Source organism: Agromyces sp. NPDC058126 (assembly GCF_042884595.1).
In the GTDB taxonomy this organism is placed as follows: domain Bacteria; phylum Actinomycetota; class Actinomycetes; order Actinomycetales; family Microbacteriaceae; genus Agromyces.
The window spans coordinates 564,405-619,972 of sequence record NZ_JBHVTS010000002.1 but is presented as its reverse complement, the minus strand read 5'-3'; the positions used below and the strand labels follow the sequence as shown (position 1 = coordinate 619,972).

50 protein-coding genes (2 of these 50 cut by a window edge) are annotated in these 55,568 nt (G+C 72.9%); 21 read left to right on the top strand and 29 right to left on the bottom strand.

Annotated features, from left to right (window positions below; translation table 11 throughout):
* From ACFVTR_RS08075 to ACFVTR_RS08065, 3 genes are all read right to left on the bottom strand, one after another.
* Nucleotides 1-2,495, bottom strand: the 5' portion of a protein-coding gene (locus ACFVTR_RS08075; protein ID WP_387036294.1) for a Na+/H+ antiporter subunit A. The gene continues 469 nt to the left of window position 1, outside the view; the window shows 2,495 of its 2,964 coding nt (coding positions 1-2,495); its start codon is at nt 2,493-2,495; its stop codon lies beyond the left edge, outside the window.
* Between the two features lie 245 nt (nt 2,496-2,740).
* The gene (locus tag ACFVTR_RS08070; RefSeq protein ID WP_387036292.1) at nt 2,741-3,367 is read right to left on the bottom strand and encodes a response regulator; all 627 of its coding nucleotides are present in this window, start codon (nt 3,365-3,367) and stop codon (nt 2,741-2,743) included.
* The gene (locus ACFVTR_RS08065) at nt 3,364-4,602 is read right to left on the bottom strand and encodes a sensor histidine kinase (RefSeq protein ID WP_387036290.1); all 1,239 of its coding nucleotides are present in this window, start codon (nt 4,600-4,602) and stop codon (nt 3,364-3,366) included. The genes ACFVTR_RS08070 and ACFVTR_RS08065 overlap by 4 nt, the downstream gene beginning before the upstream one ends.
* A 147-nt stretch (nt 4,603-4,749) precedes the next feature.
* Between ACFVTR_RS08065 and ACFVTR_RS08060 the strand changes: the two genes are divergently transcribed.
* The 3 genes from ACFVTR_RS08060 (at nt 4,750) to ACFVTR_RS08050 (ending at nt 7,420) form a co-directional block, all read left to right on the top strand.
* Nucleotides 4,750-5,733 carry an SMP-30/gluconolactonase/LRE family protein gene (locus tag ACFVTR_RS08060; protein WP_387036289.1) on the top strand — a complete coding sequence of 328 codons (984 nt, stop codon included), beginning with the start codon at nt 4,750-4,752 and terminating at the stop codon, nt 5,731-5,733.
* 149 nt (nt 5,734-5,882) lie between these two features.
* Entirely contained in the window at nt 5,883-6,491 is a 609-nt protein-coding gene (locus ACFVTR_RS08055; protein WP_387036287.1) for an ankyrin repeat domain-containing protein, read from the top strand.
* Nucleotides 6,492-6,550: 59 nt separating this feature from the next.
* On the top strand, nt 6,551-7,420 hold the full coding sequence (locus tag ACFVTR_RS08050; protein ID WP_387036286.1) for a sulfurtransferase: 870 nt from the start codon (nt 6,551-6,553) through the stop codon (nt 7,418-7,420).
* A 1-nt stretch (nt 7,421) separates the two neighbouring features.
* On the opposite strand, the gene ACFVTR_RS08045 is transcribed toward ACFVTR_RS08050, so the two are convergent.
* Nucleotides 7,422-8,237, bottom strand: a complete 816-nt coding sequence (locus ACFVTR_RS08045; protein WP_387036284.1) for a class I SAM-dependent methyltransferase — start codon at nt 8,235-8,237, stop codon at nt 7,422-7,424.
* Nucleotides 8,238-8,350: 113 nt separating this feature from the next.
* Here ACFVTR_RS08045 and ACFVTR_RS08040 point away from each other — a divergent pair, with 113 nt between their 5' ends.
* The gene (locus ACFVTR_RS08040) at nt 8,351-9,313 is read left to right on the top strand and encodes an FKBP-type peptidyl-prolyl cis-trans isomerase (protein WP_387036282.1); all 963 of its coding nucleotides are present in this window, start codon (nt 8,351-8,353) and stop codon (nt 9,311-9,313) included.
* A 159-nt stretch (nt 9,314-9,472) separates the two neighbouring features.
* On the opposite strand, the gene ACFVTR_RS08035 is transcribed toward ACFVTR_RS08040, so the two are convergent.
* Both ACFVTR_RS08035 and ACFVTR_RS08030 read right to left on the bottom strand, forming a co-directional pair.
* Nucleotides 9,473-10,321: an energy-coupling factor transporter transmembrane component T family protein gene (locus tag ACFVTR_RS08035; RefSeq protein WP_387036281.1), complete on the bottom strand. Its 849-nt coding sequence runs from the start codon at nt 10,319-10,321 to the stop codon at nt 9,473-9,475.
* Nucleotides 10,318-12,093, bottom strand: a complete 1,776-nt coding sequence (locus ACFVTR_RS08030) for an ABC transporter ATP-binding protein (RefSeq protein WP_387036279.1) — start codon at nt 12,091-12,093, stop codon at nt 10,318-10,320. Before ACFVTR_RS08030 ends, ACFVTR_RS08035 begins: the two co-directional genes overlap by 4 nt.
* Before the next feature lie 185 nt (nt 12,094-12,278).
* On the opposite strand from ACFVTR_RS08030, the gene ACFVTR_RS08025 reads away from it, so the two are divergent.
* Nucleotides 12,279-12,695: a transferase gene (locus tag ACFVTR_RS08025; protein WP_387036277.1), complete on the top strand. Its 417-nt coding sequence runs from the start codon at nt 12,279-12,281 to the stop codon at nt 12,693-12,695.
* Between the two features lie 58 nt (nt 12,696-12,753).
* On the opposite strand, the gene ACFVTR_RS08020 is transcribed toward ACFVTR_RS08025, so the two are convergent.
* Nucleotides 12,754-13,803, bottom strand: coding sequence for an LLM class flavin-dependent oxidoreductase (locus ACFVTR_RS08020; RefSeq protein ID WP_387036276.1), 1,050 nt, complete (start codon nt 13,801-13,803; stop codon nt 12,754-12,756).
* 243 nt (nt 13,804-14,046) lie between these two features.
* Between ACFVTR_RS08020 and ACFVTR_RS08015 the strand changes: the two genes are divergently transcribed.
* Complete coding sequence (locus tag ACFVTR_RS08015; protein WP_387036274.1) at nt 14,047-15,531, top strand: FAD-binding oxidoreductase; 1,485 nt, start codon at nt 14,047-14,049, stop codon at nt 15,529-15,531.
* Nucleotides 15,532-15,651: 120 nt separating this feature from the next.
* On the top strand, nt 15,652-16,851 hold the full coding sequence (locus ACFVTR_RS08010) for a hypothetical protein (protein ID WP_387036273.1): 1,200 nt from the start codon (nt 15,652-15,654) through the stop codon (nt 16,849-16,851).
* Between the two features lie 90 nt (nt 16,852-16,941).
* On the opposite strand, the gene ACFVTR_RS08005 is transcribed toward ACFVTR_RS08010, so the two are convergent.
* Nucleotides 16,942-17,286: a hypothetical protein gene (locus ACFVTR_RS08005; protein WP_376943632.1), complete on the bottom strand. Its 345-nt coding sequence runs from the start codon at nt 17,284-17,286 to the stop codon at nt 16,942-16,944.
* Nucleotides 17,287-17,436: 150 nt separating this feature from the next.
* On the opposite strand from ACFVTR_RS08005, the gene ACFVTR_RS08000 reads away from it, so the two are divergent.
* Nucleotides 17,437-18,441 carry an LLM class F420-dependent oxidoreductase gene (locus ACFVTR_RS08000; protein WP_387036271.1) on the top strand — a complete coding sequence of 335 codons (1,005 nt, stop codon included), beginning with the start codon at nt 17,437-17,439 and terminating at the stop codon, nt 18,439-18,441.
* Nucleotides 18,442-18,498: 57 nt separating this feature from the next.
* Here the strand turns inward: ACFVTR_RS08000 and ACFVTR_RS07995 are convergent, their stop codons facing one another.
* From ACFVTR_RS07995 to ACFVTR_RS07975, 5 genes are all read right to left on the bottom strand, one after another.
* Entirely contained in the window at nt 18,499-19,038 is a 540-nt protein-coding gene (locus ACFVTR_RS07995; protein ID WP_387036270.1) for a hypothetical protein, read from the bottom strand.
* Between the two features lie 127 nt (nt 19,039-19,165).
* Nucleotides 19,166-19,588, bottom strand: coding sequence for a PIN domain-containing protein (locus tag ACFVTR_RS07990; protein WP_387036268.1), 423 nt, complete (start codon nt 19,586-19,588; stop codon nt 19,166-19,168).
* A gap of 24 nt (nt 19,589-19,612) precedes the next feature.
* On the bottom strand, nt 19,613-19,933 hold the full coding sequence (locus tag ACFVTR_RS07985) for a hypothetical protein (protein WP_387036266.1): 321 nt from the start codon (nt 19,931-19,933) through the stop codon (nt 19,613-19,615).
* A 119-nt stretch (nt 19,934-20,052) separates the two neighbouring features.
* Nucleotides 20,053-22,908, bottom strand: a complete 2,856-nt coding sequence (locus ACFVTR_RS07980; RefSeq protein ID WP_387036265.1) for an AAA family ATPase — start codon at nt 22,906-22,908, stop codon at nt 20,053-20,055.
* Nucleotides 22,909-23,015: 107 nt separating this feature from the next.
* Nucleotides 23,016-23,249, bottom strand: coding sequence for a glutaredoxin family protein (locus ACFVTR_RS07975; protein ID WP_387036601.1), 234 nt, complete (start codon nt 23,247-23,249; stop codon nt 23,016-23,018).
* A gap of 165 nt (nt 23,250-23,414) precedes the next feature.
* Here ACFVTR_RS07975 and ACFVTR_RS07970 point away from each other — a divergent pair, with 165 nt between their 5' ends.
* Entirely contained in the window at nt 23,415-23,873 is a 459-nt protein-coding gene (locus ACFVTR_RS07970; RefSeq protein WP_387036264.1) for a PPOX class F420-dependent oxidoreductase, read from the top strand.
* On the opposite strand, the gene ACFVTR_RS07965 is transcribed toward ACFVTR_RS07970, so the two are convergent.
* Nucleotides 23,818-27,585, bottom strand: coding sequence for a TM0106 family RecB-like putative nuclease (locus tag ACFVTR_RS07965; protein ID WP_387036263.1), 3,768 nt, complete (start codon nt 27,583-27,585; stop codon nt 23,818-23,820). The genes ACFVTR_RS07970 and ACFVTR_RS07965 overlap by 56 nt on opposite strands.
* A gap of 127 nt (nt 27,586-27,712) precedes the next feature.
* Here ACFVTR_RS07965 and ACFVTR_RS07960 point away from each other — a divergent pair, with 127 nt between their 5' ends.
* A complete protein-coding gene (locus tag ACFVTR_RS07960) occupies nt 27,713-28,102 on the top strand; it encodes an MmcQ/YjbR family DNA-binding protein (RefSeq protein WP_387036261.1) in 390 nt (129 codons plus the stop codon).
* Nucleotides 28,103-28,128: 26 nt separating this feature from the next.
* Here ACFVTR_RS07960 and ACFVTR_RS07955 read toward each other — a convergent pair whose 3' ends face one another.
* A complete protein-coding gene (locus ACFVTR_RS07955) occupies nt 28,129-28,773 on the bottom strand; it encodes a TetR/AcrR family transcriptional regulator (protein WP_387036260.1) in 645 nt (214 codons plus the stop codon).
* Between the two features lie 105 nt (nt 28,774-28,878).
* On the opposite strand from ACFVTR_RS07955, the gene ACFVTR_RS07950 reads away from it, so the two are divergent.
* From ACFVTR_RS07950 to ACFVTR_RS07940, 3 genes are read left to right on the top strand one after another with little or no spacing between them, the layout of a single operon-like run.
* Entirely contained in the window at nt 28,879-30,387 is a 1,509-nt protein-coding gene (locus tag ACFVTR_RS07950; protein WP_387036258.1) for a purine-cytosine permease family protein, read from the top strand.
* Nucleotides 30,384-31,418: an agmatine/peptidylarginine deiminase gene (locus ACFVTR_RS07945; RefSeq protein WP_387036256.1), complete on the top strand. Its 1,035-nt coding sequence runs from the start codon at nt 30,384-30,386 to the stop codon at nt 31,416-31,418. The genes ACFVTR_RS07950 and ACFVTR_RS07945 overlap by 4 nt, the downstream gene beginning before the upstream one ends.
* Nucleotides 31,415-33,148, top strand: coding sequence for an amidase (locus ACFVTR_RS07940; RefSeq protein ID WP_387036254.1), 1,734 nt, complete (start codon nt 31,415-31,417; stop codon nt 33,146-33,148). Before ACFVTR_RS07945 ends, ACFVTR_RS07940 begins: the two co-directional genes overlap by 4 nt.
* 167 nt (nt 33,149-33,315) lie before the next feature.
* Here the strand turns inward: ACFVTR_RS07940 and ACFVTR_RS07935 are convergent, their stop codons facing one another.
* From ACFVTR_RS07935 to ACFVTR_RS07920, 4 genes are all read right to left on the bottom strand, one after another.
* The gene (locus tag ACFVTR_RS07935) at nt 33,316-33,627 is read right to left on the bottom strand and encodes a GIY-YIG nuclease family protein (protein WP_387036253.1); all 312 of its coding nucleotides are present in this window, start codon (nt 33,625-33,627) and stop codon (nt 33,316-33,318) included.
* 159 nt (nt 33,628-33,786) lie between these two features.
* Nucleotides 33,787-35,415: a molybdopterin-dependent oxidoreductase gene (locus ACFVTR_RS07930; protein ID WP_387036251.1), complete on the bottom strand. Its 1,629-nt coding sequence runs from the start codon at nt 35,413-35,415 to the stop codon at nt 33,787-33,789.
* Nucleotides 35,416-35,445: 30 nt separating this feature from the next.
* Nucleotides 35,446-36,147 carry an alpha/beta family hydrolase gene (locus ACFVTR_RS07925; protein ID WP_387036249.1) on the bottom strand — a complete coding sequence of 234 codons (702 nt, stop codon included), beginning with the start codon at nt 36,145-36,147 and terminating at the stop codon, nt 35,446-35,448.
* Entirely contained in the window at nt 36,144-37,223 is a 1,080-nt protein-coding gene (locus ACFVTR_RS07920; RefSeq protein ID WP_387036247.1) for a DUF2207 family protein, read from the bottom strand. The genes ACFVTR_RS07925 and ACFVTR_RS07920 overlap by 4 nt, the downstream gene beginning before the upstream one ends.
* A 90-nt stretch (nt 37,224-37,313) precedes the next feature.
* Here ACFVTR_RS07920 and ACFVTR_RS07915 point away from each other — a divergent pair, with 90 nt between their 5' ends.
* Entirely contained in the window at nt 37,314-37,532 is a 219-nt protein-coding gene (locus tag ACFVTR_RS07915; RefSeq protein WP_376943664.1) for a hypothetical protein, read from the top strand.
* Nucleotides 37,533-37,548: 16 nt separating this feature from the next.
* Here ACFVTR_RS07915 and ACFVTR_RS07910 read toward each other — a convergent pair whose 3' ends face one another.
* From ACFVTR_RS07910 to ACFVTR_RS07895, 4 genes are all read right to left on the bottom strand, one after another.
* The gene (locus tag ACFVTR_RS07910) at nt 37,549-40,437 is read right to left on the bottom strand and encodes an aminotransferase class III-fold pyridoxal phosphate-dependent enzyme (protein WP_387036245.1); all 2,889 of its coding nucleotides are present in this window, start codon (nt 40,435-40,437) and stop codon (nt 37,549-37,551) included.
* A gap of 69 nt (nt 40,438-40,506) precedes the next feature.
* Complete coding sequence (locus ACFVTR_RS07905) at nt 40,507-40,791, bottom strand: response regulator transcription factor (RefSeq protein WP_376943668.1); 285 nt, start codon at nt 40,789-40,791, stop codon at nt 40,507-40,509.
* 195 nt (nt 40,792-40,986) lie between these two features.
* Entirely contained in the window at nt 40,987-42,024 is a 1,038-nt protein-coding gene (locus tag ACFVTR_RS07900) for an aromatic acid exporter family protein (protein ID WP_376943670.1), read from the bottom strand.
* 19 nt (nt 42,025-42,043) lie between these two features.
* The gene (locus ACFVTR_RS07895) at nt 42,044-43,912 is read right to left on the bottom strand and encodes a BCCT family transporter (RefSeq protein ID WP_387036243.1); all 1,869 of its coding nucleotides are present in this window, start codon (nt 43,910-43,912) and stop codon (nt 42,044-42,046) included.
* Between the two features lie 63 nt (nt 43,913-43,975).
* Between ACFVTR_RS07895 and ACFVTR_RS07890 the strand changes: the two genes are divergently transcribed.
* Nucleotides 43,976-44,899 carry a 5'-3' exonuclease H3TH domain-containing protein gene (locus tag ACFVTR_RS07890; protein WP_387036600.1) on the top strand — a complete coding sequence of 308 codons (924 nt, stop codon included), beginning with the start codon at nt 43,976-43,978 and terminating at the stop codon, nt 44,897-44,899.
* Nucleotides 44,900-44,934: 35 nt separating this feature from the next.
* Here ACFVTR_RS07890 and ACFVTR_RS07885 read toward each other — a convergent pair whose 3' ends face one another.
* Entirely contained in the window at nt 44,935-45,339 is a 405-nt protein-coding gene (locus ACFVTR_RS07885) for a hypothetical protein (RefSeq protein WP_387036241.1), read from the bottom strand.
* 71 nt (nt 45,340-45,410) lie between these two features.
* Between ACFVTR_RS07885 and ACFVTR_RS07880 the strand changes: the two genes are divergently transcribed.
* Nucleotides 45,411-46,598 carry a fumarylacetoacetate hydrolase family protein gene (locus ACFVTR_RS07880; RefSeq protein WP_387036239.1) on the top strand — a complete coding sequence of 396 codons (1,188 nt, stop codon included), beginning with the start codon at nt 45,411-45,413 and terminating at the stop codon, nt 46,596-46,598.
* 16 nt (nt 46,599-46,614) lie between these two features.
* Here ACFVTR_RS07880 and ACFVTR_RS07875 read toward each other — a convergent pair whose 3' ends face one another.
* Nucleotides 46,615-47,607 (bottom strand): hypothetical protein, encoded by a 993-nt coding sequence (locus ACFVTR_RS07875; protein ID WP_387036237.1) that lies wholly within the window; start codon nt 47,605-47,607, stop codon nt 46,615-46,617.
* A gap of 126 nt (nt 47,608-47,733) precedes the next feature.
* Here ACFVTR_RS07875 and ACFVTR_RS07870 point away from each other — a divergent pair, with 126 nt between their 5' ends.
* Entirely contained in the window at nt 47,734-48,687 is a 954-nt protein-coding gene (locus ACFVTR_RS07870) for a GlxA family transcriptional regulator (protein WP_387036235.1), read from the top strand.
* Between the two features lie 23 nt (nt 48,688-48,710).
* Here the strand turns inward: ACFVTR_RS07870 and ACFVTR_RS07865 are convergent, their stop codons facing one another.
* A complete protein-coding gene (locus tag ACFVTR_RS07865; protein WP_387036233.1) occupies nt 48,711-49,256 on the bottom strand; it encodes a GNAT family N-acetyltransferase in 546 nt (181 codons plus the stop codon).
* Between the two features lie 131 nt (nt 49,257-49,387).
* Here ACFVTR_RS07865 and gap point away from each other — a divergent pair, with 131 nt between their 5' ends.
* Together gap and ACFVTR_RS07855 are read left to right on the top strand one after the other, a co-directional pair.
* Nucleotides 49,388-50,386 carry a type I glyceraldehyde-3-phosphate dehydrogenase gene (gap, locus tag ACFVTR_RS07860; RefSeq protein WP_387036231.1) on the top strand — a complete coding sequence of 333 codons (999 nt, stop codon included), beginning with the start codon at nt 49,388-49,390 and terminating at the stop codon, nt 50,384-50,386.
* Between the two features lie 205 nt (nt 50,387-50,591).
* Complete coding sequence (locus ACFVTR_RS07855) at nt 50,592-50,789, top strand: hypothetical protein (protein ID WP_387036229.1); 198 nt, start codon at nt 50,592-50,594, stop codon at nt 50,787-50,789.
* A gap of 4 nt (nt 50,790-50,793) precedes the next feature.
* On the opposite strand, the gene ACFVTR_RS07850 is transcribed toward ACFVTR_RS07855, so the two are convergent.
* The gene (locus ACFVTR_RS07850; RefSeq protein ID WP_387036227.1) at nt 50,794-51,840 is read right to left on the bottom strand and encodes a DUF389 domain-containing protein; all 1,047 of its coding nucleotides are present in this window, start codon (nt 51,838-51,840) and stop codon (nt 50,794-50,796) included.
* A gap of 146 nt (nt 51,841-51,986) precedes the next feature.
* The gene (locus tag ACFVTR_RS07845) at nt 51,987-52,841 is read right to left on the bottom strand and encodes an SDR family oxidoreductase (protein ID WP_387036225.1); all 855 of its coding nucleotides are present in this window, start codon (nt 52,839-52,841) and stop codon (nt 51,987-51,989) included.
* A 94-nt stretch (nt 52,842-52,935) separates the two neighbouring features.
* Between ACFVTR_RS07845 and ACFVTR_RS07840 the strand changes: the two genes are divergently transcribed.
* Together ACFVTR_RS07840 and ACFVTR_RS07835 are read left to right on the top strand one after the other, a co-directional pair.
* Nucleotides 52,936-53,307: a winged helix-turn-helix transcriptional regulator gene (locus ACFVTR_RS07840; RefSeq protein WP_387036223.1), complete on the top strand. Its 372-nt coding sequence runs from the start codon at nt 52,936-52,938 to the stop codon at nt 53,305-53,307.
* Nucleotides 53,308-53,853: 546 nt separating this feature from the next.
* Nucleotides 53,854-54,327, top strand: coding sequence for a hypothetical protein (locus ACFVTR_RS07835; RefSeq protein ID WP_387036220.1), 474 nt, complete (start codon nt 53,854-53,856; stop codon nt 54,325-54,327).
* 108 nt (nt 54,328-54,435) lie between these two features.
* On the opposite strand, the gene ACFVTR_RS07830 is transcribed toward ACFVTR_RS07835, so the two are convergent.
* Nucleotides 54,436-55,568: the 3' portion of an MFS transporter gene (locus ACFVTR_RS07830; RefSeq protein ID WP_387036218.1), read on the bottom strand. It continues 196 nt past the right edge of the window; the window shows 1,133 of its 1,329 coding nt (coding positions 197-1,329); its start codon lies beyond the right edge, outside the window — the gene reads right to left on this strand; the stop codon is at nt 54,436-54,438.

Here is a 55,568-nt window from a genome sequence, read left to right as displayed (position 1 = left end):
AGCACCTCGATGAGGATCGAGCGGTTGCGGGGCGAGAGCGTGCGACCGGCGAGCAGCCAGGTCTGGCGATGCTCGTGGGCCTCGGCTGCGGCATCGGTCTCGTCGTCGACCTCGGCCAGGCGCGGCTTCGCCGCACGGATCGACGAGGCCGGCTCGAGCACGGGCTGCAGCCGGTTGCGGCGGTCGGGCTGTTCGTCGAGTCGCGGGGCGCCGCCGGTGCGGCCGGAGACGAAGATGAGGCTCGCCACACCGGTCGCGACGGCGACGAGCACCGAGATCTCGCCGAGCGTGTCCCACGCGCGGATGTCGACGAGCATGACGTTCACGATGTTCTTGCCGTGGGCCTCGATGCTGAGCGCCGGAAGGCCCTCGGCGATCGTGGGCTCGATGCGGGCGCCGAGCGCGACGAGGCCGATGACGCCCATCACGAGGCCCGCGAGCACGCCGATCACGGCGCGGGTCGCGCGGCCGAGCGCGGTCGGGTGCACGGCGCTCTGCTTCGGCAGACGACGCAGCACGAGCACGAACACGACGATCGTGATCGTCTCGACGAGCGCCTGGGTGAGCGCGAGGTCGGGCGCCCCAGACATGCCGAACAGCAGCACGAGGCCGTAGCCCGTGACGCCGACGAGGAGCACCGAGGTCACGCGGCGGCGCACGATCGCGGCGGCGACGGCGGCGATCGCCATGATGAACGCGATGAACGGCTGGGCGGGGTAGTCCCAGATCCGCACGCCGTCGGGCCAGGAGGCGTTGAGGATCGCAGCGGTGCCGAGCCCGCCGATGAAGACCACCATGATGATCGCGAGGTAGCCCGCGAGCCCGCGCACCTGGAATGCGGTGGTCACCCGGGCGGCGAGGCGGTCGACGAACGACACGATGCCGAGGTACCCGCGCGCCGAGTCGAGCGCGGGCGGCACGGCCGCCTGCATGCGGGCGACCCGCTGCCGGCCCCAGACGAGCAGCGCGGCGAGGGCGAACACGGCGGCCGACAGGGCGAGCGCCGGCTCGAGGCCGTGCCAGAGCGCCAGGTGGTACTCGTGCCCGCCCGGCAGCTCGTCGGCGTAGGCCGCGAGGAGCGGTTCGATGAGCGGCACGGCGAAGGCGAACACGACGGATGCCCCGGCCAGGAGCGCCGGCGCGATGCCGATCGCGGCGCCTTCGCGGTGCAGCGGGGTTGGCGCGACCTCCGCCTTGGTGAAGAACGCGCCCCAGACGAACCGCACCGTGTACGCGACGGTGAGCACCGAGCCGAGGAACGCGGCGACCAGGGCGATCCATCCCCACGTGTCGCCGGCGAGCGCCGCCTCGAGCTCGGCGGTGAAGACCGCCTCCTTCGCGACGAAGCCGAGGAGGGGCGGCAGGCCCGCCATCGAGGCGGCCGCGACGAACGCGATCGTGGCGATCACCGGCATCCGGCGGCCGAGACCCGAGAGCTTGCGCCAGTCGCGGGTGCCCGCCGCGTGGTCGACGATGCCGACGACGAGGAACAGGGTGGCCTTGAACAGGGCGTGCGCGAGCAGCAGCGCGACGCCGGCGAGTGCCGCGTCACGGGTGCCGAAGCCCGTCACCATCACGAGGAAGCCGAGCTGGCTGACCGTGCCGTAGGCGAGCAGGAGTTTGAGGTCGTACTGGCGCAGCGCACGCCAACCGCCGACGAGCATCGTGAGCCCGCCGAGGCCGATGACGATGGGATGCCACACCTCGAGCTCGGCGTAGCCGGGGGCGAGGCGCGCGACGAGGTACACGCCGGCCTTCACCATTGCTGCGGCGTGCAGGTAGGCGCTCACCGGGGTCGGCGCGGCCATCGCGGCCGGCAGCCAGAAGTGGAAGGGCACGAGGGCGCTCTTCGAGACCGCGCCGAGGAGGACGAGGGCGATCGCCCACTCGCCGGCCGCACCCGTCACCGGGTTGGCGACGAGCTCCGCGAGGCTCGTCGTGCCGCCCTCGACGGCGAGGATGACGAGGCCGACCAGCATCGCGAGCCCGCCGAAGGTCGTCACCGTGAGCGCCTGCAGCGCCGCACCGCGGCTCTCCTTCCGGCCCGTGTAGTGGCCGATCAGGAGGTACGAGAGCACGCTCGTCGCCTCCCAGAAGGTGAACATGATGAAGACGTCGTCGGCCGTGACGAGACCGAACATCACCCCGGCGAAGGCGAGCAGCAGCGCGGCGAAGCGGCCGAGCGCGGGCTCGTCGTCGGCGAAGTAGTTCATGCAGTAGAGCAGCACGAGCGCGCCGATGCCGGTCACGATCAGGGCGAGCAGCAGTGCGAGGGCGTCGAGGCGGAAGCTCAGCGCGATGTCGAGCGCGGGGATCCACTCGACGGTCTCGACGACCGGGGTGCCGGCGAGGACGCCGGGGAGCCAGGTGAGGAGGAGGACGAACACCGCGGCCGGGAGCAGGGCGATGACGGCGAAGACGCGTCGGCCGAGGACGCGTGTGAGCAGAGGGGTGACGATGGCGAGGGCGCCGAAGAGGGCGAGGCAGAAGATCATTCACCCTCCTCGCGCTCGCACCGTCCGTCCGCTCAGTTTACTTGGCGTCGCGTTTGCGACGACGGCGCGTCATATGCCGAGAGCGGAATCGGATCTGCGGTGTGGGATGCAGGTCGGGTGGCGTCGACGCGCAGAAGCGGGTTCGCGGCCTGCCTGCTTGTTGCCGCTGCAGTGACGCTGAGCGCTTTATCCCGAACCGCTAAAGCCGAATAAAGCTTGAAAGCGGGCGCCTGCTCCGGCCTGGTTCAGCGTCGGATGATGCGCCGCTCGATCGCCGCGGCCACGGCGCCCGCGCGGGTGTCGACGCCGAGCTTCGTGTAGATGTGCGAGAGGTGCGACTTCACCGTCGCCTCCGAGACGAGCAGTTCCTTCGCCATCTCGCGGTTGCCGAGGCCCTGCGCGAGCAGCTCGAGCACGGCGACCTCGCGCTCGGTGACCACCGGGCCCGGTGAGGCGGCACGACGCACGAGCGTGGCGGCGACCGAGGGGGCGAGCACCGTCTCGCCGCGCGCGGTCGCGCGGATGCCGGCGAACAGCTCGGCCGCCGGGGCATCCTTCAGCAGGTAGCCGCTCGCGCCGGCGTCGAGGGCGCGCAGGATGTCGGACTCGGTCGCGTAGGTGGTGAGCACCAGCACGCGGGGCGGCTCGGCGGCGGCTCGCAGCTCGGCCGTGACCGCGGCGCCGCCGGGGCCGTCGCCGAGGTCGAGGTCCATCAGCACGACGTCGGGGCGCGTGGCCGCGACGACCGATCGCGCGCTCACGAGGTCGCGGGCCTCGCCGACGACCTCGAGGTCGTCGGTGCCCGTGATGAGGGCGGCGAGCCCGGCGCGCACGACGGGATGGTCGTCGACGAGGACGATGCGCACGCTCATGACGCCTCCAGCGGCAGCTCGACCGACACCGTCGTCCCGTCGCCGGGGGCGCTCTCGACCGAGGCCCGGCCGCCGAGACCGGCCGCGCGATCGCGGATGCCCTGCAGTCCCCGACCGCGGCCGCCTCGCGCACGATCCGCGTCTCCGCCCGGCTTGTGCGTCTCGCCCCCGAGCGCCTCCACGTCGAAGCCGAGCCCGTCATCGCGGATGTCGAGCCGGACCTCGTCGGGCAAGTAGGTGAGGCTCACCGCCACGTGGCGGGCCTCGGCGTGCTCGACCGCGTTCGCGAGGGCGCCGCGGGCCGAGCGCAGGAGCGCGCCCGCCACGTCGGCCGGCAGCCGGACGGCGTCGCCGTGCACGTGCAGCCGCACCTCGGGGCCGCCGGCGGGGCCGTTCGTCTCGTCGACGAGGCGGCGGAGCGCCACGGGCAGCGCCTGCCCGGTGCCGTCGTCGGCGAGCTCGACCGGCGGCAGGTCGTGCACGACCCGGCGCACCTCGGCGAGTCCGTCGCGCGCCGTCGCGGCCGCCATCTCGACGTGGTCGTGGGCGAGGTCGGGTCGCCGCTGCCAGTCTTGCTCGGTCGCCGCGAGCAGCAACGTGATGCTCGCGAGCCGCTGCCCGACCGAGTCGTGGATCTCGCGCGAGAGCCGCTCGCGCTCGGCGAGCGCGCCGGCGCGGTGCTGCGCGGCGAGCAGTTCGTCCTGCGCGTCGGTGAGTTCGTCGAGCAGCCGCTGCCGTGCGGCCGACTCGCGCTGGAGCGCCCGGTAGACGAGCACGGTGACGACCGCGATGCCGACGGGGCCCACGATGACCGTCGGGTCGACGCCGTCGGCGATGCGGAGCTCGGCCACCGTGACGAGCGCCGTCATGAGCACGACGACCACCACGGCGCCGCGGAAGGGCAGCACCTGCAGCACGGCGAAGCCGAGCGGCACGGCGCACCAGGCGAACGAGGGCGCCGCGAGGGTGAGCAGCGCCCACAGCACCGTGACCGTCACCACCCACGCGGTCGGCCACCACGAGCGGGTCGGCAGCAGGGGGCGCACCGAGTACGCGACCGCCAGCAGCGCGGCGCCCGCGAGCACGAGCACCCCGTCGGCGCCGAGCCCATGCCGTTCGAGATACCGCACGGCCGAGGTCGCGAGCAGGGCGAGGAACACGATCTGCAACCAGCGGTCGAGGCTGGCGACGGGCGCGAGGATGCCCCGGATGCCGGTGCGGTCGGAGACGGACATGATCGCCAAGCCTAGGCACGGGCCATGTGCGAGGGCATCATCCGATCGGCTATCCAAGTGCAGCCGATCGCCCGACGCCCGCGCCTGGTCGCTCGCCGAGGCTGGAAGCACACGTCGAGAACCGGCGTGCCAGAGACGAGGGAAACCATGAAGCGCACCATCGCCATCGCACTCGCCGCGGCGGGTCTCACCGCCGGCATCACCACGGCGGGCCTCACCACCGCACCCGAGGAGGCCTCGGCCCGCGACCACGGCCGTCCCGACCGCTACACGGTGCCGGGCGACGCCGCGGGCTCGCGGTTCGAGGGCATCGGGGTCGACGAGCGCCGCGGCCTGTTCTACGTCAGCGAGGTCACGGGCGGCGAGATCCACCGCGGCGACGCGAAGCACGCGCAGGCTGAGGAGTGGCTCGCGGGCGACGGCACCGACGGGCGCTACACCGCGCGCGGCGTCACCGTCGACCGGGCCGGCAACGTCTACATCGCCGGCGGCCCGAACGGCATCGGCAACCCCGACCGCCCCGACCTGTGGGTCTACGACGCGGACGGCGAGCTGCTCGCCGCGCTCCGCGTGCCCGGCACGCCCGACGCGTTCCTCAACGACGTCGCGATCGGGGCCGACGGCGCCGCGTACTTCACCAACTCGAACGACCCGCAGATCTTCCGAGTCGCCCAGCAGGGCGGCACCTGGCAGGCCGAGCTGTGGGCCGACGCCACCGGCACCGTCGAGCGCGCGGCCGGGTTCAACCTCGGCGGCATCGTGCTCTCGGCCGACCGCAGCGCCTTCGTCGTGGCGCAGGGCAACACCGGGCAGCTCTGGCGCTTCGGCACCGCCGACGGCTGGGTCTCCGAGATCGACACCCGCGGTGCCGACCTCGTGAACGCCGACGGCCTCGTGCGCCAGGGCAACCGGCTCACGGTCATCCGCAACTTCTCGAAGATGGTCGCGACCATGCGGGTCTCGGCCGACGGCGACGCGGTGCATCGCGTCGAGCAGCGGGCGAGCGACCCCGACCGCGTGTACACGACCGCGAAGATGCTGAACGGCCGCCTGCTCGCCGTCGACAGCAAGTTCGACGAGCAGCCCGCGGCCTCAGGCCCGTACGACATCGTCGGTTCGCCGTGGGGATGACCCGGGGTGGCCGCCGCAGCGCCGTCGCGATCGTCGCGGCGGCGCTGCTGCTCACCGGCTGCGCGAGCGCGGCGGCCGGGCCGAGTGCCGCCGACCCGCCGCGGCCCGGCTCCGCGTCACCGTCCGCCCCGTCACGAGAGGATGTCACCATGACCGAGACCCCCGCCCCCGTGCTCCCCGACCCCGACGGCACCCTGCTCAGCGCCGCGGCCGCCGGCGATGCCGCGACCGTCTCCCTCGCCATCCGGGCGGGCGCCGCGCTCGAGGCGCGCGACGGTCGCGAGCGCACGGCCCTGCTGCTCGCCTCCGCGGCCGATCACGTCGAGGCCGCGAGCGTGCTCGTCGCGGCGGGCGCCGACCCCGATGCGCTCGACGACCAGCGCGACACGCCCTGGCTCGTCACCGGGGTCACCGGAAGCGTCGCGATGGCCGAGGTGCTGCTCGCCGCCGAGCCCGACTTCACGATCGTGAACCGCTACGGCGGCATCTCGATCATCCCCGCAGGCGAGCGCGGCCACGTCGAGTACCTGGAGCGGGTGCTGCAGACCGACATCGACGTCGACCACGTCAACGACCTCGGCTGGACGGCGCTGCTCGAGGCCGTCATCCTCGGCGACGGCGGTCCGCGCCACCAGGAGACCGTACGGGTGCTGCTCGAGGGCGGCGCCGACCGGTCGATCGCCGATCGCAACGGCGTCACCGCGCTCGAGCACGCTCGCGCGAGCGGCTACGACGAGATCGTCGCCCTGCTCGACTGAGACATGAACGGGGCAACAGAGAGGGATGCTGCACGGTCGGCGTCATGCAGGATGGGGTGATGCCGATCCTCATCCAGCACGACGAACTCTTCGACCGCCTCACGGCCGAACGCTTCGCCGCGGATCGCGGGACCACCGCCGCGACCCGCACGGTCGTCCTCGACGTGCGCTGGTCGCTCGCCGAGCCCGACGGCACCGCCGCCTACTGGGACGGCCACATCCCCGGCGCGGTCTACGTCGACCTCGACCGGCAGCTCGCCGACCACGACGTCGTCGGCGAGGGCCGCCACCCGCTGCCGAGCGAGGCCGCGTTCACCGAGGCGATGCGGAGCTGGGGCATCCGCGAGGGCGACACCGTCGTCGTCACCGACGACCTCGGCAACCAGTCGGCCGCGCGGGCCTGGTGGCTGCTGCGTCACGCCGGCGTCGCCGACGTGCGGATGCTCGACGGGGCGCTCGCCGCATGGCGGGCTGCGGGGCATCCCCTCGACAGGGGCTGGGTCTCGCCCGAGCCGGGCGACGTGACCGCGCACTTCGGCGGCATGCCGGTGATCGACGCCGACACGGCGGCCGCGCTGCCCGGCGGGGGAGTGCTGTTCGATGCCCGGGCAGCCGAGCGCTATCGCGGCGAGGTCGAGCCGATCGACCCGCGGGCCGGACACATCCCCGGCGCCCGATCCGCGCCGAGCAGCGGCAACCTCGACGCGAGCGGCCGGTTCCTGCCCGCCGACGCGCTCCGCGAACGCTTCGCGGCACTCGGCGCCGAGCCCGGTACCGCCGTCGGCGCCTACTGCGGATCGGGTGTGACTGCCGCCCACGCCGTCGCCGCGCTCGCGATCGCCGGCATCGACGCCGCGCTCTTCCCGGGCTCGTGGAGCCAGTGGTCGCGCGAGGACGGTCGCCCCGTGGCGACCGGACCCGACGCCTGACTCAGCCCGCCCTGAAGCCGACGGCCACGAGCGTCGTCAGGTCGACCGAACGCACTTCGCGCGCCTCGAGACCCGCGAGGTAGCGGCCGCGCACCGCCTCGAGCTCGTCGTCGTCGAGCCCGACGAGGAACGCGCGCAACCCCGTGCCCGTCACGAGCGACCATGCGAGCCCGTCATCGAGGTCGAGGTGGCGGCGCACGATCTCGGCGCGCACCCGCACGAGGCCGAGCGCCATGAGCCACTGCGCGAGCGCGCCCGGCGTGTCGACGTCGCTGATCGTCGGCGACGCGGCGCCGCCCTGCAGCCGCAGCGCCAGATCGGCGGGCAGCGCCGTCGCGAGCACCTCGGGCACCGGCTCGAGCGCGCCGCGCGCCCACACCGTGACGGCCACGCGCCCGCCCGGCTTCGCCCGCTCGACGAGATGCCGGGCGCCGGCGTCGAGGTCGTCGAAGAAGTGCACGCCGAGCACGCATTGCACGAGGTCGTAGCCCGTCGGCTCCCACTCCGTGGCGTCGGCGACGTGGAGCCGCAGCTGCGGCAGATGATCGCCGGCACGTGCCCGCGCGATCTCGACGAGGCCGGCCGTCAGGTCGACCGCGTCGACGACGCCGCCGGGGCCGACGAGCTCGGCCGTCGGCAGCGCCGAGGCGCCGTCGCCCGAGCACGCGTCGAGCACCAGCTCGTCGAAGCGCGGCCTCGACCGGGCCACCGTCGCCGTCGAGATCGGATTCCAGACCGCCTCGTCGAGTTCGGCGTAGGACTCGGCCCCCGCCGTGAACCCCCCGACGAAATCAGGCTCGCTCGTCGTCTCCCCCATGCGGCCATTCTGGCCCCTGATCGGCCGGAATCGTGGGATTCAGGCAATCGAAAGCCGAACGGTGCAGACTGGGTGCACTGCATCACGTCCTCCGATCGAATCGAGTCACCCCCATGAATCGTGCCCTGCGCCGTGGCGCGCCCCTCGCGCTCGCCACCGCGGCCGCCCTGCTCCTCGCCGGTTGCGCGAGCGGCGGCAGCCCCGAGGCATCCGAGACCCCCGCCGCCGCCGACTGCATGGACGTCGAGTCCGGCGCCCTCAGCGACGGCGTGAAGGTCGAGGGCGAGTTCTCGGGTTCGCCGACCGCGACCTTCACCACGCCGCTCGAGACCGAGGAGCTCCAGCGCTCGATCGCCATCGAGGGCGACGGCGACACGACCGAGGCCGGCCAGAAGATCAACGCCGTCGTGACGCTCTACTCGGGCGCCTCGGGCGACCAGCTCCTCTCCCAGCCGGCCCAGATCACGGCGGGCGACGAGACCGTGTTCGACGCGTTCCGCGTGGGCATCGACTGCGTGCCGCTCGGCTCGCGCACCGTCACGGTCGCTCCCGCATCGGCCCTCTACGACGGCCAGGGCAACGAGCAGATCGGCCTCGCGGCCGACGAGGACGTCGTCATCGTCGTCGACGTCGTCGAGGTGCAGGAGCCGCTGAAGCCCGCCGAGTGGACCGAGAACGTGCCCGAGGTGAAGTTCGGCGCCGAGGGCGAGGCCCCGACGGTCACCCTGCCGAAGGTCGACGCGCCGACCGAGCTGCAGATGAAGGTGCTCGAAGAGGGCGACGGCGCCACCGTCGGCGAGGGCGACAGCGTCACCGTGCAGTACCAGGGCATCAGCTGGGACAGCGGCGAGATCTTCGACCAGAGCTACACCCGCGGCGAGCCCTCGACGTTCACGACCGACGGCGTCATCCAGGGCTTCGGCGCCGCGCTCGTCGGCCAGAAGGTCGGCACGAAGCTCATCGTCGTGATCCCGCCGGAGTACGCCTACGGCACCGACCCCGCCGCGCACGACCTCGGCGGACAGACGCTCGTGTTCCTCGTCGAGATCGAGGACACCGCGCCCGCAGGGCAGTAGTCGACTACGGGAAGGGCCGGATGCCGAGAGGCATCCGGCCCTTCGTCATCGTCGTCGAGTCGCAGGGGGAAGCACTCGAGTGCGCGAAGCCCGTCGGCGTGCCGACCGGATGCTCCGTCGACTCACCGGGCCTGCGTGCCTGCCGGACGGGCGGGCGGTTCAGCGGCCCCAGGTCGCCCAGACGATGATCGCGCTCACCGCGACGAAGCCCGCGACGAACAGCGTGTCGCGCACGCGCCACGGGCTCTGGAACCGCTCGGTGCGGGTGGCGTGGGCGCCGAAGGCGCGGGCATCCATCGCGAGGGCGACCCGTTCGGCGTGCCGGATCGCCGAGGCGAGCAGCGGCACGGCCGTGCCGAACGCCCGGCGGGTGGCCGCGATCGGGCCGCGGCCGCGCACGGTGCCGCGCACGCGGTGCGCCGCCCGGATGATCTCGAGTTCGTGCCCGAACCGCGGCACGAAGCGCAGCGCCGCGAGCGCCGTGTAGCCGATGCGGTACGGCACGCGGAGGTTCTGCACCATCGCGCGCACGAACTCGGGACCGGTCGAGGTCATGCCGGCCATGAGCGAGAGCAGCAGGATGGCGAGGATGCGCAGGCCCGTCGTGAACCCGACGAGGTAGGCGGCGAGCGTGAAGCTCCAGTCGCCGATCGAGAACAGCACGGTGGAGGTCGCCGGGCCCGAGAGGCTCGCGGGGTCGACCCACACGCCGAAGCTGAGGCCGAGCACGACCGCTGCGAGCGGGGTGCCGATGAGGAGCGCCGCGACGACCCGGCCCGGGAGCCGGGCGCCGACGAGCAGCACGAGGAGTGCGAGCACGATGAACGCGAACGGCAGCAGGAGATCGCGGCTGAACACGACCACGAGCATTGCGGGCAGCGGGGCGGCGAGCTTCGCGAGGGGGTTCAGCGTCGCGAGCAGGCCGCGCCGGGGCGCGCTCGGGTCTGCAGGGCGCGTGCCCGTGTTCGTGTTCGTCAGCGGCGCCGTCGCGCCGGCCTTGCCGCTCACCGCGGCCCTCCCGAGGCGACCGGCAGCTGCGACATGCGGGTCACGGCGCGCCACTCGGGGTGGTGCTCGAGGCCGCGCGTCGCACGCGCGAGGGGCGGATGCCGCAGCCCGGCCTGCTCGATGAGGGGGCCGGCGAGCACCTCCGCCGTCGGGCCGGCGCCGAGGAGGCGCCCGCCCTGCATGACCGCGAGCCGCGTCGCGTAGTCGGCAACGAGCTGCAGGTCGTGGGTCACGACGAGCACCGTCGTGCCCTCGTCGTTGAGCGAGCGCAGCATGTCGAGCAGCTCGGCCGCGCGGGCGCGGTCCTGGCCGAACGTGGGTTCGTCGAGGGCGAGCACCGGGGCGCCCGCCACGAGCGCGGTGCCCACCGAGAGTCGGCGCTTCTGCCCGCCCGAGAGCAGGAAGGGGTGCTGCTCGGCGAGCTCCTCGAGGCCGAACCGGCGAAGCATCCGGTCGCACGACTCGGTCACCTCGGCGTCGCCGAGTCCCTGCAGCCTGAGCCCCTGCTCGAGCTCCTCGCGCGCCGAGCCCGCGATGAACTGGTGCTCGGGGTTCTGGAAGACGAAGCCGACTCGGCGCGCGCGTTCGCGAGCGTCGGCTCGGGCCGGGTCGATCCCGAGCGTCTCGATCGTGCCGCGGGGCGCTTCGACGACACCGGCGAGCGCCTGCAGCAGTGAGGTCTTGCCGGCGCCGTTCGTGCCGACGATCGCGAGGAACTCGCCCGCCTGGATCTCGAGGTCGACGTCGCGCACGACCACGGGGCCGCGGCGGCCTCCGCGCCGCACCGAGAGCCCGTGCGCACGGATCACGGGAGCGCCCTGCGCGGGGACCGCGCCCGTGGTGGTCGTGAGCGACGGGGTCGGCGCGAGCGCGGTCGACCGCACGGGGGAGGAGGCGCTGAGCGGCGGCGGCAGGCTCGGCAGGGCGTCGAGCGCGGCCGCGAGCTCGGCAGGGGTGAGCGGGAGGGGTCCGATCGGCACGCCCGCATCGCGCAGGCGCATCGCCGCGAGCGTCGAGACCGGCAGCCAGACGCCGAGGGCGGCGAGCTCGTCGGCGCGCTCGCGCAGCGTCTCGCGGGCGGGCCCGTCGATCACGAGACGGCCTTCGGCGTCGAGCACGATCACCCGGTCGACGAGGTCGACGGCCGCATCGAGGTTGTGCTCGACGAGCACGATCGCGTGATCGTCGTCGTCGGCGAGTTCGCGGAGCACGGCGTACACCTCGTCGATGCCCGCGGGGTCGAGGTTCGCGGTCGGTTCGTCGAGCACGAGCACGGGCGCGGCCATCGCGAGGGCGCACGCGATGGCGAGTCGCTGCCGCCCGCCGCCCGAGAGCGTGTCGGGGTTCTCGGTGCGGCGATCCCAGAGGCCGACGAGCTTCAGCGCGCGTTCGGCGCGCGCGAGCACCTCGGATGCCTCGACGAGCTGGTTCTCGGGCGCGAAGCACACCTCGTCGAGCACGCTGCCGGTGACGATCTGCGAATCCGGGTCCTGGAACACCATCGCCACGTGCTCGCTCAGCACACCGACCGGATGCTCGCGGCTGTCGAGGCCCGCGACCCGCACCGAGCCCTCGAGCTCGGCCGGCACGGCGTGCGGCACGAGGCCGTCGAGCGCGAGCGCCAGCGTCGACTTGCCGCACCCGCTCGGACCCAGGACGAGCAGCACCTCGCCGGGCGCGATGTCGAACGACACCTCGGCGGGCGTCGGCCGGGCGGCGCCCTCGTGGCGGATGCTCACGCGGTCGAGCTCGATGATGGGCGGAGTGGGCATGACAGGCCTGGGTCGTGGGTCGGGCGGACGGCTCGCGACGCGGCATCCGTGGGGCTTAGGAAAGCCTAACCTCGCGAACGGTCGGTTCCCGGCGCCCACGACGGCGACGAGCGGGAATACCCCGGTCAGCCCTGATGTTGTGTCTATGTTCGGGCGTGGAGCCTCCACGCCGGAAGGAGGAGAACGTGGGCATCAGCTATGTCGAGTTCGAGGACGAAGCCGGGATCCTGCGTCGCTATCGCAAGCACGCGAACGGTCGTGGCCTCGTCGCCACCACCGCCAAGGTCGACCCGAGCGCGTTCGTCGACCCGACGGCCTACGTCGATCCCGGCGCCGAAGTGCAACGCGGCGTCCAGATCGGCCCGGGCGGCTGGATCGAGGGCGACGCGATCGTCGCCGAACGCGCCGTGATCGGCGTGAACGCCCACGTCGGGCGACGCGCCGTCGTCGGCCGGAACGCCGTCATCGGGCCGTACGCGACCGTCGGCACCGGCGCGAAGGTGCAGAACGGGGCCCGCGTGCCCCGCGAGACGACCATCGCCGACGGCGACGTCTACCAGGCCTCGACGGAGGACCTGCGCCGGCTCGGCCTCGCGGCCTGAGCCGTTCGCACCCGGAAGCCCGACCGCGCACGCGGCCGGGCTTCTTCGTTCTCCGGAACTACTCGGCGAGTGCGCCCGCCAGCAGCTCGAGCGTCCGCTCGCGACCCGGCGTGCGGTCGAGCGGCTCGGACGCCCATGATCCGGCGATCGGCGCCACCATGATCTCGTCGATGCCGTGGCGGTCGGCGAGCTTCCGCAGCTCCGAGGCCGCGCCCACGGCATCCGCGATCACCCAACGGCGCTCCATCGCGGTGATGAGCTCCGACGCCTGCGTGTCGGCGGGCGCCGCCTGCGCCTCGTCGATCGTCTCGAGCGGCCGCATCGGCCGGCCGAGCTGGAGCCTGGCCATCGAGCGCAGCTGGGGCAGTGCCCGAGCGCGGGCTTCGTCGAGGGTCGGCGCGACCGAGGCGTTCACTGTGAGGAACGTCTCGGGCTCGGGGTGCGCCTCGCTCGGGCGGTAGCCCGTGCGGTAGAGCTCGAGCGCGCGCTCGAGCCCCTGGCCCGAGAAGTGGTTCGCGAAGACGTACGGCAGGCCGAGTTCGGCGGCGAGCTTCGCCGAGTAGTCGCTCGAGCCGAGCAGCCAGAGCGGCGGCACGGCCGAAGCCGCCGGCGTCGCGGTGATCGGGTACTCGCGCCCGCTCGTCAGGCGCAGCGTCGCGCCGTCGGGCGAGAGCAGCGAGAGGATGTCGGCGAGGTGGTCGGGGAAGCGGTCGACCTCGGCCGTCGGGCCAGAGATGCGCAGGAGTTGCGTGATCACCGGGTCGCTGCCGGGTGCGCGGCCGATGCCGAGGTCGATGCGGCCCGGGGCGAGCGCCTCGAGCGCGGCGAACTGCTCGGCGACGACGAGCGGCGCGTGGTTCGGCAGCATCACGCCGCCCGATCCCACGCGGATGCGCTCGGTCTGCGCGGCGATCGACGCGATCAGCACCGGCGGCGTCGTCGAGGCGACAGCCGGCATGTTGTGGTGCTCGGCGAACCAGTAGCGGGTGAAGCCCAGCCGGTCGGCGAGCTGCGCCAGGCGAACGGATGCCGCGACGGCACCTCGACTCGACTGATCACTGCGAACCGGAACGAGGTCGAGCACGGACAGGCGCGGCGAGATGTTCATCCCTTCCGGCAACCGCCGCGCGGCATCCGGTATTCCGTCGGAAGGTCGCGCGGGGGGCGCGCGGAACCCTCGCGACTGAGGGAATCCCCTGAGCCGATCGGAGGGATGGCACGGGTGACCGGGGCTTCTCCGCGTCGTTGGATGGGTTCTCGTCGCGAGTGCTGCATCCATCGATGCGGCCGCCGGGCCGGTTCACGAACCGAGGCAACCGGCCCGCGAGCATCAACCTGAAAGGAACCACCCGTGAACACCCCTGTGCCTTCCGCCGCCGTGGCCGACGCCGCGGTGGCCGACTTCGTGCTCCAGCAGCACGCTCCCGACATCGCCACGCTCTCGCTCCGCGAGGCGCTCGCCCTGCTCGACGAGCAGCTGGCCGGGCGCGTGCACCTGTCGGGCGACCCCGACTGGGACGACGCCCGCGCCGCCTGGAACCTCGACGTCGACCAGCGCCCCGCGGTCGTCGTCACCGCCCGCTCGACCGAGGACCTCGTGCGCACCGTCGGGTTCGGCGCCCGCTACGGGCTCGCCGTCGCCCCGCAGGGCACCGGTCACAACGCCGGACCCCTCGCGGCCGACAACGGGCTCGCCGATGCGATCCTGCTCCGCACCCACGAACTGCGCGGCGTCGAGATCGACGTCGAGCGTCGCACCGCCCGGGTCGAGGCCGGCGCGCTCTGGGGCGACGTGGTCGCCGCCGCGGCACCGCACGGGCTCGCCGCGCTCGCCGGATCGTCGCACGACGTCGGCGTGGTCGGCTACACCCTCGGCGGCGGCGTCAGCTGGCTCGCCCGCACGCACGGACTCGCGGCGAACCAGGTGCTCGCCGTCGAGATCGTGACCGCCGACGGACGGCTCCGCCGCGTCGACGAGGAGCACGACTCGGAGCTGTTCTGGGCGGTGCGCGGCGGGGGTGGCGACTTCGGCGTCGTGACGGCGCTCGAGTTCCGCCTGTTCCCGATCACCGAGGTCGTCGCGGGCATGCTGCTCTGGCCGGCCGAGCGCGCCGACGAGGTCGCCGCGGCCTGGGCCGACTGGACCAACACGGTGCCCGACGCGGTGCAGAGCGTGGTGCGCATCATGCACCTGCCGCCGCTGCCCGAGCTGCCGCCGTTCCTCTCGGGTCGCTCGGTCGTGATCGTCGAGGCCGTCGTGCTCGACTCGCCGGCCCGGGCCGACGAACTGCTCGCCCCGCTGCGGGCGCTGGCCCCCGAGCTCGACACCGTGCACCCGCAGTCGCCCGCCGAACTGCTCGCGCTGCACATGGACCCGCCCGGGCCCGTGCCGGGGCGCGGCGACGGCATGATGCTCCGCGAACTGCCGCCGGCAGCGGTACGCGCCTTCGTCGGGGCGGTCGGTGCCGACTCGGGCACCGCCCTCCTCTCGACCGAGATCCGCCACCTCGGCGGTGCGGTCGAGCCCGACGCGGCCGTGCAGCGCGCGGCGGACCTCGGACTGCCCGTACCCGGGGCCACCGCCGGCTTCGAGGCGAACTACCTCGTGTTCGCCGGGGCCATGGCGATGCCGGGCGCCGACGAGGCGATCGCCCGCTCGCTCGGCCGCCTGTTCTCGCAGATCGAGCCGTGGCGCGCGCCGGAGGAGTACCTGAACTTCGCCGAGCAGCGTCGCGACGCCACGCGGTTCTTCGGCGGCCGGCTGGCCCGCCTGCGGGCGCTGAAGCGGGCGGTCGACCCGACCCGCGTCATCCGCTCGAACCACCCCGTGGGGTGACGGCCCGCTATTCGGGTCCCGACCCGCGGATCTCGCAGATGGGGGTGTCGCTCGCGCCCCGGCCTTCATAGGCTGGGAGCGAGCGACATCGTCGTCGCGCGATCTCGGGGGAGGATACGAATGACCATCCACTACGAATTGCCCACCACAGCCGATTTCGCGGCCCTTGCGGGCGTGCATCATCCCGCGATCACCGTCTACCTCTCGACCTCGCCGGTCGTGAGCGAGCGCGAGCGCTCCGAGGTCGCCGCGCGCAGTGCCTTCGACGAGGCCATCGAGCAGGTGCGCTCCAACGGGGCCTCCTCCGCCGAGGTGGCGGCGCTCCGCGCCGAGCGCGATGCGGTGATCGGCGACCAGCGCCTCTGGGGCGGCCTCGCACGCTCGATGGCGATCTTCGTCGCCCCCGGCTTCAACGAGGTGTTCGTGCTGCCGAACCGGCTCGACGACGCCTGGCACGTCGGCTCGCACTTCACGCTCGGCCAGTTGCTGCGGGCACCCAGTCAAGACCAGGAGGCCTTCGCGCTGACGCTCTCGGCGCACGAGTGGTCGCTCTGGCACGCGACGCCGACCGACCGGGCCGCGAAGCTCGAGATCGACCAGACGGGCGCCGCCAACCTCGACGAGGCCACCAACCGCGAGCCGAACGAAGACAAGCCGCGCGGCGCGAACCGCGGCACCTCGAGCCAGGGCGGCGCGAGCCGCCTGATGGGCGACGAGGGCCGCAAGACCCTGCTCGACCAGTACTCGAAGCGGGTCATCGAGATCGCCCGCCGCGAACTCCTCGCCCGCGACCCCGACGAGCGCGTGCCCGTGTTCGTGTTCGCCGCCGAGCCGCTGCTCAGCCTCTTCCTCGCGAACACCCGCAACTCGCGCCGCGTCATCGCGGTGCCGGGCTCGCCCGACCGGCTCGGCCCCGCCGAGGTCGACGAGGCGCTGCGCCTGCAGCTCGCGAAGCTGAACGTGCACGAGGCCGAGCAGACCCTGCGCGTCCTCACCGAGGGAACCGCCGGCCGGGTCGAGCGCGACCTGGCGGCCATCGGCCGGGAAGCGGCCGACGGTGCGGTCGAGACCCTCTGGTTCGACTTCACCACCTCGGTGAACGGCACGCTCGACCAGGAGTCGGGCGCGATCGAGTTCGCGAGCGACCACGGTTCGGGCGAGACCCTCGTCGACGGCACCCATGCCGGCGACCTGCTTCCCCAGTTGGCGCTGCTCGTCATCTCGAAGGGCGGCAAGGTCGTCACGGTGCGCAGCGACGACCTCGACGGAACGGTGTGGGCGGGGCCGGCGATGGCCGAGCTCCGCTTCGCGCTCGCGTAGCGCTCGCCGAGCGCTCGCGCACACGACGCACGGGTCGCATGACGGATGCCACGGGGCGAACCCCGTGGCATCCGTCATGTCCGCCGGACGTCAGCGGAAGGAGGGCACGCGTTCACGGAGCGGCAGGCGGAAGCCCTCGCGCCAGCGGAAGCGGACGACGATCTCCTGGGCCTGCGAGTCCTCGATGATGGCCTCGACGGGCACTTCGGAGAGCACGCGCGGGCGGGGCTCTTCGGGCGGAGTCTCGCGGATCTCGAGCCAGAGGCTCTCGGGGTGCGGCACGACGCCGGGGTTGGCGGCGACGAGCTCGAGTCGCCAGCCGGCCGACGGGGCGAGCCCGTGACCAGTGACGCGGATGAGGCGTGCGTCGCAGGTCTCGACGACGGTCGCGTCGAAATCGGCGACGGCGAAATCGCAGTGGAGCTGACCGTTCATTCGGCTGAAGCTACGCCCCGCCCCGGAGCCCGGCCTCAGTGCTGACGCTGAAACGCGGTGCGCCGTACGGAGTGGCTCCGCGCACGCTCGCGCAATCCGGACGAGTGCGCGCGGCCGGCAGGGGCCGCTCGCTCTCCTAGGCTGTTCCCCATGCGTTTCGGAATGTTCGTTCCCCAGGGCTGGCGATACGACCTCGTCGGCATCGACCCCGCCGAGCAGTGGGCCGCCATGCGCGGCCTCGCCGAGTTCGCCGATGCGGCGGACTCGCCGTTCGAGTCGATCTGGGTGTACGACCACTTCCACACCACCCCGGTGCCGTCGCCGACCGAGGCGACCCACGAGGCCTGGACCCTCATGGCCGCGTTCGCCGCCTCGACCTCCCGGGTGCGCCTCGGGCAGATGTGCACGTGCATGGGCTACCGCAACCCCGCGTACCTCGCGAAGGTCGCGGCGACCGCCGACGTCATCTCGGGCGGACGCATCGAGATGGGCATCGGCGGCGGCTGGTACGAGCACGAGTGGGAGGCGTACGGCTACGGGTTCCCGACGATCCCCGAGCGGCTCGGCATGCTGCGCGAGGGCGTCGAGATCATGCGCCAGGCGTGGACCACCGGACAGGCGACCCTCGACGGCCGCTACTACCAGGTCGACGGCGCGATCGTGCAGCCGCAACCGCTGCAGGCCGGCGGCATCCCGTTCTGGATCGCGGGCGGCGGCGAGCAGGTGACGCTCAAGATCGCGGCGAAGTACGCCGGCTACACGAACTTCACCGGCACGCTGGAGGAGTTCGCGCACAAGGGCGAGGTGCTCCGCGGCCACTGCGAGGCGATCGGCCGGGATGCCTCGGAGATCACGCGCTCGATGAACTTCAACACCGTGGTCGGCACCTCCGCCGCCGATGTCGAGGCGCGGCTCGCACGCATCGAGGCGCGGGTGGCCCCGCATCTCGGAGCCGAGGGCGCGGCGAAGTACGTCGAGAACTACTTCATCACGCCGCCCGGCGCGCTCGTCGGCACGCCCGACCAGATCGTCGCGAAGCTCGAGGAGCGACGCTCGGCCGGCCTGGACTACGCGATCCTGTACGCGCCGGAGGCGGCGTACGACCGCTCGGGGCTCGAGCTGTTCGCTGCGGAGGTCGCTCCGGCGCTGCGCTGACGCGTTGCGCTGCGCTGACGCGGCGGGCGGGCGGGCGGCGCTCGCCGCGCTGGAGGGTCAGCCGTGCAGGGCGGGCTCGGCGAGCCGAACGGGGCCGATGGGCCGGGCGACGCTGATCGTGACGCGATCCGCCTCGATCGGCACGGCGATGAGGTCGCCCACCGCGAGATCGGCGGGCAGCTCGAGCTGCGCGAGCGCGTGGCATCCGCCGGCCGCGAACCGCACCGACACCGTGACGACCTTCGCGACCGAGACGCGGCCGATGAGGCGCGCCTCCGCCCAGTCGGGCCGAAGCGGGCCGCTCTCGCCGTCGATCGAGACCAGCGGCACGCCCCCGGCGACCGCGACCTCGCGCACGGTCGCGACCGCGACCCCGCGATGGCGCACCCGCACATCGAGCCCACCCGTGGGCGACCGAGCAGGCGTCGGAGCGAGGTGGGCGAGCGGGGTGCCGTCGCGCTCCGCGAGTCGCGTCATCGAGAATCCGCCGACGATGACGTCGGTCGTCGTGACCCGGGTGCCCGCCGGCCAGCGCTCGGGCGCGATCGGATCGGGGATCGAGCGCCGCAGCGTCGGCAGCAGGCGGGTGAGCGTCATGCTGGGCGCCGCGCGATCGAAGGCATGCTTCCGTTCTACGCCGACTCGGGGCCGCGCGCGCGATTGTTACGCGTTCCGAACGGCGGGCCGATGATTCCTCACGGGCTCCCGACGCGGAGCGATGCGGCTACACGAACTCGACCTGCGCGCCGAGCGCTGAGTAGGTGAGGAGCGCACGACGGTCGCACGTGACGAGCGGGAGGCCGGCGTCGATCGCCGCCAGGGCGACGAGGCCGTCGATCACCGCGCCGCCCGTGATGTCGGCTTGGGCGAATCGGGCGACGGCGGTCGCCGCCGCCACGGGATCGAGCTGATGGCTCGCCGAGAAGTCGTCGGTGATGAGCTGCGCGGCCGCAGCGCCCGAAAGGCGATGCTGCGCGGGGAGCCGGGTCAGTGTCGAGTAGGTCTCGATCGCCGCGTGGCCGGCGAGTCCGAGCCGCGACCTGCCGACTCGCGCCGCGATCGCGGCGTGCGCGGCGTGGGACGGCAGGAGGAGCGCCACCGCCGCGCTCGAGTCGAGCAGGAGCTCGGCTCCGGCCTGGTTCGGCACGGCGCACCTCGCCGACTCGTCGCCTCAGTCCTCGATACCGCGGTGCTCGGCCCACGACGCGCCGCCCGAGCCGGCAAGAGTCTCGGCGTACTCGGCCAGGCGTGCCCCCTGCGTCTCGGCGGCGCTCGTGCCCGCCCCCGCGGGCCCGGCGGCCTGCGCCGCCGCCTGCGCGGCGAGGCGCTCCCCCTGCAGATCGGCCGAGCCGCGAGCCGCCGCGGACTGCCTGGTGGTGCGTTCCTGATGGAGCTCGGCCTCGCTCGAGGCGGGGGTTCCGGCGCAACCGGCGAGGGCGACGAGAAGCATCGCACTTGCGGCGACGGCTGCGCCTCTGGTGACGGACGACATGATGGTGCTCCCTTCCGGGCGATGCCGATGGCATCCGAATGCTGCGTACGGCGCTCACGCTAGGCAGCGGCCGGTCGCGCGACATCCGAGGCGACCCCTCAGATGTGCGTGCGAACCCCTCAGATCTCGCGCGCGTCGTGCGACTCGCGCGCCATGCGGGCGAGGTCGACGCGGTTGGCCGCGCCGGTCTTGCGCAGCAGATTCGACACGTGCGAGCTCACCGTCTTCTCGCTGATCGTCAGCAACTCGGCGATCTCGGCGTAGGTGCGCCCGTCGACGAGGTAGGGCAGCAGTTCGCGTTCGCGAGCGGTGAGCGCGGCGCCGGCGATGCGGTCGGGCGCGGTGGCATGCGCCGGGAGCTCGGGGTCCAGCCGGATGCGCGCCCAGCGCGCGAGGGTCTCGAGCTCGTCGGCGAGCCCCTCGGCCTCCGTCCGCCGGGCGATCGCGGCGCCGCGCCGGAGCAGCGCGATCCCGACCCGTCGCCGTGCGCCGCCGTCGATGAGCCCCTGCTCGGCCCCGCGGCGGCAGGCGTACCCCTCCTCCCAGGCCAGCTCGCCGGCGGCCGCGAGGTCGGCCGCGTCCACCCAGCGGTCGAAGGCCTCGGGCAGTCCGCGCGCCCGCGCGCGCTCGGCGACGTAGAGCGCGTCGAGCGCCTCGAGATCGCTCTCGTACGAGATGCCCATCGTCTGGCGGGGCACCCGCGGATGCGTCGCCTCGAGCGCGTCGAGCTCGGCGAGGGCCGCCCCCGGGTCGGTGCCGTCGTCGCGCGCGGTCGCGGCGCGGTCGGCGAGGGCGCGCGCGGCGAGGGGCACGAGCCACTCGGAGCTCCGCCCGCCGGGACCGCGCTCGATCATCGGACGGACCGCGTCGAGCGCCCCGCCGGGATCCCCGGCCACGAGGCTCGCAAGGCCCCCGGCGACGGCGAGCTCGAGCGCCGCGTAGGCAGGCGGCGCCGGGAACCGCTCCCGCGCCCGTTGCAGGTGGGCTTCGGCCTCGTCGACTCGCCCCTGTTGCGCAGTGAACCGGGCGGAGACCGAGCGCATGGCGAGCTCGATGTACTCGGGGGCTCCATCGGCGCGCACGATCCTCAGTGATTCCCGCACCTGGGGGCTGGCGCCGATCGTCACCCACGCGGCCGCTTCGATGCAGGCGACTGCCGCGATCATGAGCCGCGGCGCCCCGGCGGATGCGAGTCGCTCGCGCCAGTCGCGGAGGCGCTCGGCGGCCTGCCGATGCCGGGGCATCGAGTACGCCTCCCAGAGGATCGCGCTCGTCACGGGTTCGAACCGCCGCACCGGCAGCGCGACCGCGAAGGTCTCGTCGGCGAGCCGCGAGGCCGCCGCGACATCGCGCCTCGCGGCGGCGAGTTGCGCGGTGACCGCCAGCGCGTACGCTCTCGCCTCGGGGTCGTCGAGGCGCGTGGCGAGGTCGAGGGCTTCGGCCGCGTGTCCGACACTGCGCGGATCGTGCGCGATGATCTCGGTATGCGCCAGCTCGCTGAGCGCGAGCGCGTACTCCCGGCTGTCCGGTGCGCCGGAGGTCAGCTCGACCACCTCGCGCAGGGCGGCCGACGTGCTCAGTTCGCCGCCGAGGCGGAACTCGAGCTGCTGCCGCCGCAGGAGCAGCTCGGCACGAGCGAGCGGTTCATCGGCGCCGACCGACTCGAGGAGGGCGAGCACGGCCGCGTGCTCGTCGGCGTCGGCGTCGGCGTCGGCGGCTGCGGCGGCCCACTCGGTGAGCAGCGCCCGACGGTCGTCGACGACGGCCGGCTCGTCGCGCTCCAACTCGACGCAGCGACGCACCAGACGCAACGTCGTCGCGGTCTGCTCGAGCCCGTGCAACGCCTGCACCGCCCGTCGACTCGATGCGAAGGAGCCCACCGTGTCGCCCGCCGCTGCGAGGTGATCGGCGAGATCCACGAGCCGGTCGGGGGTCGGGCCGTCGACCTCGATGAGGCGCTCGACGCCGCGCGCGAGGGTCGCGTGCTGCCGCCGCAGCTCGTCGTCGGGCACCGAGGCGACGAGGAGCTCGGCGATCAGGGGGTGGTGGAACCACATACGGCCGCGCTCATCCTGATCGAGCACGTGCGTTGCGAGGGCGGGGTGGAGTTCGTCGACGGCTTCGCGCCAGGCGGGGTCGAGCCCGGCGAGGATGCTCGCTCGGATCGGCTTGCCGTGGATCGCGAGCAGGACGGTGAGCTCGCGGGTGCGGGCGGGCAGTGTCGCCCACGTCTGCAGCAGGGCGGTGCCGAGGTCGCCCGAAGTCGAGGGCGCCGTGGCGGGCGGCGCCGCGAGCGCGTCGGGGTCGACGCCGTCGATGAGGAGCCTGGCGTGATACGGGTTGCCGCCGGTTCGGTCGAGCACGTCGCGCACGAGCGCGTCGTGCGGTGGAGCACCGAGCTGCGCGGCGATCAGGTCGTGCATGCCGAGGCGATCGAGGGGACGCACCTGCAGCGAACGTGCACCCGGGAGCCGGATCAGGTCGGCGCGCCAACGGTCGACGGGGCGCCCGGTGCCCGAGCGAACGGTGGTGAGGATCGCGAGCGGGCGATCCTCTGCGCCGCCCGCGAGGAACATCAGGGCATCGAGCGTGTCGGCGTCGGCCCATTGCAGGTCGTCGACGGTGATGACGACCGGTCCGACGGCCGTGAGCCGTTCGATCGCGGCGTCGAGCCGAAGGGGGAGCGGCGGGCGGACGCCATCCTGCTGCGAGCCGCCCTCCTCCGCCTGGGTGAGCAGGGAGCGGACGGCGAGGTTCGGCATCCTGGTCGTCAGCGGAAGGTTGCGCGCGGTGAGCACCCGTGCGCGCTCGGACGTCGAGCGCGCCGCCGCCTCCATGAGTGCCGTCTTGCCGATGCCGGCCTCGCCGTGCAGCACGACGACGCGCGTCGCACCGTCGAACGCGGCCTCGAGTTCGCGTGAGATCGTGGCCAGTTCGCGGTCTCGCCCATGCAGACGACGGAGGTCGCGTGGCATGCGGCCAGTGTTCCATGCGACGCGCGGAGGCGTCGAGCGAACAGCCCCGTGGGGCTACCCCCAAGTCGAGGGATGGTCCGGGGCGGGCCGTCGCCGAGTGGCGACGACTACGCGGCGAGCGTCGCGTCGAGCTTCGCGCCCAGTTCGTCGTCGGTCGGCTCGGTGAAGTGGGTGCCGTCGGGGAAGACGACGACGGGGATGTTCGTACGCCCGGAGATCGACTTTGCGATGTCGGCGGCCTCGACGTTCACCTCGAGGTCGACGTAGTCGTAGTCGACGCCGCGGCCATCGAGCAGTCGCTTCGAGCGACGGCAGTCGCCGCACCAGGCGGCGCCGTACATCGTGATGCGGTCAGGGGTCGATGCAGAGGAGGAAGTCACACCGATACTGTACGCATTACCGGTCTGGGGTATTCCCGAGTGCGAGTTCGGGGAGACCGGAGCGCGGATTTCCGACATCGTGTGACACCGCGGAATGCGACGGCGTCGACGCAGGTTCGCCCTGACATGACGAAGAACGCCGGGCCTGTGCCGCTCACCGAGACCGAAGCCTCCGACCTGCTCGCCGCCCAGAGCTTCGGCGTGCTCGCCACGCTGAAGCGCGACGGGCAGCCCCACCTGACCACCATGCTCTACGGCTGGGACCCGTCGGAGCGCATCGCCCGGTTCTCGACGACGAGCACGCGTCTGAAGGCGACGCACCTGCAGCGCGACCCGCGGGCGACGCTGCACGTCTCGGCTGACGACCACTGGTCGTTCGCCGCGGTCGAGGGGCTCGCGGAGGTCTCCGCGCCGACCGTCGAGCCCGGCGATGCGGTCGGGGTCGAGCTGCTGTCGCTGGTGCCCGAGGCCGCGCGTCCCGCCGACCCGAGCGCGTTCTTCGCCGATGCGGTGGCCGAGGGCCGGGTGGTCATCCGACTGCGTCCGGAGCGGCTCGGCGGAACCCGTCTCGACTTCGGCGACTGACCGAGTGGGCGGTGTCGCTCTGGGTTCGCGCGCTGCGGCTCAGCTTCGCCGGGCTCGGTGCGGCGAAGTGGGCCTCGTCGAACTCTGCGATGGCCGACTCGCGCGGGCCGGCGGGGCGCGGCGCCGCAGCTCCGACGAGGCGCATGAACGAACTGAGCTGCGCGACGCCTTCAGCACGGTGGGGGAGCCCTTCGAGCAGCCCCGGCGAGTAGACGAGATGCGCGGCCCACTTCGCCCGTGAGATCGCCACGTTGAGCCGGTTCTTCAGCAGCAGGAACTCGAGGCCGCGCGGCGCGGAGTCGGCGGAGGACGCCGCGAGCGAGACGATCGAGACGACCGCCTCCTGGCCCTGGAACTTGTCGACCGTGCCGACGGGGACGTCGGTGAACCCGGCCGCGTCGAGCGCGTCTCGGACGGTGGCGAGCTGTGCGTTGTAGGGGGTCACGACGATGAGGTCGCGCTGCTCGAGGGGCCGTGGTGCCGCGGCGACCGGCCCGGCCGACGAGTCGGAGGCATCGGTCCACTCGCGGCCGATGAGCGAACGCACGAGGTGCACGACCGACTCGGCCTCTTCGGGCGAGAAGGTCGAATTGCCCTCATGCACGACGGGCACCGGGGTCACCCCGGGCGCGACGCCGTCGAGCGCACGGCGCTCGGCGACCGGGTGCGAGCGAAGCTCGCCCTCGTACGAGAGCCGGGAGACCGGGCCGGCGACGGCCGGGTGCATGCGCCGGCTCTCGGCGAGGAAGTAACCGAACTCGGTCGGCAGCACGTCGTGGCCGTCGGCCACCCAGCCGAGCGCCGAGGCGTCGACGGGCTCGGGGTGGAGGGCCTGGCTCACCTGCGGCAGCTGCTGCGGGTCTCCGAGCAGCAGCAGCCGCGTGGCCGACACCGAGACCGCGATCGTCGAGGCCAGCGAGAACTGACCGGCCTCGTCGATGACGAGCAGGTCGAGCGAGCCGCGGGGTACACGGCGGACGTTGCAGAAGTCCCAGGCCGTGCCGCCGACGACGTAGCCGCCCGGGCGGTCGCCCGCGAAGGCGGCGATGTCGTCCTTCCGGGCGAGGGCGGTGAAACCGTGGCGGCCCGCATCGCCCGCGTCCTTCAGGTTCTTCGCGACGAGCCCGCGGTCGAGCCCAGCGTCGACGACCGCATCGAGCACGTTCTCGACGACCGAGTGCGACTGGGCGACGACGCCGATGCGCCAGCCGTGGTCGCGCACGAGCGCGGTGATCACGTGCGCGGCGAGGTAGGTCTTGCCGGTGCCGGGAGGGCCCTGCACCGCGAGATACGAACGATCGAGCCGCCGCACCGACTCGACGACCGCCGGGACGTAGTCGTGGTCGGCGCCGAGGGGCACGAGCCCGCCGACCGCGCGCGGCGGCCTGCGGCGCAGCACGTCCATCGCGGGACCCGCCGGCAGCTCGGGGACGCGGGCGGGAATCGGCGCCGCCCACTCGGCGATCGCCTCGCGCAGGGCGTCGGCACGGGGCGGTGCGCCCGGCGCGATCGCGATGGGGAGCTCGGTCCAGGTGATGCCGGGCTGGCCGCGCTCCTCGACGCGGACGCCCTCGTCGGTGACCTCGACGACGGTCGCGTTCGACCACGCCCGCTGGCCCGGTCGGGTCGACTGCGAGGGGAACGGCGCCGGCCAGTCGTAGAGCAGGAACACGTCGCCCCCGACGCTGAACCGCGAGCCGGGGGCGACCCGGCCGTCGAGCTGCAGCTCGCGCCGTGCGCTCTGCCAACGGGGCTCCTCGTACCACCGGCCCACCGCTCGAGAGCCCGCGGGATCGACGACGAGCACGTCGCGATGCTCCTCCCAGGTCTCGAGCGGCTGATCGCAGCGGAGGTAGTGCGACCACCAGAAGCTCTTCGCCTCTCGGGCGTGGTAGTCGATGGCGGCTGAGGCGAGGGCGAGCGCCTCGGTGTCGGCGTCGCGCGCCGTCGCGCCGACCGCGTGGCTGCCCGGGGTCGCCGCCGCCTGCTCGTCGCGCTCGCGCACGATCGCCCTGAGCTGGAGCGCGAGCGGCGAGGCCTCGTAGACCTTGCCCTCGGCGCGGTCGGCGAGCATCGACGCGGCCACGGGCCGGATGCCTTCGCGTGCGCCGACGGCGAGCAGCCAGTCGCGCAGCCGCAGGGTCGAGACGCAGTCGTAGCGGTTGTAGTCGGCGAGGTCGGCGAGGATGCGGGCGGCCTCGTCGGCTGCCACCTCGTCGCCCGTCGCGGCCGCGGTCGAACGCAGCTCGCTCGCGCGCACGTACTCGGTGATCGAGTCGGCGCCCGACTTCACGTCGGCCTCGCGCAGCTCGGACCCCATGTAGAGCGGTTCGAGCTTCTTGATGGAGTACGAGCGGCTGCCGACCCGCACCGCGCGCTTCACGATCGGGTAGAGGTCGACGAGCACGCCGTCGGCGAGCAGTTGGTCGACCTCGGCCTCGCCGACGCCGTGCCGGGCGGCGATGGCAGTGAGGTGGGTGCGCTCGTAGCTCGCGTAGTGGAAGATGTGCAGCCCGGGGTGCACCTGACGGCGCAGCTTCACGAGTTCGAGGAACTGCAGCAGGGCCTCGCGCTCCTCGGCGAAGGAGTGCGCCCAGAATGCCGTGAAGGTCTCGTCGGTGTCGACCATGCCCCACAGGTAGTCGAGGTTCCAGCTGGTGCCGTCGCCCTCGGTGTAGAGCGGATCACCCTCGAAGTCGAAGAACAGGTCGCCCGGGCTCGGCTCGGGGATCGCCGCGATGGCGCGGGCATCGCGAACGCCGACGGGCGGCGGCAGCGGCGGGTCGCCCTCGCGCCAGGCGCCCGACGCGACGGCAGCGCTCGCCTCGGCCTCGGCCTGCAGCTGCAGCCGCGCCTGGGCGCGCAGGTTGTCGAGCGTCGCCTCCATCACGTGGGGCACCGGCCCGGTCGAGGCCGCGAGCTCGTCGATCGTCGTGATGCCGCCCGCAGCGAGCGGCTCGCGCTGGGTGACCCGCATGCCTCCGACCATGAGCACGTCGCGATGCGCCTGCACCTCGAGCTCGCACGTCGGGCATCGACCGTCGTGGGTGTAGCGCGGGTCGCCCCAGGCGACCGGGCCGTCGTCGGCGGCGCGATCGGCCACGATGCGCTGCAGGCGGCCGGCGCGCTCGCGGTACACGGGCAGGATGTCGTCGAGTCGGTGCGCGCTCACCGAGCCGTCGCCGAGCAGCAGCTCGACGGTGTCGTCGAGCGGCACCTCGAGGCGGCGCAGCTGTTCGGCGTACGCGGCGAGCTGGAGGAGCGCCGTCACCCGTGCCCGGCGCGCGAGCTTCGCATCCTGCACGCGGTACCGCCCGTCGGGCCGCCGCACGATGAAGTCGGCGAAGCCGATGAACCCCTGCCCCGGCACCGGCTCGTCGCTGAAGGTCGCCTGGAAGACCACGGGCGCCCCCGCGCGGAAGGCGGCGATCGTCGCCTCGACGGCGGCGGCCACCGCCTCGTCGTCGCGCACGTCGGGGCGCTCGATCTCGACGACGCCGTCGCCGAACTCGGCGCGGTAGCGCTCGAGAAGATGGAGCTCATGCACGTCGCCGAGTTCGCCGGCACGGCGCAGCATCGGGTCGTCGAGGGGAGCGAACAGCGTGTCGCGCCCGAGCTTGACATCGAGCTCGCGCAGGAACGCGAACTCGCAGTCGCTCGCCTTCTTGAGGTCGCTCGCGCTCGTCACGACGGAGCCGTTCAGCCGATACATCGAGCTCCTCTCGCCGGGCGTGCTCCCACGGTATCGGGAGCGTGCGACATCCATCGGCTTGCGGAGCGACCGAGCGGCGGAGCTCGGGGGCCGGGGATGCCGCGGCCGACGGCGTAGCGTGGCGCCCATGGCCGACTGGGAGCTGCTGCGCAGCCTCGCGCTCGCGCTGCCCGACACGAGTGAAGCGGTGAGCTGGGGCGCGGCGCACTGGCGGGTGCACGGCAAGGGCTTCGTCTGGGAGCGACCGTTGCGGAAGACCGATCTCGCCCACCTCGGCATCGCCGAGCAGCAGGGGCCGATCATGGGCGCCCGCGTCGAGGATGAGCACGAGAAGCTCGCGCTCATCGACGAGGACCCCGAGGTGTTCTTCACGATCCCGCACTTCGACGGGTGGCCGGCGATCCTCGCGCGGCTCGACCGCATCGGCGACGAACGGCTGGCCGAGCTCGTCGAGGAGGCCTGGCTCGTGATGGCTCCGCCGAAGCTCGCGCAGGCCAGGCTCGCCGAGCGCGGGTAGGACGTCTCGCGACGAGCGGCGTGCGCCTAGTCGACCGAGGTCGACGCCGGGGCGTCGAGCGCGCCGCGGGGGAGGCCGAGCATGCCCTCGACGGCGTGCTGGGTGAGCGAGCTGCGGTGGGCGGTGTCGCCCCAGCGCACGAGCGCCTGGGCGTTGAGCCCGTCGACCATGCCGAGGAGCTGCCAGGCGACGCCCGCGGCATCCGTGGTCTCGAAGTCGCCCGAGCGCACGCCGGCTTCGACGACCTCCTGCAGGATCGCCTGCCAGGCGTCCATCTCCGCGCGCACCGCGTGCGCGAGGGTCTCGTTGCGGCGGCCGAGCGCCCAGGCCTCGACCCACACGACGGTGACGTCGTCGCGGGTTCCGTCGAGCACGGTGCGGATGAGTTCGCCGAGCTGCGCGCGCGGCCCGTCGACGGTCGCGAGCATCGCCTCGAACTCGGTGATCTCGGCCGAGACGACGGTCGAGAAGGTGCGGGCGATGAGCGCCTCCATGCTCGGCACGTAGTGGGCGACGAGTGCCGGGGCGACACCGGCTGCGGCGGCCACGGCGCGCAGCGTCACGGCCGACAGGCCCTGCTCGAGGGCGAGGTCGCGGGCGGCGCGGGCGATGTCGTCGGCGCGCTCGGCGGGCGACTTGCGGGCGGCGCGGACACGGGTCGGCGTTGACATGATTCCCCATTGTATGTAGTCTCGCCACATTATTGATCGCATGGTCAATAAATGAGTCCCAAGCCAAACTCTCCTCCCGAGCCCCCACCGAGACGAGCCTCAACGATGAGCAACGACGCCATCCCCGCCCCGATGACCCACCCCGCGGCATCCGATCGTGCGGGTCGCATCGAGACCCGCGGCATCGACGTGGTGCCGGCCGCCGAACGGCATGGCCGCCCCTCCTCGCTCTTCTGGGTGTGGGCGAGCGCGAACGTCAACTACCTCTACTTCGCCTTCGGCGGCATCCTGATCCTCCTCGGCCTCTCGGTGTGGGAGGCGCTCGCGATCACCGTGATCGGCAACCTCTGGTGGATCGCCGTCGGCTGGCTCGCGATCAGCGGCCCCGCCTCGGGCACGCCGAGCGTCACGATCATGCGGGCGATGTTCGGAATCCGCGGCAACCGCATCTTCGGCGGCGGCCTCGGCGTGCTCATCGGCCTCTTCTACGAGATCATCAACATCGCCGTCGCGACCTTCGCCTCGCTCGCACTGCTCGACCTGCTCGGCGTCGCCCTGCCTGTCGGCACCGAATGGGCCGTGCTCGGCGTCGTCGCCGTCGCGAGCTTCATCTTCGGCGTCTACGGCCACGCGACGATCATGAAGCTCGCGCCGTACTTCTCGGCCGCGCTCGCCGTGGCCTTCATCGTGCTCGCTGTGTTCGTGCTGCAGGCCGCCGACTTCGCCTACACGCCGGTCGAGCTGCCGGTCGGCGAGCACTGGGCGATGGCGCTGCTCGGCTACGCGATCGTCTCGTCGGGCCCGCTGTCGTGGGGCACCGGCGCCGACTACGCCCGCTACCTGCCGAACACCGCGTCGAAGCAGGGCATCATCTGGTGGACGGCCCTGGGCGGCTTCATCCCCGCGGTGCTGATCGGCTCGCTCGGCGTGATCGCCGGCACCGCGATCGACATGACCGACCCGCAGCTCACGATCGGCGAGATCGTGCCCGCGTGGTTCACGCCGGTCTTCCTCGGCATCGTCATCCTCGGCTCGATCTCGAACAACGTGCTCGTCGCGTACTCGACCGGCCTCTACGCGCAGGGGCTCGGGTTCAAGGTCCACCGCGCCACCACGGTCGTCGTCACCGGCGCGCTCGCGACCGCGGCCGCAGCCTGGCTCGTGTTCCTCTCGCCCGGATTCCTCGAGACGATGGAGTACGCGCTCGAGCTCAGCGTCACGGTGCTCGGCCCGCTCGTCGCGATCTACGCGGTCGACATCATCGTGCGTCGCAACCAGTACGACGGCATCGCGCTGAACGACGAACGCCCCGGCAGCCCGTTCTGGTACTCGGGCGGCTTCTTCTGGCCGGGCGTCGTCGCCCAGCTCGTCGGCACCGTCGTCGCCGTCATGATGGCGAACACCACGCTCTACGTCGGGCCCATCGCGACCGCACTCGGCGGCGCCGACCTCTCGGCGCTGCTCGCCCCCGTCATCGGCGGCGGCGTGTACGCGCTGCTCTGGACCACGACCACGCCGTTCAAGCACCCGCTGCTGCGCCCCGGAGCAGCACGTGATATCCAGTACTCGGATGCCCGGGCATCCGCACCCGTCGAAATGGAGACCCTCGCATGAGCTGGCGCATGCCCTCTGAAACCGCACCGCACGAGCGCACCTGGATGGCGTTCCCGGTGGCCGACAACGTCGTCGACTCCTCGCCCGAGGAGACGGCTGCGACCTTCGGGGCGTGGGCCGCGGTGGCGAACGCGGTCGTCGAGTTCGAGCCGGTGACGATCCTCGTCGACCAGAGCGCGCTCGAGGCCGCCCGCGAGCTGCTCGACCCGCGGGTCGAGGTCGTCGAGTGCCCCGTCGACGAGTTCTGGATGCGCGACCACGGCCCCACCTTCGTGGTCGACGACGAGCGCCCCGGCGTGCTCGGTGCCGTCGACTGGACCTTCAACGGCTGGGGCGACCGCGGGTGGGCGACCTTCGAGAAGTCGGCCGAGCACGCCCGCTTCGTCGCCGAGCGCGTCGGCGCCGAGGTCGTCTCGAGCGCGCTCGTGAACGAGGGCGGCGGCATCCACGTCGACGGCGAGGGCACGGTGCTGCTCACCGAGACGGTGCAGCTCGACCCGCGCCGCAACCCCTACGCCGACAAGCGCCGCGTCGAGGCCGAGATGGCGCGCACGATCGGCGCGACGAAGGCGATCTGGCTGCCCCGCGGACTCACCCGCGACTACGACGACTTCGGCACGAACGGGCACGTCGACATCGTCGCGACGCTGACCTCGCCCGGCACGGTGCTCGTGCACTCGCAGCGCAACCCCGAGCACCCCGACTTCGAGGTCAGCCGCGAGATCGTCGCGCTGCTCTCGTCGGCGACGGATGCCGCGGGGCGCACCCTCGAGGTCGTCGAGATCCCGGCGCCGTCGACGATCCGCGTCGACGACGAGTTCGTCGACTACAGCTACGTCAACCACCTGGTCGTGAACGGCGGCGTCATCGCGTGCGGTTTCGGCGACGACGAGGCGGATGCCACGGCGCGCGAGATCCTCGAGGCGGTCTACCCGGGCCGGCGTGCCGTGACGGTCGACGCCCGCCAGATCTTCGCCGGCGGCGGCGGCATCCACTGCATCACCCAGCAGCAGCCGGCGGTCGCCCGATGAGCGTCGGGTCGTTCGACGTCGTCGAGGCGTCGATCGCGTCGCTGCGCGCGGCGCTCGAGCGCGGCGAGACCACCTCGGTGGAGCTGCTCGACGCGTACCTCGACCGCATCGCGGCGTACGACGCGCCGGGCACGGCGACGGCGCTCAACGCGCTCGTCGTCATGAACCCCGAGGCGCGGGCCGACGCAGAGGCCTCCGATGCCCGCCGCGCCCGCGGCGAGGGGCTCGGGCCGCTCGACGGGATCCCGTACACCGCGAAGGACAGCTACCTCGCTCGCGGACTGACCGCGGCGTCGGGTTCGCCCGCGTTCAAGGACCTCGTCGCGCAGCGCGACGCGTTCACGATCGAGCGCCTGCGCGCGGCGGGTGCGGTGCTCATCGGGCTCACGAACATGCCCCCGATGGCGAACGGCGGCATGCAGCGGGGCGTCTACGGCCGAGCCGAGAGCCCGTACAACGCCGAGTACCTGACCGCGGCGTTCGGCTCGGGATCGTCGAACGGCTCGGGCACCGCCACGGCGGCGTCGTTCGCGGCGTTCGGGCTCGGCGAGGAGACCTGGTCGAGCGGGCGGGCGCCTGCGTCGAACAACGCGCTGTGCGCGTACACGCCCTCGCGCGGTGTGATCTCGACCCGCGGCAACTGGCCGCTCGTGCCGACGATGGATGTCGTCGTGCCCCACACGCGCAGCATGGCCGACCTGCTCGAAGTGCTCGACGTCATCGTCGCCGACGACGCCGAGACGCGCGGCGACTTCTGGCGCGCGCAGCCGTGGGTGGCGCTGCCGGCGGCGTCGGAGGTGCGGCCCGCGTCGTACCCGGCGCTGAACGCCGCGGATGCCTCGGCCGCGCGCGGCGCGCTCGCCGGCAAGCGGTTCGGGGTGCCCGCGATGTACGTCAACGCCGACCCGCTCGCCGGCACGGGCGAGCACGTCGGCATCGGCGGCCCGACAGGGCAGCGTATCGAGACCCGTGCGTCGGTCATCGCCCTGTGGGAGGCGGCGCGCCGCGACCTCGAGGCGGCCGGTGCCGAGGTGGTCGAGGTCGACTTCCCCGTGGTGTCGAACTACGAGGGCGACCGGCCGGGCGCCCCGACGATCGAGACCCGCGGTCTCGTCTCGCCCGAGTACCTGCACCGCGAGATCATCGACCTCTCGGCGTGGGCGTGGGACGACTTCCTCGCGGCGAACGGCGACCCGAACCTCTCGACGCTCGCCGACGTCGACGGGGCGTCGATCTTCCCGCACCCCGAGGGCGCGCTTCCCGACCGCTACACGGGCTTCGACGACGACATCGTGACGTATCCGGCGCAGGTGCGCGAGCACCCGTACGCGTCCGTCGCCGAGATCCCCGAGCTCGAGGCGGGGCTCCGCGGGCTCGAGGAGACCCGCCGCGTCGACCTCGAAGAGTGGATGGACGGGCTCGGCCTCGACGCGGTCGTCTTCCCGGCCGCGGCCGACGTCGGCCCCGCCGACATGGACGTGAACGAGGCCTCGGCCGACCTGGGCTGGCGCAACGGCGTGTGGGTGTCGAACGGCAACCTGGTGCCGCGCCACCTCGGTATCCCGACGGTGACGGTGCCGATGGGCACGATGGCCGACATCGGGATGCCGGTCGGGCTCACCTTCGCCGGGCGCGCCTACGACGACACCGCGTTGCTGACGCTCGCCGCCGCCTTCGAGGTGACCGGCGCACGCCGCACCGAGCCGCCGCGCACGCCGCGCCTCTCGTAGCCGTCGGACGCGTCTCGTAACCGGGCAGAGGTGCCGTGGGTTGAGGAGCGCCCGACGGAGTCGGACGCGTCTCGAAACCGGGTAGGTCGATCTCGAGACCTGATTGCCCCGGTTTCGAGACGCGTTGTCGCTTCGCGCCGGGCCTCCTCAACCACCGGGGGCACACCTCAACCACCGGGGTGCAGCAACCCGCCTTCGCGTCGGCGTCGCCTCGCCGAGAGCGCCGGCAGGTCGCCGAGGCGACCCTCGATGAGCGCCCGACGCTTCGCACGGCTCCAACCCTGCACACGCTTCTCCATCGCGAAAGCCTCATCGATTCGCGAGCACTCCTGGCTGAAGACGAGACGCACCGGGAGGCGTCGCCGGGTGTACGCCGCTCCTTCGCCACGACGATGCTGCTCGAGGCGACGTTCGAGGTCTGTGGTACTGCCGACGTACGTCGATCCGTCGGCGCATTCCAGGATGTAGACGTGCGGCATCCGAAGATCGTCTCGGACACGGGCGTCTGCGTATGCCTTCGTGCGCCGACCGTGTGCGCGGGTGCGGACGTGCCGTCTGTGGGGGAGTAGTCGTCGTTCGTGGTTTCGAGACGCGTCGTCGCTTCGCGCCGGCGCTCCTCAACCACCGGGGCGGAGTGCTCAGGCGACGTCGAAGGTGATCTCGTGGAGACCGGTGGCGCCGTCGGGCACGACGCCCTGCTCCTTCGACGTCTGCACCTCGCCGTCGGCGCCGGTCGCGCGCACGCGGGCGGTGTGGGTGCCCGGCGTGGCATCCGGCCATTCGTAGTGCCACTGCACCCACGTGTCGTCCGAGATCGCGGTCGCGAGCGTCGCGGGGCGCCACTCGCCGTCGTCGAGCTGCACCTCGACCGCGTCGATGCCGACGTGCTGGTGCCAGGCGACGCCGGCGAGCACGGCCGTGCCGGCCTCCACGGGCTGCCCGCCGCGCGGCACGTCGATGCGCGACGACAGCTTGATCGGGCCGCGGGCGCTCCAGCCGCGGTCGGTCCAGTAGGCGTTGACGGCGTCGAATCGGGTCACCTCGAGCTCGACCACCCACTTCGTCGCCGAGACGTAGCCGTAGAGGCCGGGTACGACCATGCGCACCGGGAACCCGTGCTCGATCGGCAGCGGCTCGCCGTTCATGCCGACCGCGAGGATCGCCGCGCGGTCGTCCTGCAGCACCTCGAGCGGCGTCGACGCGGTGAACCCGTCGGCGCTGCGCGAGAGCACCATGTCGGCGTCCGCGAGCGGGCGGGCACGCGCGAGCAGTTCGCGAATCGGGTGCCCCAGCCACACCGCGTTGCCGATGAGACTGCCGCCCACCTCGTTCGAGACGCACGCGAGCGTCGTGATGCTCTCGTCGAGGGGGAGGGCGAGCAGCTCGTCCCACGTGAGCTCGACCTCTCGCTCGACCATCCCGTGGATGCGCAGGCGCCACTCGGCCGGGTCGACGAGCGGGACCGCGAGGGCGGTGTCGATGCGGTAGAACTCCGCGTTCGGGGTGATGACGGGGGCGAGGCCGTCGATGCCGAGCTCCGCGCCCGCGGGCACCGACGCGGTCGTCGCCGGCGCCGGAAGCCTGATCGCGTCGCGCACGGCGGTCAGCGCACGCCCTCCTGCGCGCAGTGCCGAACCCGCGACCGCCGCGAGCACGCCGATCGCCGCAGCGCCGCCGGCCCACACCAGAAAGCCGCGCCGCGTCGCGCCGGTCGCGGGCTCGCCCGCGGTGTCGGCTCCGGCCCCGGCGCCCGAGTCGTCTCGGTCGGCTGCGTCGCCGTCGGCCGAGGCGCGGGCCCCGGCCGGCGCGTCCGCACCGCGTCGACGCCACCGCCCGATCAGCAGCCGCAGCGCCGCGACGGCTGCCACCCCCGCGACGAGCGACGGCGCCATGGCGAGCATCGCCGCATTCGCCCGTGTCACCGCGGCCAGCGCGCCGGCCACCCCGAACAGTCCGAGCACGACCTGGCCCCACGGCGGTCGCCGCGATTCGAGCACCCCTGCGGCGGCCGAGGCGATGAGCAGCACGAGGCCGATGCCGATGAGCAGCGCCGGCTTGTCGCCGGTGCCGAAGAGTGCGATCGCCGTGTCCTTCGCCCACGGCGGTGCGAGGTCGATGAGCGCCGCGCCGATCACCACGAACGGGCTCGACTCGGGAGCGATGATCGCGGCGGTCAGCTCCCCGAGCCCCGCCCCGAAGACGGCCGCGCCGACGCCGGCGGCGGCCGGGAGCATCCACTGGCCGGTTCGGGAGCGTGCCTCGCTCATGGGTTCAGCGTACGCGCGGGGTGGGCGAGATCAGTGCGCCCGCACGAACTCCGCGGTCGGTGTCGCGAGCCCCGCCCCGATCTCGGCCGCCGGGCGCTTCGCGCCCTTCACCTCGAACGAGTGGTTGCCGCCCTCGACCCACTCGACGACGGCGTTCGGGCCGACCCGAGCGGCCACCTCGTCGAGCTGCTCGTTCGGAATCGCGAACGGGTCGTTGCGCCCCTGCAGGAACAGCATCGGCACGGCGATGCCGGGCAGGTGCTCGTCGCGCGGCTTCTCGGGCTTGCCCGGCGCGTGCAGCGGGTACCCGAGGAAGACGAGGCCCGCGACCTTCATGCCCTCGGCGACCGCCATCGACGCCATGCGCCCGCCGAACGACTTGCCCGCCGCCCAGATCGGCGCGTCGGCGAGACCAGCCTCCGCCGCCCGCGCTGCCGCGACCGCGATGACCTCGCGCCACGCGGCGATCGCGGCCGGCGGCCGGTCGGGGAACTTCCGTCCGGCCTCCCGGTAGGCGAAGTTGAATCGCAGGGTCGCGAAACCGGCGTCATTCAGCGCGCGCGTGTAGCCCGACATGAAGGGATGCTCCATGCCGGCGCCGGCGCCATGCGCGACGACGATCGTGGCCGCGGCCGGCGATGCGCCAGCTGCACGTCCGGCGATCGCCGAGACGGGCCCGCCGTCGAGTTCGACGGTGAGACGCTCCTCCAGATCCGTCAGCACGTCGCTCACGATCCGAACGTCTCGAAGATGCCGCCGACGCCCTCGACGACCGAGCCGGCGCCGTCGACGAGGTCGCCGACGGCTGAGGTCAGCTCGACCACGCTCCCGACGGCGTCGATCGCGATCGCGATGTCGGCGGTCACCTCGACGAGGTCGCCGAGCGTGTCGAGGTTCGTGTGCGAGAGCGTCTCGGCCTCGAGCTTCAGCTTCGCGATCCACTCGCGTTCGAGTCCGAACAGCACCGCGTACGGCAACAGGCGTTCGTTGAGGTGGAACCGCGCGAGCGATGCGGATGTCTCGCCGGCGTCGGCGTACGACGGCGGCACCGCGGCATCCGATCGCAGCTCGGCGCCGCTCGGCGACTGCAGCGCCCGCAGCCGGTCGGCCTCGGCGACCTCGAGGTAGCGGCGCAGCCCGGCGAGGTGCTCGCGGATCGGCGTCGCCGCGGGCAGGTACCTCCGCCACCAGGCCGGGGTGATGAAGATCGTCGCGATCGTCGCGGCGAGGGCGATGAGCGTCGCGATGAGGGCGGACAGCTCGCCGCCGATCAGCGCGAAGACGAGGAACAGCCCCTCGACGAGCATGCCGAGGTAGGCGAGCACGGTCAGCGTCGTGCCCGGCCAGGTCACCCGTCGTTCGGCGATGAGCCCGTCGCGGGCGAGCGCGTGCTCGGTGTTCAGGAGCAGTGTCTTCAGCCGCCCGGCGAGCGCCCGCCGGTCGGCGGAGAAACGCCGCAGCCGGGTGCCGGTGTGCTCGGGGCCGAACAGCATCTCGAGCAGCGCCGTCTCGTCGACGGTGAGCACGGCGCCGTCGACGAGCTCGACGCCGATCGGCTCGCGCGTACCCGGCGCCCCGGCGATGAGCCGCACCTTGCGCTTCACCGCGAGGTCGATGAGGGCCGCCGACGGCGCGCGGCGGTCGGCGTCGACGAGCAGGGCGTCGCGGAAGACCGTCGACCCGCGCGGGGGCGTGTACTGCACGATCGGGGCGTTCACCCGCTGCGCCGCGACCACGCGCGCGACGAGCCCCAGCACCAGGATGATGCCGGCGGGCACGACGGCGAGGAGGACGGCGGCGGTGAGCACGCGCCCATTCTAGGGATCCCGGCGCGGGCGGTCACGGACTCGCCCACGCGGAGACGAACGATGTCGGAGGGGCGGCGTACCTTGGCTGCCATGACGAACCAGGTGCAGTCCGAAGCCCCCATCGAGGTGCTCGACGAGCCCTGTCCGCGGTGCGGCTCGGGCTCGGTGCGAGCGATCGTCTACGGCCCGCTCGACCTCGCGGTCGAGGCAGAGTCGGTCGACCCCTTCCTCTCCGACGACGCCCCGATCTTCGACTGCCGCGAGTGCGGCTTCGAATGGGGGCTCGCGGTCCGCGACCTGCTCGCCTGAGCCGGTCGGCGGCGCCTCACCACCCCTCGGTGAGCACCCGGTCGAGCATCTCGACGAAGAAGTCGGCGGAGCCGGCCTCGATGCAGAGCGGCGGCTTCGTCTTCAGCACGTTCTGGTGATCGCCGGTCGGCTGCATGATCACGCCGAGCTCGAGCAGTCGGTCGCAGATCGCTCGGGTCTCCTCGGTCGCGGGTTCGAGCGTCTCGCGGTCGCGCACGAACTCGACGCCGAGGTAGAGGCCCAGCCCGTGCACCGCGCCGATGAGCGGGTGGCGGCTCGCGAGCTCCTCGAGGTTCTGCTTCAGCTGCCGCCCGACCTCGGCGGCGTGCGCCTGCAGCCCGCCGGCCGCATAGGCGTCGAGCACCGCGAGCCCCGCGACCGACGAGGCGGGGCTGCCGCCCGTCGACGAGAAGAAGTACCCCTGGCTGCGGAACCGCGCCGCGATCTCGCGGGTCGTGATGACCGCGCCGAGCGGGTGCCCGTTGCCCATCGCCTTCGCGACGGCGATGATGTCGGGCACGACGCCCTGCTGCTCGAAGCCCCAGAACCAGTCGCCGAGCCGGCCGTATCCCGCCTGCACCTCGTCGGCGATCGCGAGCCCGCCGGCCGCGCGCACCGCGGCGTACACCTCGGCGAGGTAGCCGTCGGGCAGCGGGATGCCTCCGGCGTTGCCGTAGAAGGTCTCGGCGATGAACGCGGCCGGGGGCCGGCCCGACTCCGCGAGCTCGCGGATCCGCGCGGCGGCCTCGGGCGCGTAGCGCGTGGCATCCGCCCCTCGGTACCGGCCGCGGAACGAGTTCGGCGCCTCGACCGCGTGCACCCAGTCGGGGCGGGTCTCGAGCGCATTGGGGTTGTCGGCGGTCGACGTCGAGACCGCATCGGACGCGTACGTCCACCCGTGGTAGGCCTCGAGCACGCTCACCACGTCGCGCCGGCCGGTCGCCGCGAGCGCGACGCGGATCGCGAGGTCGGCGGCCTCCGAGCCCGAGTTCACGAGGAACACCGTGTCGAGCGGTTCGGGGACGAGGCCGGTGAGGCGCTCGCTGAACTCGACGACGGCCTCGTAATTGAACCGCGAGTTCGTGTTGAGCCGGCGCAGCTGCCGGTTCACCGCGGCGGCGACGCCGAGATGGCCGTGCCCGAGCGGGGTGACGTTGTTCACCATGTCGAGGTACACGCGGCCGTCGGTGTCGGCGAGGTGCTCGCGCCAACCGCGCTCGATCTGCGGCGGAGCGTCGTAGTAGTGCTCCTGCACCTCGGCGAAGGCGGCGTCGCGGCGCTCGAGGAGCGACGGCGCCGCGCGCGGTGCGGCTGCGGGCCCGCGGTCGACCACGCCGAGCTCGAGCATCGGCGCCGGGTCGAGGGTCACCGCGAGCCATCCGGCCGCGTACTCGGGGCGCACGAGGTGGGGCGCGTCGGCACGGCCGAGCCGCGCCCTGATGCGCGTGCGCGCGGGCACGATCCAGACGCCGTCGGCATCCTGCGCGGCACCGTCGATGCTGAGATGCTCGGATGCCTCGAGCCGCTGCGGTTCGGCGTACCAGACGTCGACGCCGAGCGGCACTGTCGCAGGCGAGACGGGGGAGAGCGTGCGGCTCGCCGTGAGGCGGGGTGTGCCGCGCGGAAGCCAGGCCGCAGGGGCGCCGGCGTCGAGCGCCTGCAACGCCAGTCGCTCCTCGAGCGCCTCGTCGTCGAGCCACTCGCCACCGTCGACGTCGTCGGCGAACACCGAGACATCGAGGCGCACCGCCTCGCTGCTCGGCGCGTCCGGCGAAGCCGACCGCTGCGCCTCGCGTGACCCGGTCGCCGGCTCGGTGAGCCCGAGCTCGTCGGCGATCAGGGCGGTCATCACCTCGGCCGGCACCGAGCACGCCTGCTCGAAGATGCGCCACTCGCGGTCGAGCCCCGCCTCGGCGTAGGCGTTCACCCCGCCGTCGAGCTGCACCTGGTGCTCGCCGCTGACGACGAGCACGGCGCCGCGCAGCACGACGAGCGGCCACAGTGCGGCCAGCTCGGCGGGCGCGAGCGGTCGGAGCTCGTGGAACGCCCGCACTGCGGGCAGCACCGACACGGGTTCGGCGCCCGCGTGGTGCAGCACCGACGAGATCGTGATGGCGAGCTCGGAGACGGCCCAGCTGCGGGTGACGTCGCCGAAGTCGATCATGCCGTCGGGCAGGCGCCGGCCGCCCTCGGCGCGGCACACCACGTTGTCGTCGGTGAGGTCGAGGTGCACGGCCTGCTGGGGGAGCTCGTCGGCGAGCGAGGCGACGATCGCCCAGGCCGCCTCGGCCGCCTCGACGACCCGGTCGCGCCGGGCGGGATCGGGATGGTGCGGTGCGAGCAGTTCGACGACGCGGTCGGCGAAGCGGGGATCCCACTGCAGCACGCGGTCGAGCCCCGGGTGCTCGAGCTCCGCGAGCGCGAGGCTCGACTTCGCCGCGAGCTCGCCCAGGCGGGCGACGGCCTGCGGGGCGAGGTGGCCGTCGCCGGTGAGCGTGCCCCCGTCGAGGAAGCTCAGCAGGCGCATCGCGAGCGGCCCTTCGCTCGTCTCGGCGACGATCGATCGAGGGCGGGCGTCCGCTGCGTCGCCCGGCTCGGTCGTCGTCGTGGCGATGCGCAGCTCGGGCCAGGTGGCGGCGATGCGCTCGGCCGCGGCGTCCTGCGCCGCCAGCTCGGTCGCGCTGAAAGCCGGATTCGTGATCTTCACGACCCCGATCGGCCGCTCGTCTCCATCCGCGGCGGAGCGCGCGAGGAAGTTCTGATCCTGCTGGCTGCCGAGCGGCTCGAGCTCGACCTCGAGCCCCCACTCGGCGGCGACGATCGCGGCGACCTCGGGGGCGGGCAGATTCGGTGCGGGCAGCTCGCCGACGGCGAAGAAATCGAACCCGGGCGCGACGGTGCTCATGCTCGGAAGCGTACGCGAGGTGCCCGGCCGGCGCGGCCCGTGGGCGGCGTCGGCCGGGCGGGGTGCGGCCTAGGCCGCCGACCGGGTCCAGACGACGGCGGCGATGACGCGACGGTTCTCGTCGGCGCACTGCAGGAGTCCGAGCTTCACGAAGATCGATCGGACGTGCGACTCGACGGTGCGTTCCGACACGCACAGGGCCGAGGCGATCGCCGTGTTCGACGCGCCCGTTGCGAGGGCGCGCAGGACGGTCGTCTCGCCGGCGCTGAGTGCGGCGAGATCTGGGACCCTGGCGTCGATCCAGTCGAACTCGGTCCGCTCGGGTTGGGGTTGGGGTTGGAGAAGCAGCCGCACTTTCGCCTCCTCATGTGGACGCGGCGATTCCGGGACAAGGCACGACCGTCGGGGAGACGGGGTACGGGGAGCCGGCCTGTCACGGTGCTCGGGGTCATTCTGCACCCGCTCGTGCGCGGCGGTGAGCCCCAATCCGGGGGGAATGGTCGACCGACGACGGGCCGCCCCGCGGCTGCCGCCGAGCCGCCGCCGGGACTACTCGTCGTCGAGCAGTTCGCCGCGGATGCGTCGGAGATCCTCCATGAGCGAGCCGACGAGGATCCAGTGGCCCGAGGCGGGCGGGGCGATGACGAGCGGGGCGGTGAGCGCCGGGATCACCGAGGTCATCGGCTCGGGCTCGGGCTCGATGTCGGCCAGGTGCACCGCGAGGCGCACGTCGTGGGCGGCGCGCCGCAGCTGCTCGGCGATCGCCTGCACGGTCGGCTCGGCCGCGAGGGCGTCGTCGTAGTGGTCGAAGAAGGCGCGGGTCATGCCGATGACCTGGGTGACGATCGGGCTCAGCCGTTCGACGAGCGTGCGCATCTCGGCGAGGTCGGTGCGGTGCGCCGAGCGCCTGGGGTTCAGGGTCAGCGACTCCTCGCCGTCCGAGATCGCCGCGTCCGCGGCATCCCGCATCGGCCGCATGAGGCGCGCCTCGAGCATGAGCTGCTGCAGCTGGGCGGGCGATTGCGGCGTCTCGAGGGCGCTCGCGAGACGGTCGAGGGATGCCGCGAGCTCGCCGCCGAGCAGGGCGAGGTCGCGCCGTGCGGGGGCGACCGCGACGGGCGGCACGATGAGGGTGTTCACGACGATGCCGATCAGCGCGCCGATGAGGGTCTCGAGCACCCGGTCGATGGCGTACTCGGGCGACGAGGCGCCGAGGGCGAGCACGAGCATCGCGCTGATCGCGACCTGGTTCGAGGTGCCGGGCGTCATCTTCAGCGCCCAGGCGACGAGCATCGCCACGACGATCGCGACGAGGATGATGGCGCTGTTCTGCCCGAACGCGAGCGAGATGCCCGTGGCGATGAGCACGCCGAGGATCACGCCGATCGAGCGTTCGATCGCCTTGCCGAACGACTGGTTGACGCTCGGCTGCACGACGAGCAGTGCGGCGATGGCCGCGAACACGGGTAGCTGCCCTGGGATCAGCCAGCCCGCGACGAGCCACGCGGAGATCGTCGCGACCGCCGCCTTCGCGACCTGCAGGATCGGCACCCGCTTCGTCGCCCGGAAGGTCGAGGTGATCCCCATGCGCTCCATTGTGGCCCGGCTACCGGGGGAGCGTGCGCGGGTCGTCCTCGCCGTGCTCGGGGATCTCGGGGTCGTCGCCGCTCGAGAGCGGGTCGTGGTCGACGACCGCGTCGACGTCGTCGGTCGGCACGTTGTCGGGGAGCGCGTTCTCGGCCGCAAGCGCGCGCGTCGAGGCGCGTCGCGTCGACCCCGTGACATCCTCGTGGAGGCCGAGCCGACGCCGCAGCCCGCGCACCCACGCCGGCGGCGCGGCGACGAGGCCGCGCTCGAGCGGCTCCTCGACCTCGAGCCCGTAGTACTCGCCGATGTGGTCGACGAACTGCGCCCGTTCGGCCTTCGCGTAGGCGCGGCGCTCGCGCGTGAACGCGATGATCGTCGACCAGCAGATGAGCAGCATGACGACGCTGAACGGCAGCGCGATGATGATCGCCGCGGTCTGCAGCGCCTTCAGCCCGCCCGACAGCAGCAGCGCGATCGCGAGCGCGGCGGTGATCGCGGTGAAGAAGGTGCGGATCCAGCGCTTCGGGTTGAGCTGGCCGCCGGTCGCGATCATGCCCATCACGAGGGCGCCCGAGTCGGCCGAGGTGACGAAGAAGATGCCGATGAGGATGATCACCCCGACCGTGAGGGCCTGGGTACCGGGGAAGTACTTGACGAGCTCGAACAGCGCGCCCTCGACGTCGACCGAGCCGTCGGGCTGCGTGAGGGCGCCCGGATCGGCCATCTCGATCGCGAGCGCCGAGCCGCCGAGCACCGAGAACCACAGGATGCCGAGCAGGGTCGGCACGAGGATCACGCCCGTCACGAACTGACGCACGGTGCGCCCCTTCGAGACGCGGGCGATGAAGATGCCGACGAACGGGGCCCACGAGATCCACCAGCCCCAGTAGAAGGAGGTCCAGCTCGCCTGCCACTCCTCGCCGGCCACGCCCTGGAACGCGCTCACGTTGAACGACATGCCGATGAAGCCCTGCAGGTAGTTGCCGATCGACTGCACGAACTCGCGCAGCAGGTACTCGGTCGAGCCGAACACCAGCAGGTAGAGCACGAGCAGGCCGGCGAGCACGAGGTTCGCGGTGGAGAGCCACTTCATGCCCTTCGTCACGCCCGAGAGCACCGACATCAGCACGAACACCGAGATGATGAGGATCAGCACGACCTCGGTGGTCTCGTTCGGCTCGACGATGCCGGCCGCGTCGAGGCCGGCGCTGATCTGCAGCACGCCGAGGCCGAGCGAGGTCGCGACGCCGAAGAGGGTGCCGACGAGGGCGATGACGTCGATCGCGTGGCCCCAGCCGCCCTCGACGCGCTTGCCGAGGATGGGCTCGAGGGTCCAGCGGATCGAGATCGGCCGCCTGCGGCGGTGGATCGCGTAGGCGAGGGCGAGCCCGATGACGACGTAGATCGACCACGCGTGCACGCCCCAGTGCAGGTAGGTCTGGCTGAGCGCCGCCTGCGCGAGCTGCGGGGGAGTGCCCTCGACGCCGGGGCGCGGCGACACGAAGTGGCTGAGCGGCTCGCTCACGCCGTAGAAGACGAGGCCGATGCCCATGCCCGCGGCGAAGAGCAGCGAGAACCAGGCGAGCAGCGAGAACTCGGGTTCGTCGTCGTCGCGGCCGAGGCGGATGTCGCCGAAGCGGCTGAAGCCGACGAAGAGGCTGAACGCGACGAAGAACGCGGCGATGAGCACGTAGTACCAGTTGAACGCGTTGACGATGCCCGCCTGGATCGCGCCGAACATCGTCTCGGCCGCCTTGGGGGCGATGAGGGCGAAGGCGACGAACATGGCGATGACGATTGCCGCGGGCCAGAACACCCACCGCTGCACGGGAGGAAGGGTCTTCGGCTTCGCTGGGCTGATCGGACGGTCGTTCGGTGCGCCGCTCATGCGCCCCACGCTATCGAGGATGCCGCAGGTCCGTGCCAAGATCGCGGTGTGGCCGACCGACTGATGCTCCTCGACACCGCCTCGCTCTACTTCCGCGCCTTCTACGGCGTGCCCGATTCGCTGAAACGCGCCGACGGCACGCCCGTCAACGCGGTGCGCGGGCTGCTCGACATGATCGCGAAGCTCGTCGCCGAGTTCGAGCCCACCGAGCTCATCGCCTGCTGGGACGACGACTGGCGCCCGGCCTGGCGGGTCGCGCTCATCCCGAGCTACAAGGGGCACCGGGTCGAACGGGCGGTGCCCGGCGGGGTCGACGTCGAGGAGACGCCGCCCGGGCTGGTGCGCCAGATCCCGCTCATCCGCGAAGCGCTCGGGCTCCTGGGCATTCCCATCGTCGGCGCCGCCGAGCACGAGGCCGACGACGTCATCGGTACTCTCGCGACCGGTGCCGGCAGGCCCGTCGACGTCGTCACGGGCGACCGCGACCTCTTCCAGCTCGTCGACGACGAGGCATCCGTTCGCGTGATCTACACGGCCCGCGGCATGTCGAAGCTCGAGCTCGTGACCGACGCCGTCGTGGTCGGCAAGTACGGCGTGCTGCCGCAGCAGTACGCCGACTTCGCGGCGCTGCGCGGCGACTCCTCCGACGGGCTGCCGGGCGTCGCCGGCGTCGGCGAGAAGACGGCGGCGGGGCTGATCCAGCAGTTCGTCGACCTCGACGGCATCGTCGAAGCGGCATCGGATGCCTCGGCGAAGCTGTCGGCCGGCGTGCGCGCCAAGCTCGCGGCGGCCGCCGACTACCTCGCGGTGGCGCCCACGGTCGTCGAGGTCGTGCGCGACCTCGAGCTGCCCGAGGTCGATGCGCACCTGCACCCGGTCACGGGCGAGCGCCGGGTCGCGCTCGAGGCGCTCGTCGACGAGTGGAACCTCGGCGGTTCGGTGGGGCGGGTGCTCGCGGCACTCGACTCGGTCGAGTCGGTCGAGTAGCGCGAGCGGGCCTCACGACCGCCGTCGTCGAGCGCCTACCTGCGGAGCGCCGTCACCCCGACCGTCGGCGGCTGGGGCGGCAGCCAGTACGGCGGCGCCGGCAGTTCGGTGCCGGTCGAGGCGAGCCAGATGACGAGGAACGCGTAGGCGGCCACGAGCACCGCGAGCCCGCCGAGCACGAACGCCGTGCGCACGACCCACGAGCTGCGAACGCCCGAGCGCCGGTAGCGCGGAATCGCCATCGCGGCGACCCAGATCGCGGCGCACCCGAACCCGGCGATCCAGACCGTGCGCAGTGCCTGGCCCTCGAGCGGTGCGAAGAGGGCGATGACGAGCGCGCCGGCGCCGAGCACGAGGCCGGTCCACGCGAAGAAGCGGGCGAAGCCGAGGCCGCCGATGTCGTCCTCGCCGGTCCACCAGGGGCGCGTGGGGTCGCTCATGCTCCGATCGTAGGGGCATCGTGCGCCAGCCAGGCGTGCATCGGGCCAGCGATGCTGCGAAGCTCGATCCCGTGACGAATGACCTCGACCCCACCGCTGACGCCGCCGAAATGCTGCCGGACGACGCCACCGCCGGAACCCTCGCCGGCCGCGTCTTCGACCCCGTCGCGGGCGGGCCGACCGTCGTCGCGATCCGCGAGGAGGGCGTCGTCGACGTCAGCGCCCGATTCGCCACGATGCGCACCCTCACCGAGTCGCCCGACCCGGCAGCCGCGCTCGCCGCGGCCGACGGCCCCGTGCTCGGCAACCTCGCTGAGATCGTCGCGAACACCCCCGACGACGTGCGCGATCCCGCCCGCCCGTGGCTGCTGTCGCCGATCGACCTGCACGTGGTGAAGGCGGCCGGCGTCACCTTCCCGGTCTCGATGATCGAGCGCATCATCGAGGAGCGCGCCCGCGGCGCCGCGGACTCCGCCGCCGACGTGCGCGACGAGGTGCTCGCCGTCATCGGCGGCTCGCTCGACGACCTCGTGCCGGGCTCGGCCGAGGCGGCGGCGCTCAAGGAGCTGCTCGTCGAGCAGGGCCTCTGGAGCCAGTACCTCGAGGTCGGCATCGGCCCCGACGCCGAGGTGTTCACGAAGGCGCCGGTGCTCTCGACCGTCGGATCGGGCTCCGACGTCGGCGTGCTGTCGACGTCGGTGTGGAACAACCCCGAGCCCGAGCTCGTGCTCGTCGTCGCCTCCGACGGGCGCATCGTCGGCGCGACGCTCGGCAACGACGTGAACCTGCGCGACATCGAGGGCCGCTCGGCGCTGCTGCTCGGCAAGGCCAAGGACAACAACGCCTCAGCGGCGGTCGGCCCGTTCATCCGGCTCTTCGACGACGGCTACGGCCTCGACGATGTCCGCCGCGCGGTCGTCACCCTCGAGGTCGACGGCATCGACGGGTTCCGCCTCGAGGCGACGAGCCCGCTCGAGCGCATCAGCCGCGACCCCGCCGACCTCGTGGCGCAGACCATCGGCGCCCACCACCGCTACCCCGACGGGTTCGTGCTCTACCTCGGCACGCTGTTCGCGCCGATCCAGGATCGCGACGAGGCCGGGCACGGGTTCACGCACCATCTCGACGACGTCGTCACGATCCGCGAGCCTCGGCTCGGCGCCCTCGTCAACCGCGTGCGCCACAGCGAGACGGTCGCGCCGTGGACCCTCGGCGTCGACGAGCTCTACCGCGGCCTCGCCCGGCGCGGCCTGCTCTGATCACCCGGCGGCCGCCTCACGCCTCGGTGGCCTCGTCGCTCATCCGTGCGGAGCGACCGATGAGTGCGCGGCCGATCAGCCCGACGCCGGCGACGCAGACGGCGACGACGAGCGGCGGCCCGACGAGGGCGGGCTCAGTCAGGGCCATCCCGAAGACGCTTCGGCCGTAGTCGAGCATCTCGGCGGGCTCGCGGGCGAGCACCCGCGTGCCCGCGGCGGCCGACACGGCCGTGATCAGTGCCGGCCCGACCCAGAAGATCACGAGGCTCGCGAGCGCGCCGATCACCCGGCCGACCGTGTCGACCCCGCCCCAGGCGATCGCGGCTCCGACGAGCACGGCCGGCACCCAGCGCACCGCTGTCCAGAGCCAGGCGGGTTCGCCGGCGAACACGGGGTCGGGCGCGAGCAGCAGGTGGATCCAACCCGAGACGAGCACGGCGGCGATCGCGAGCCCGATCACCGCGCCCGCCCGCGGCGCCCTCGAGACGAGCCAGAGCACGAGCACAGCGACGAGGAGTGCGAGGATCGCGACGGCGAGCACCGCGGTGAGGTAGAAGGCCGACCAGTCGTCGTCGCGTAGCCCGGCGCCCACGACCGTCGCGGTCTGGACGATCGCGACCACGTCGACGAGGAGCACCCCGAAGACGAGCAGTGCGAAACCGCCGGGAGGAGTCCGGCGGCGCAGCGCACGGGCGGCGATGCCGGCTGCGGCCGCGCCGACGACGAGCAGCGAGGCGATGGTCGACAGCTGGTACTGGCTGAACGGCAGCAGCACGAGCGGCATGTCGTCGGGCATGGTGTCGGCCGCCCAGAGGTTCTGCAGCGGCAGCCGCATGCCGGTGGCGAGCCACGGCAGCAGGCCGATGACCGCCGCGGCGACGCCGATGAGGATGAACGGCCAGCGGGGGAGCGGCGCCGATGGCGCGGGCGCCTCGCCGAGGGCGGAGTCGCCGGGCGCGAAATCGCGCGCGGGGTCGGACGCAGCGGGGGTGGTCGCGGACGGTTGCATGGCACCTCGTCATCGATCGGGTCGACCCTCGACGGCCGACCCGCCCCACCCTACGCCCGGGCCCGGTCGGAGCTCCGGCGCGTCGCCCATTGGCCGAATCCTTGCGAGACATGGCATTCTGGCCGGATGACTCGTCGCCACCATCGCGTCGCCGTGCTCGTGCTGCCGGGGGCGAAACCGCTCGACGTCGGCATCCCCGCGCAGGTGTTCTCGACCAGGGCGAGCATGCCGTACGAGGTGCGCGTGTGCGGCGCGGCGCCCGGGCTCGTGGCGGGCGGCGATGGCCTCTCGTACCACGTGGCCGACGGGCTCGACGCGCTCGCGTGGGCCGAGACGATCTTCATCCCCGGCTATCGCCGTCCCGACCTCGACGACCCGCCCGCCGAGGTGGTCGAGGCCCTGCGTGCCGCGCACGCGCGTGGTGCACGACTTGCCGCGATCTCGACGGGGGCGTTCGCGCTCGCCGCGACGGGGCTGCTCGACGGCCGCCGCGCCACGACCCACTGGCACTACACGCGGGCGCTCGCCACGAGGCATCCGCTCGTGAACGTCGACTCGAACGTGCTCTTCGTCGACGAGGGCTCCGTGCTCACCAGCGCCGGCGCCGCCTCCGGCATCGACCTCTGCCTGCACCTCGTGCGTCGCGACCACGGCGTCGCCGTCGCGAACCACGCGGCCCGGCGCCTCGTCGCCGCGCCGTACCGTTCGGGCGGCCAGGCGCAGTTCGTGCCGCGGAGCCTGCCGCCCGAGCTCGGCGCGGTGTTCGCCGACACCCGCGAGTGGGCGCTGCGCCGGCTCGACGAGCCGCTCACCCTCGACGTGCTCGCCCGGCACGCGAACGTCTCGGCGCGCACCTTCTCGCGCCGCTTCGTCGACGACACCGGGTACACGCCGATGCAGTGGGTGCTGCGCGCCCGGGTCGACATGGCGCGCGAACTGCTCGAACGCAGCGAGCTCGGCATCGACCAGATCGCGGCGCGCGCGGGCCTCGGCACCGGGGCGAACCTTCGGCTGCACTTCAAGCGCATCCTCGGCACCTCGCCGAGCGACTACCGCGAGACCTTCGCCCGCGGCGAGTAGCCACCCCCGCGCGCCCCGCCCGGTCACGCCAGGTCGAGTACCGTCCAGACGATCTCGCCGGCCTGCTCCTCGATCGCCGTGCGATCGCGCCGGAACCCGAGCTTGTCGAGCACCCGGAACGACGGCGCGTTCCAGCTGCCGACCGTCGCCCAGAGGCGCTGCCGCCCGGTCGCCCGCGCCGCCTCGACGACGGCCGCCGCCGCCTCGGTCGCGTAGCCGTGCCCGTGCGCGCTGCGCAGCAGCTCGTACGCGAGCTCGGGCTCGTCGATCGTCGACCGCCCGACGACGAGTCCGCAGTACCCGAGGAACTCGTCGCTGCCGCGGGGGTGCAGGGTCAGCAGGTGGATGCCGCGCGCCGGCGCACTCTCGCGCGCGCCGCGGATGTCGGCGAGCGCCTCGTCGAGGCTCATCGGCTCGTCGACGTGCTGCTCGAGGCCGCCCGTGCGTTCGGCGTGATCGCGCTTGCGCTCGACGACGAGCTGCCGGTAGCCCTCGGCGTCGGACTCCTGCCAGAGCTGCAGGGTGAGGCGTTCGGTCTCGAGGGCGAAGGGCAGCGGTCCGTAGGGCATGCGATCACGCTATCGGCAGCCCGGACCGACGTTGGCGGGATCCTTTCGAGTACTGGCTTGCGTGCCACTCGCGCGCGAGGCATCCCGCAGCGAAGGTGGAACCATCGCGGAATGAAAGGACCCACCCCGCCATGACCACCCGCATCGCCATCAACGGCTTCGGACGCATCGGACGCAACGTCGTGCGCGCACTCGTCGAGCGCGGCGCCGACCTCGAACTGGTCGCCGTCAACGACCTGACGTCCCCGGCCGAGCTCGCCCGTCTGCTCAAGTACGACACCGCGGGTGGCCGCTTCCGCGGCACCGTCGAGGTCGACGGCGACGTCCTCGTCATCGACGGCCGCCGCGTCAAGGTCCTGGCAGAGCGCGAGCCCGCGAAGCTGCCCTGGGGCGAGCTCGGCGTCGACGTCGTGCTCGAGTCGACCGGCCGCTTCACCGACGCCGAGGCCGCGAAGGCGCACATCGCTGCCGGGGCCAAGAAGGTGCTCGTCTCGGCTCCCGCCAAGGGCGCCGACGCGACCCTCGTCTACGGCGTGAACACCGAGGCCTACAACGCCGAGACCGACGTCATCGTCTCGAACGCCTCGTGCACCACGAACGCACTCGCCCCGCTCGCGAAGGTCCTCGACGACCTCGCCGGCATCGAGCACGGCTTCATGACCACGATCCACGCGTACACGCAGGACCAGAACCTGCAGGACGCCCCCCACTCCGACCCGCGCCGCGCCCGCGCCGCCGCCGAGAACATCGTCCCGTCGTCGACCGGCGCCGCGAAGGCCATCGGACTGGTGCTCCCGAACCTCGACGGCAAGCTCAACGGCGACGCCATGCGCGTGCCGATCCCCGTCGGCTCGATCGTCGAGCTCAACGCGACCGTCTCGAAGGACGTCACCCGCGACGAGGTGCTCGCCGCCTACCGGGCCGCAGCCGAGGGCCCCCTCGCGGGCGTGCTCGAGTACTCCGACGAGGCGCTCGTCTCGAGCGACATCGTCGGCAACCCGCACTCGTCGATCTTCGATTCGGAGCTCACCCGCGTCGACGGCAAGCACATCAAGGTCGTCGCCTGGTACGACAACGAGTGGGGCTTCTCGAACCGCGTCATCGACTCGCTGACGCTCCTCGGCGGCTAGTCCCCGCCGACCAGACCCCGCTGCCGCACGCGGTGCGCGGACTGCGACGCACCTCCTGCCCCGCGTCGCAGCAGAACGGGCCCGCCTCCCTCGGAGGCGGGCCCGTTCGCGTTCCGGCTGTCCAGGGATGCTTGCGGCGCCGCCCTGCCCGGGCGTACGTTCGGCCTCGACCCGACCGCACGAGCGGAGGTCTGCCGTGGATGTGTTGATCTGGGGCTTCATCGGAGTCGTCGTACTCCTGTTGATCATCGTGATGGTGCGCGCGCTCCGCGTCCGGCGGGAGCCGCCGGCCGAGGACACTCAGGCCGCGCGGGCCGAACGCGACCGCTTCAGTCGCGAGCGCCGGCTCGAGCGCGAAGCCGACGATCCCGGTCCTCCGATCAGCGGCGCCGGCCTGGGGTGAACGGTCAGCCGGCGACGTCGACGCGCGTCGTCGGCACCCACTCGACGGCGACCGTCGACGGGTCGACGTCGTCCGCCTCGAGGGCCTTCCGCAGCGAGGCGACGTCGGGCATCGCGTCGCCGCCGGTCACGCGCACGACGTAGCCGGGCGACTCGTTCGCGATTTCGATGACCTCGAGGTCTTCATCGTCGGCCCACGATCTCGCGGCGGCATCGACGTCGGACGACGCCATCGTCATCGTGACCGTCCGGTACGTCGAGATGGTCAGCGGAATCGCGATGAGCACGAGCAGCACGGCGATCGTGATGTGCGAGCGGCGCCGGTTGACCGTCGCGAGCGGTCGGGTCGTTCCGGTGGCCGCCTTCCCGGGAGTCGCCCCGCCGCCGGTGAATGACCCCCATCGCTGCACCCGGTAGAAGGCCATCACGACGACCCCGGTGCCGAGGATCGCCGCGACGTTCGCGACGAAGAGCAGCAGCGAGCCGATCGACGCGGCGAAGTCGCCCGATTCCGCGGCGACGCCGACGACGACGAGCGGCGGCACGAGCGAGATCGCGATCGCGACGCCCGGCAGGGTGTCGGAGATGTCCTTCCGGACGAGCGCGATCGAGGCGACGGCGCCGGTCGCGAGCGCCCCGAACAGGCTCATGAGGTCGGGCGTCGCCCGCTCCCCGATCTGCGGGTTCGTCGCCGCGGTCTGGGGAACGACCACGAGCAATCCGACGAGGTAGCCGATCGCGATCGCCGCAACCGCACCCGCGACCATCGTGAAGAAGGAGCGCCCGAAATTCACCCGCTCGCCGAGCACCGTCGCGAGCATCGTGCCCTGGATCGGCAGCATCATCGGGGCGACGATCATGGCGCCGATGACGGTCGCGGTCGAGTCGCCGATCACGCCGCTCGCGGCGATGGCCGACGAGAGCACGAGCAGGATCCAGAATCGTCGCACGCGCTGCACGCGACCCGGCTCGTCGAAGAACACCGCATCGCGCATGTGCTCGATCGTGTTGAGCGCCTCGGACGGCGGCGGCGGGTACACGGGCTCGGCCATCTGCGGCTCCTTCGCGTCGTCAGGGAGAGCGTAGGACCGCGACGGGGCGTTCTCCCGCATCGACGCGGCCGGGCGGAAGCGACCGGGCGCCGTCACCTCGCTGAGCAGGTGACGGCGCCCGGTTCGCGCATCGGATGAACCGCGGCTCAGACCGCCGCGCGGAGCCCGTCGACGAGCGAGGTCGTCGGCCGGCCGATGAGGCGGGCGAGCGTGTCGTCGGCGTTCGCGAGCACGCCGCGGCGGATGCCGTCGTCGATGCCGGCGACGAAGCCCGCCGTGCCGGCATCGAGGCCGGCCGACTCGAGCGCCGCGACGTGCGCCTCGGGGGTGAGCGCCGTGTAGACGACCTCGCGCCCGGTGATCTCGGATGCCGCGGCCGCGAGGTCCTCGAACGACCACGCCGTGTCGCCGGTGAAGTCGTAGGTCTCGCCGAGGTGGCCGTCGTCGGTGAGCAGCGCGGCGAGGCCCGCGGCGAGGTCGGCGCGGGTGGCGCTCGCCACCAGGCCGGCGCCCGCGCTCGCGGCGATCACGCCGGTCTCCGCGGCGCGCGCCACGTCGGGCGTGTAGTTCTCGGTGTACCAGTTGTGCCGCGCGATCACGGCCGGAACGCCGGAGGCGGCGATGGCCTCCTCGGTGGCCTTGTGGTCGGGCGCGAGCACGAACTCGGCGGTCGTCGCCTGGGGCACGCTCGTGTAGACGAGCTTCGCGACGCCCGCCGTGGACGCGGCGTCGATGACGTTGCGGTGGCCCTGCACGCGCGAGCCGGGGGCGTTCCCCGAGATGAGCAGCACCGTGTCGACGCCGTCGAGCGCCGCGGCGATGGTGTCGGGCCGGTCGTAGTCGAGTTCTGCGGTGCGCACGCCCCGCGCCGAGGCATCCGCGAGCTTCGAGGTGTCGCGCGCGGTCGCGACGATCTCGGCAGGGGCGACGCCGCGGTCGAGCAGTGCGTCGACGACGAGGCGGCCGAGCTGGCCCGAGGCGGCGGTGACGAGGATGGTCATGGGGTTCCTTCCGGTGGGGTTCACCGAGGGGTAACCGGATGCCGCGGCCACACCTTCCCTCGAGAAGGTACCCACTTTCGAGTAAGGTACCCACATGACGGTAAGTCTTGCAGAGATCCGGGGGCAGTCGGGCGAGGTTTTCTCCGACGGCTGCCCGACGCGCGTCGTGCTCGACCACATCATGAGCAAGTGGGGCGTGCTCGTGCTGCTCGCCCTCACCGACGGCACGCACCGGTGGGGCGAGCTGCGCCGCGAGGTCGAGGGCATCAGCGAGAAGATGCTCGCCTCGACCCTGCGCACCCTCGAGTCCGACGGGCTCGTGGTGCGCACCGCACATCCCGAGGTGCCGCCGCGCGTCGACTACGCGCTGACCCCGCTCGGCCGCGACCTCATGGAGCACATGCTGCCGCTCGTCGAGTGGGTCGCCCGCGAGTCCGACGGGATCGTCGGCCGCAGCGCGGGCTGAGCGGCCCGCGCAGCCCGATTCGCCCGATCGCGCCCGCGCAGCCCGATTCGCCCGATCGCGCCCGCGCAGCCCGATCGCGTCACGTCACCGGAAAACCCGACTCCCAGCGATTCGCGCACGAGTCGGGGCCTCGTCGCGCCACGATGGTCGCAAGCATGCAAGACCCATGAGGTCTTCGGGGGCAGCGCGATCGGGGGGACTGATCGCCTGAGCGGATGAGGGGTGGGTGTGTTCTCCTCTGCGAGGAACGGGTCTCGGGGCACCCTTCAGACCGATCCGGCCGACATGCGCACGCCCGCGCACTCGGGTCGCGATCCGACCTGAGTCCGAGAGCCCCGCGCGACGACCCCGGTCGTCGACCCAGGCGGGCCGTCACAACGCCCGCGAGCCGCGCAACCCGATCTCATCGCCGGCTCGTCGCGACGGATCCCGTACCAGCCCCCATGACCCCGACACCGCATGACAGCACGATCATCCTTCGAACGATTGGACCGTCAGATGAGATAATTCGCAATCATCGCCGCGCTCGCACTCGGAGCGGCGCTCATGCCGACCGCGAACTCGCTCGCCGCCGACGCGCCGGGCCCCGCCGCAGCCGCCGCGGCGTCCTCGGTCTCGCCGAGCGCGAACCCCGAGCACGACACCGCCGCCTTCCTGGCGGCGGCCGCCGCGGACCGTGACGCGCGCGAGGCTGCGGCGGCGGCGGAAGCCGCGCGCATCGCCGCCGAGGCCGAGGCGGCGCGTCTGGCCGCCGAGCAGGCGGCGGCCGACGCCGCAGCAGCCGAGGCAGCCGAGATCGCCGAGGCCGAGGCCGAGGCCGAGGCCTGGGTCGAGGACGAGCCCGTCGCGGAGGAGGCACCCGCCGCCGAGCCCGTCGTCGAGGCGCCCGCCGAGAGCGCACCCGTGCCGCAGCCGACCGAGGGCCCGCGCGACGACGACGGCTGCGGGCCCTGCCCGGACGAGACGCTCGTCTGGTACGTCTACGAGGGCGAGGGGTATTGGGCGTGCCCGAAGTCGTGATCGCGCTCGCCTCGCGATGAGACGAAGCCCCCGGTCGCAGCGGCCGGGGGCTTCATCGTCGTCGGCCCGACTCGACCTGACCCGGCCGGCCGGGCCGGGCCGGCGGCCCTACTCGCGCGGCGCGATCGCCGTGCCGACGAGGCCGACCACGGCCGCGACGGCCATCATGACGGCGATCGGCCACCAGTGCCCCGACCAGGCGAGCAGCGCGGTCGCCGCGAGCGGCGCGAGTCCGCCGCCGACGATCGCGCCCGCCTCGCGCCCGATCGAGATGCCCGAGTAGCGCACACGGGTGTCGAACATCGCGGTGAAGTACGCCGGCTGCACGCCGTCGGCCGCCGAGTTCACGATGCCGATCGCGGCGACCACGACCCCGATGACGAGGGCCGCCGATCCCGTGTCGAGCACCAGGAAGAGCGGTGCCGCGAGCACGGCGAACGCGAGCAGGCTGCCGACGACGAGCCGGCGCGGGCCGACGCGGTCGCCGAGCGCGCCCCAGAACGGGCACAGCACCGCGGCGACCGCGGCCCCGACGAGCAGCGCGGTGAGGGTGACCTCGCGAGGCATCCCGACGACCGTCGACGCGTAGCTCAGGCAGAACACCGAGACGACGTAGAAGGTCGTGTTCACCCCGACGCGCACGAGGAACACGGCGAGGACGCCGCGCGGACGGCGCAGCACCTCGGCGATCGGCCGCCGGGCCGCTCGGCGCGCCGCGAGCATCGCGGCGAACTCGGGCGACTCGTCGACCCCGCGCCGCAGCCACCAACCGATCGCGACGAGCACGAGGCTCGCCACGAACGGCACCCGCCAGCCCCAGTCGAGCAGCGCTTGCTCGTCGAGCACGGCGACGAGTACCACGAAGGCGAGGTTGCCGAGGATGAGCCCGACATAGACCGCGCTCGAGATGAACGCCCCGCGCAACCCGCGCCGCAACGGCGACTGCTCGAGTGCGAGCAGCACCGCCCCGCTCCACTCGCCGCCGGTCGCGAGGCCCTGCACGAGGCGCAGCGCGACGAGTAGCACCGGGGCTGCCGCGCCGACCTGCGCGTGCGTCGGCAGCAGCCCGATGAGTGCCGTGGCGAGACCCATCGTGAGCAGGGTTGCGACGAGCACCCGGCGCCGTCCGAAACGGTCGCCGAGGTATCCCGAGACGAGGCCGCCGAGCGGGCGGGCGACGAACCCGGTCGCGAACACGGCGAACGAGAGCAGCAGGCTCGTGAGCGGGTCGTCGGCGGGGA

Excerpts from the sequence above, each read along its gene's own strand:
- ACFVTR_RS08070 (WP_387036292.1), bottom strand. The coding sequence starts at position 3,367 with ATGAGCGTGCGCATCGTCCTCGTCGACGACCATCCCGTCGTGCGCGCC.
- ACFVTR_RS08065 (WP_387036290.1), bottom strand. The coding sequence starts at position 4,602 with ATGTCCGTCTCCGACCGCACCGGCATCCGGGGCATCCTCGCGCCCGTC.
- ACFVTR_RS08060 (WP_387036289.1), top strand. The coding sequence starts at position 4,750 with ATGAAGCGCACCATCGCCATCGCACTCGCCGCGGCGGGTCTCACCGCC.
- ACFVTR_RS08055 (WP_387036287.1), top strand. The coding sequence starts at position 5,883 with ATGACCGAGACCCCCGCCCCCGTGCTCCCCGACCCCGACGGCACCCTG.
- ACFVTR_RS08050 (WP_387036286.1), top strand. The coding sequence starts at position 6,551 with ATGCCGATCCTCATCCAGCACGACGAACTCTTCGACCGCCTCACGGCC.
- ACFVTR_RS08045 (WP_387036284.1), bottom strand. The coding sequence starts at position 8,237 with ATGGGGGAGACGACGAGCGAGCCTGATTTCGTCGGGGGGTTCACGGCG.
- ACFVTR_RS08040 (WP_387036282.1), top strand. The coding sequence starts at position 8,351 with ATGAATCGTGCCCTGCGCCGTGGCGCGCCCCTCGCGCTCGCCACCGCG.
- ACFVTR_RS08030 (WP_387036279.1), bottom strand. The coding sequence starts at position 12,093 with ATGCCCACTCCGCCCATCATCGAGCTCGACCGCGTGAGCATCCGCCAC.
- ACFVTR_RS08020 (WP_387036276.1), bottom strand. The coding sequence starts at position 13,803 with ATGAACATCTCGCCGCGCCTGTCCGTGCTCGACCTCGTTCCGGTTCGC.
- ACFVTR_RS08010 (WP_387036273.1), top strand. The coding sequence starts at position 15,652 with ATGACCATCCACTACGAATTGCCCACCACAGCCGATTTCGCGGCCCTT.
- ACFVTR_RS08005 (WP_376943632.1), bottom strand. The coding sequence starts at position 17,286 with ATGAACGGTCAGCTCCACTGCGATTTCGCCGTCGCCGATTTCGACGCG.
- ACFVTR_RS08000 (WP_387036271.1), top strand. The coding sequence starts at position 17,437 with ATGCGTTTCGGAATGTTCGTTCCCCAGGGCTGGCGATACGACCTCGTC.
- ACFVTR_RS07995 (WP_387036270.1), bottom strand. The coding sequence starts at position 19,038 with ATGACGCTCACCCGCCTGCTGCCGACGCTGCGGCGCTCGATCCCCGAT.
- ACFVTR_RS07985 (WP_387036266.1), bottom strand. The coding sequence starts at position 19,933 with ATGTCGTCCGTCACCAGAGGCGCAGCCGTCGCCGCAAGTGCGATGCTT.
- ACFVTR_RS07980 (WP_387036265.1), bottom strand. The coding sequence starts at position 22,908 with ATGCCACGCGACCTCCGTCGTCTGCATGGGCGAGACCGCGAACTGGCC.
- ACFVTR_RS07975 (WP_387036601.1), bottom strand. The coding sequence starts at position 23,249 with ATGTACGGCGCCGCCTGGTGCGGCGACTGCCGTCGCTCGAAGCGACTG.
- ACFVTR_RS07970 (WP_387036264.1), top strand. The coding sequence starts at position 23,415 with ATGACGAAGAACGCCGGGCCTGTGCCGCTCACCGAGACCGAAGCCTCC.
- ACFVTR_RS07965 (WP_387036263.1), bottom strand. The coding sequence starts at position 27,585 with ATGTATCGGCTGAACGGCTCCGTCGTGACGAGCGCGAGCGACCTCAAG.
- ACFVTR_RS07960 (WP_387036261.1), top strand. The coding sequence starts at position 27,713 with ATGGCCGACTGGGAGCTGCTGCGCAGCCTCGCGCTCGCGCTGCCCGAC.
- ACFVTR_RS07955 (WP_387036260.1), bottom strand. The coding sequence starts at position 28,773 with ATGTCAACGCCGACCCGTGTCCGCGCCGCCCGCAAGTCGCCCGCCGAG.
- ACFVTR_RS07950 (WP_387036258.1), top strand. The coding sequence starts at position 28,879 with ATGAGCAACGACGCCATCCCCGCCCCGATGACCCACCCCGCGGCATCC.
- ACFVTR_RS07945 (WP_387036256.1), top strand. The coding sequence starts at position 30,384 with ATGAGCTGGCGCATGCCCTCTGAAACCGCACCGCACGAGCGCACCTGG.
- ACFVTR_RS07940 (WP_387036254.1), top strand. The coding sequence starts at position 31,415 with ATGAGCGTCGGGTCGTTCGACGTCGTCGAGGCGTCGATCGCGTCGCTG.
- ACFVTR_RS07935 (WP_387036253.1), bottom strand. The coding sequence starts at position 33,627 with ATGCCGCACGTCTACATCCTGGAATGCGCCGACGGATCGACGTACGTC.
- ACFVTR_RS07930 (WP_387036251.1), bottom strand. The coding sequence starts at position 35,415 with ATGAGCGAGGCACGCTCCCGAACCGGCCAGTGGATGCTCCCGGCCGCC.
- ACFVTR_RS07915 (WP_376943664.1), top strand. The coding sequence starts at position 37,314 with ATGACGAACCAGGTGCAGTCCGAAGCCCCCATCGAGGTGCTCGACGAG.
- ACFVTR_RS07910 (WP_387036245.1), bottom strand. The coding sequence starts at position 40,437 with ATGAGCACCGTCGCGCCCGGGTTCGATTTCTTCGCCGTCGGCGAGCTG.
- ACFVTR_RS07900 (WP_376943670.1), bottom strand. The coding sequence starts at position 42,024 with ATGGGGATCACCTCGACCTTCCGGGCGACGAAGCGGGTGCCGATCCTG.
- ACFVTR_RS07895 (WP_387036243.1), bottom strand. The coding sequence starts at position 43,912 with ATGAGCGGCGCACCGAACGACCGTCCGATCAGCCCAGCGAAGCCGAAG.
- ACFVTR_RS07890 (WP_387036600.1), top strand. The coding sequence starts at position 43,976 with ATGCTCCTCGACACCGCCTCGCTCTACTTCCGCGCCTTCTACGGCGTG.
- ACFVTR_RS07885 (WP_387036241.1), bottom strand. The coding sequence starts at position 45,339 with ATGAGCGACCCCACGCGCCCCTGGTGGACCGGCGAGGACGACATCGGC.
- ACFVTR_RS07875 (WP_387036237.1), bottom strand. The coding sequence starts at position 47,607 with ATGCAACCGTCCGCGACCACCCCCGCTGCGTCCGACCCCGCGCGCGAT.
- ACFVTR_RS07870 (WP_387036235.1), top strand. The coding sequence starts at position 47,734 with ATGACTCGTCGCCACCATCGCGTCGCCGTGCTCGTGCTGCCGGGGGCG.
- ACFVTR_RS07865 (WP_387036233.1), bottom strand. The coding sequence starts at position 49,256 with ATGCCCTACGGACCGCTGCCCTTCGCCCTCGAGACCGAACGCCTCACC.
- gap (WP_387036231.1), top strand. The coding sequence starts at position 49,388 with ATGACCACCCGCATCGCCATCAACGGCTTCGGACGCATCGGACGCAAC.
- ACFVTR_RS07850 (WP_387036227.1), bottom strand. The coding sequence starts at position 51,840 with ATGGCCGAGCCCGTGTACCCGCCGCCGCCGTCCGAGGCGCTCAACACG.
- ACFVTR_RS07845 (WP_387036225.1), bottom strand. The coding sequence starts at position 52,841 with ATGACCATCCTCGTCACCGCCGCCTCGGGCCAGCTCGGCCGCCTCGTC.
- ACFVTR_RS07840 (WP_387036223.1), top strand. The coding sequence starts at position 52,936 with ATGACGGTAAGTCTTGCAGAGATCCGGGGGCAGTCGGGCGAGGTTTTC.
- ACFVTR_RS07835 (WP_387036220.1), top strand. The coding sequence starts at position 53,854 with ATGCCGACCGCGAACTCGCTCGCCGCCGACGCGCCGGGCCCCGCCGCA.